This window comes from Paenibacillus sp. XY044 (assembly GCF_002257645.1).
In the GTDB taxonomy this organism is placed as follows: domain Bacteria; phylum Bacillota; class Bacilli; order Paenibacillales; family Paenibacillaceae; genus Paenibacillus_AQ.
Genome location: NZ_NQMO01000008.1, coordinates 1 through 57,671, shown reverse-complemented (window position 1 = coordinate 57,671; position 57,671 = coordinate 1). Strand labels below are relative to the sequence as shown.

Here is a 57,671-nt window from a genome sequence, read left to right as displayed (position 1 = left end):
GTTTTGGATCCTGCGTAATATAACCTATTCCATATCTCTATCATGTGTGCATCATAAACAGCACATTTTTTTCTGCTATATCTTCGGCTGCTTACGGCGTGGAGCTGTCCTGTTTGCCCACTTGATACGTCTGGCTTACCGTCGCACCGCTGGCATCCGTGGTCTGGTACGTAAACACGGTGCTGTCCGCAGACCATACGCCCGATACCCACGTTCCCGGCAGATCAAGGGTACTCACTTGCTTGGAGCTACCATCCGAAGTTACGTTATAGATGACCAGCTTTTTGTTTTCGACGGAAGCCGCATACTGGCCGTCGGGAGAATACAACTTGTTCGAATCTGCTTTAGGCTTAATGGCTGTAATGCCCATTTGCCCCGACGCGTCGCTTTCTTGAGATCCGTTAACCTCAGGATCGGTGTTGGTGCTATCCGCCGCCTGACCGCCGTCACCATCCGGAGAAGCGATGTCCTTCTGGACCTCATCCCCCTGTGGAGGAGTGCTCTCCGTGTTGTTGGCAGGCGTGCTTAGGGCAGCCTGGCCGCCATCCCCTTCCTGATTGGTGCCGCTCTTGTCAGCGGAATCGCTGCCTCCGGCATTGTCCTGGCCGCCGGTGTCCGCTTTCCGGCTGACCTCCGCATCCTGGGCTGGAACTTTGGACGAGTCCTGCTGCTGCGCGTAGGTTTGGGCCTCCTGGCCGGCCGCCTTGCCGCTCGCCGCAGCGTCACTGCTGCCGTCTTGGCTCTCGCTAAGCTGCGGCGGATCCGAAGATGCCGGCGTATGCTCCGAAGAGTCCTGCGCGGGCTCGGAAGAACCTGCTTCTTGTTCAACCATATTGCTCTTGGATTGTTCTGAGCTTGAGGTCGCCGCCGCGTCCATGCTGCTGGCCTCGTTCGACGCCGCGTTCTTGACGGGCGGTTCTTCCGCCGTAGACAATTGCTTCGGATTATAGTTCAGCACCGCCACCCCAAGAATAACTACAGCCGCCGCGCCCCCAAGCGCCGTACGTCCGGCTACCGTATTCCAGAAGTTGCCCTTGCGGGCCGGACGGGACGGAACGGGTACCATCTCCGCCGGCGCAGAAATTTCTTCGAGCGAAGCGCTCTTCTCGTGGCGCGCCTGATCGATGGCATCCAGCTGAGGCATGATGGCATCGACGAGACTGAATTTAGGCGTTACTTTCGGCAAATCTTCGAGGTCTCTGGACAACGATTTCAGCAGGCGAAAGGTATCCGCACACTCAGGACATGTCTTCAAATGTTCATAGAGCTTGACGGTTTCATCTTCGTCCAAGTCGTAATCCAAGTACCGGTGCATCCACTCCACCACCTCTGGACACTTCATCCTGATACACCACCTTTCTGATGCTCTTGGAGCATGTTCTGCAGCTGCTGTCTGGCCCTGAATAAGTAGGATTTCACCGTATTCAGCGGCAGGTTGAGACAGTCAGCGATTTCATTGTAGGAGAAATCCTGCAAATATCTAAGGACGATAACAGTTCGGTGATGCTCCGGCAGTTGATCAATGGCCTCCTGGATGTCCTGGGCCAAATAAGAAGATAATACCTCTTTCTCAACGTTCTGTTTGTCCTGAAAAACGAGCTCATGTTCGTCGATCGATACCGTAGGTTTCGTCCGCCGAAACTTGTCGATACAGATGTTCGTGACGATCCGCTGTATCCACGTTTTAAACTGTGCCTTCTCTTCATAGGAATCGATTTTGGTATAAATCCGAATCAGTGCTTCCTGGGAAGCGTCGAGCGCATCCTGCTCATTATTCAGAATATAAAAAGCTGTCCTGTAAACATGTTGTTCAATTTCTCTTAATAGGGTGATTAGAGCGTCGCGATCGCCCGATTGAGCGGCTCTGATGAGTCCCTGCTCTACCACAAAGGATCCCCCTCTCCCTGCAATCTTACAGACGTGTAAGACCAGCAAATTGTTGCAATTTGTAACCACATTTTTAAAGTTGCTGAAAAGGCAGGCCCCGGGAGTGCTTGCCATTCCTTAAAAAACCGGATATAACCTTCAACCGATAGCGGTTATTCCTCTGCTTAAATCCACCCGCAATCGTTTGTAAAATCAGCGTCCCGTAAAAATGCGGTAGGTATGTACATCAAAGGTGACACCACCGTACTTACTCCAGTCTGCCAATGAAAACCACAATTAAGAATACCAAATTCCAGAGGCGGAGTCACCTGAAGATTCTGCGTCCAACTTCATCATTCTAAGTGTTTTTTATAGACAAATCATTACGATTTTGTTATCAGCTTGGTTCTGACACGAATTTCGCCGGTTTTTACCGAAAATTGGATTTCCCCCTGCAGATCAGTCCTGTAAACGGCCGCGCCTTCCTCGGAAATCCGCTGCAGCACATCCGCATGCGGATGCCCGTACAGATTGTTCACACCGGCCGAAATAACGGCTGCAGCGGGCTTCCATCGGTTCAGCCAATCCGCCGAACTCGCTGTCTTGCTGCCATGATGTGCGATTTTGATCACATCCACGGGTGCATCCAGCTGTTCGCCTGTAGTCTGCATTGCCGAATGACCCCCGGTTTGCTCATTTTCCGAAACTGCCTTCCCGAGCCGGCCGGAATTCATCGCCTCAAGGATCTCCCCCTCGGATGACTTGTCCATATCTCCGGTGAAGAGGAAGCGGCCCCCGTTCATTTCGAGCAGAAACACGACCGAGTCGTGGTTCTGGTCCTTGACGACAGACAGCGCCTCCTGATCGTCTTGCGACAGGATCGGGCCAAGAAAAGCCAGATGCGTCCGCTTGTCTGGGTCATAATCCATGCCTTGGTGAATGGCATAAATAGGAATATCTTTGTCCACGGCAGTGGACATCAGCCGATCGAAGGCAGCCGTGCCGGCCAGCGTCCCATTAAACAGAAACGCCCTAACGGGAATCTGTTCCAGCACCGCCTGCATGCCTCCGGCATGATCCTGGTCCCCGTGCGACACGATGACCGCGTCCAGCTCATGGATTCCCCGCTTCTTTAATAATGGAACCAGCACCTTAGCGCCGACCTCAAAAGGCTGCTTCCGATCCTTCCATCCGTCCTCCGCCTTGCGGAAGCTGACGGTTCCGCCCCCGTCGACCAGAAGGTGCTTTCCTTGCGGAGTCGTGATCAAAATGCTGTCGCCCTGACCCACGTCGAGCACCTGTACCGCTCCTGCCCCGTGGAAGCGCTCCGGCTGGTATCCCGAATACAGAAGGACGATCAGCACGCATAGTGCCCCGAGAGCTCCGGCGGCAAGCCGGGCTTTCGTCCGGGGCGGCAGGGCTGCTGCCGTGCGGCGGGCAGCAGGAAGCACACCCAGCGGCACGGTCGCGTCCGGCTCCGCTGCAATCTGCCGCCGGCTGAGCGACCACCGTCTGCCGAAATAGAGCAGCCCATACAGCGCTATAAAATAGGAAGCGATCCAAACCGCCGAAGGTGACTTCCATATCGTCACGAACTGCGGATACCCGTTCATCCACTTCACCAGCCAGAAAGACAGATCGTCCAGCCACTCGGCTGCCGCCGCCATTAACTTGCCCGCGGACAGCCATAACGAGCCGATGAGTAGCGCCGCCGTCCCCACGGGTAGAACGAGAAAGGTAATGAAGGGAACGAGCACGAAATTGGCTGCAAACGACAATAAGGAGAACTGATTGAAATAATAGATCGTCAGCGGAAAGGACACGAGCTGGGCAATGAGCGTTACGCCGACCGCACCGGCGATTTTGGAAGGCAGAAAGGATAGCAGCGGATGTATCAAGGGAACATAGATCATCAGACCGGCCGTCACGAGAAAGGACAGCTGGAAGCTCACGCTCAGCAGGTAATATGGATTCCACAGCAGCATGAGCAGCGCCGCCGCGCTGAGGATGTTCAGTCCGTCCTTCAGCATCCCCTTCCTGGCTGCATACAGTCCGATCATGCTCATGATCCCCGCCCGCACGACGGACGGACTTACACCTGACAGAAGAACGTACAGGGGCACGAGCAGCATAACCAGCAGCAGCGACTTTTCACGGGACAGGCGAAGCAAGGAAAAGAGATAAAGCAAGCACCCCACATATACGGCGACGTGCATGCCCGAGATCGCCAGAATATGGGTCAGCCCCAGCTGCGAGAACTGCGCGTAGGTTTCGGGGTCCAAGTCGTCTTGAAGCCCGATGATCAGCCCCTTCATATAACCGGCATGGGGTTCCTTGAAAATCCGGTCAATCATCCCGCTCAGGCTGCTTCTGGCCTGATCGTTCCAGCGCAGAAGAAGCGCCATGCCGAAGCCGGTCGGAGGCGAACACTGCACATTGGAGGCACCGGTGGCTTTGAACAACCAGTGAATTTTCTGGGTCACCAGGTAGTGCCGGTAATCGAAGCCGCCGAAGTTTCGGGCGGTCTGCGGCTGCTCCAGGCTGCCGGAAATTCGGACCCGGTCCCCCCGCTGCCATTGCCGGGCTGCTTCCTGCTCCTGCCGGCTTTTTAGCTTGACCTGCACCATGGCCTTTTCGGATACCGTCCTTTCGCGGCCCGCGCTCGTCCCACCGACCAACCGATTGGATCCGCCGCCAGACGCCGTGCTGCTGACCGGCACCGCTTGGCGAACGCTCATGACAAAATCAGCACGGTCGCCGTCGACCTCGACGGCGGAGGCGACTGTGCCTGTCATTTGGACGATGCTTCCGTCCAATTGGGCAGCACTCGCCGCATGGAGAGCTTCGGGGAGCTTGGATACATTTGCGGCTTCCTGCAGCTCCCAATAAGCTCCCGACAGCGCTAAAGCACACCAGACAATGATCACGGTTCGGAGGAAACTCCGCTCGATCATACCTAGAGCTGCCAGCAGCAGCGATGCTCCTGCGAACAGGAGCAGCAGTTGTGAACCTGAGCAGGCATAGGCCGCGCTGCTTCCGGCGATCCAGCTCACCGTGAACACGATCAACGGTCTTTGTTTCATAAAAAGCACTTCCCTTCCTTTTTTATGCGTCTGTTGTTACTCGTGCTGCACTCTGCCTGCGCCCCTCTTCCGGACACAAAAAAAGACCCCTGCCGGCAGCCATGCTGCGGACAGAGGTCCTTCCCCTAATCATCGGTTATTCCAAATTTCCGTGTAAGCCTGTTTCCATATGTTCAGCCAGTTCCGCCAGTTCCGCCGCTTCCTAATCCGCCACCGTCATCACCGTTTCCCGAGGCGGCTCATAGGCGGGCAGCCTGCGGAAGGTAATGCCCTTCTGGCGCATCATCTCCGTGACCTTTTCCGTATCCTTAGGATACGGGCGGTGATACACGATCTCGGTAACTCCGCTGTTCGCCAGCATATTGGCACAGGTCCAGCACGGCTCGTCCGTAACATAGACTGAGCTGCCTTCCCGGTCGATGCGGTCGGTGAACAGCAGCAGGTTTTGCTCGGCATGAATCGTCCGGACGCAGCGCTGCTTTTTCACCATTTCCTTCTTTCCGTCCACATCCACAAGCTCATACTCCTCTGCGATCATACAACCCGCTTCCGAGCAGTCCGGCACGCCCATCGGCGCTCCGTTATACGCGGTGCCGAGCAGCTTCTTCCCTTGAACGAGCACCGCTCCGACATGGCGCCGTGAACAGCGGGAACGCGTCGATACCATGTATGCAATATCCATAAAGTAAGTATCCCAGTCTTTCCGGGTATCAACCGTCATGAATCCATCACCTGATTTCCGTAGAATGTGTACACATTGTAGCATATTTACGGCCTACAGCTCTATGTACGGCTTCATTTTTTCAAGCATTTTGGGACCGATTCCTTTGACCTTGTCCAAATCCGCGACGGATTTGAACGGTCCGTGCTGGTCGCGGTATTCCAGGATGGCTTTGGCCTTGGCCTCGCCGATCCCCGGCAGACCGGTCAGCTCCGACAGGCCGGCGGTATTGACGTTGATCTTTTTGACCTGCCCAGATTCAGCATTCGCCGCATGTTGAGCAGGATCGGACTTTTCGATTACCTCCTGGCCCGGCGAAACTGCAGTCCCCGGATTCTGCGCTTTTTCTGATACCGTATTTTGGATATCATCCTTTCCTTGCTGTGCGGATCCCAATGTTACGGATTGCTGCTCGGCATCCTGTTTGACGTCCTGCTTTGAAGCCTGCTCCTGCTTTTGTTTCTCGCCCGTTCTCGCTGCATCTGTAGGCGGTTCTCCCGCTTGTTCGCTCAGCACGCTTTCCACCCTGCCGTTGAGCGGCTGCCACTGCTCCATCCCGCTGCTTGTATGAACTCCCGACAGCAGGATGGCCCCGCTTCCCAGCACGGCACAAACGACGCTGGCGACTGCCGATATTCTTTTCATAAAATGACACCCCGTTTCTATGAAATGACTCGATGTCGGTTCATAGATGCAGTACTGCATAAGATTAAAGCGAAATTAGACGATATATGATGAAATAGCCGTCATGCGGGCCAAGTTCTAATGCATACACTAATGGGAACGATGATGTCGTTACTGCGAAGCACGAAAGGAGGGAACCTAAGTGAAGGTAGGATTTATCGGAACCGGCAGCATGGGAAGCCTGCTGCTTGAGGCCCTGATTGATTCGGGTTCGCTCGCGCCAAGCCAGGTGTATGCCAGCAACCGCACCCCCGAGAAGGTTATCCGGCTCCAGCAGCGACACCCCGGGCTTCATGTATGTACTAGTAACGCGGAAACTGCGCAAAACAGCGATCTGATCTTCTTGTGCGTGAAGCCGCTTCAATTTAAAACGATTCTGGATGAAATCGGGAACTCGCTTCGGCCCGATCAAATCGTAGTATCCATTACGAGTCCGGTGCAGATCCATCACCTGGAGTCTGCTTTGTGCTGTAAAGTTGCTAAAATTATTCCGAGTGTTGCCCACCGCGTTCAGAGCGGCGCTTGTCTATGTATGTATGGCAGCCGGATAAAAGAGGAAGACAGGCAGCTCATAGAGCATCTCCTGTCTCCCATCAGCAAGCCCATCCTAATCGATGAATCCTTTGTAAGGATTACATCGGATTTCTCCAGCTGTGGGCCAGCCTTTTTAAGCTTTTTTCTGGATCAGTGGATCAACGCTGCCGCTGAAACGACCGGCATGGACCGCGGTGAACTGACGTGGATCGCCGGGGAAATGCTGCTCGGCACAGGCAAACTGCTGACGCAGGGAGGCTTTACGCCACAAGAACTGCAGCAGCGGGTAGCCGTTCCCGGCGGGATTACCGCCGAGGCGCTTGCCCTGCTGGACCGCAGTTTAACTGGCGTCTTTCACCAGCTGATCGCCACAACCCACGGCAAATACGAGGAAGACCTCGAAAAATGTGACACGCAGTTCGGCGGCTCCGCTGCCGATTAGTTGGCGACGATGTTCACCAGCTTGCCAGGTACCGCGATGACTTTGCGTACGGTTTTGCCGTCAATGGCCTGCTGTACGTTTTGCAGCGACATCGCGTGTGCCTGCATGGCTTCCTGGCTCATGTCCTTGGCGATCATCGTACGCTGAACGATTTTTCCGTTAACCTGAATGACGATTTCCACTTCCGATTCCACGGTCCAGGATTCGTCATAAGCCGGCCATGGCACGTAAGTGATGCTATCCTGATGGCCCAGACGCTCCCAAAGCTCTTCAGCGATGTGCGGAGCGAGCGGCGACAGCAGCTGCACAAAGTTGTCGATCGCCAGACGCGGCAGCGCATCCGCCTTGTAGGCGTCGTTGATGAAAATCATCAGCTGGCTGATCGCGGTGTTGAAGCGCATGTTTTCCAGATCGTCGGTCACTTTTTTGATCGTCTTATGCCATGTCCGCTTGAATTCGTCGCTGCAGTCGTCATCCGTAATTTTGCTGCTGAGGCTGCCGTCCTCGCTGACGATCAGGCGCCATACGCGGGACAGGAAGCGGTGCGCGCCTTCCACGCCGTTCTCGTTCCAAGGTTTGGTCGCTTCCAGCGGCCCCATAAACATTTCGTATACGCGCAGCGTGTCGGCACCGTACTGCTCTACGATTTCGTCCGGGTTAATGACGTTGCCTCGCGATTTACTCATTTTCTCATTGTTCGTTCCCAGGATCATGCCTTGGTTAATCAGCTTCTGGAATGGTTCTTTGGTCGTAACGACACCGAGGTCGTACAGGAATTTGTGCCAGAAACGGGCGTACAGCAAGTGAAGCACCGCATGCTCGGCTCCGCCGATGTACAGATCTACAGGCAGCCAAGCCTCCTGCTTCTCCCTCGAGCACAGCTCATCCGAATTATGCGGATCGATGTAGCGCAGGTAGTACCAGCAGCTGCCGGCCCATTGCGGCATCGTATTGGTCTCGCGGCGGGCTTTCATGCCCGTTTCGGGATCAATTGTCTCCACCCAGTCGGTGACGTTGGCCAGCGGCGACTCCCCAGTACCCGATGGCTTGATCTGATCGACATCCGGCAGCAGCAGCGGAAGCTGATCCTCCGGAACGGTCTTCATCGTGCCGTCCTCCAGGTGCAGAATCGGAATCGGCTCGCCCCAATAGCGCTGGCGGCTGAACAGCCAATCGCGCAGACGATAGGTTACCTTGCCCTGGCCTTTGCCGTTCTCTTCAAGCCACGTGATCATTTTGGCGATGGCTTCTTCGGTGTGGAATCCGTTCAGCAGACCCGAATTCACATGCTCCCCGTCCCCGGTATAAGCTTCCTCCTGCACATTTCCGCCTTGGACTACTTCCACGATATTCAGGCCGAATTTCTTGGCGAATTCCCAGTCGCGGGAATCATGCCCCGGCACGGCCATAATGGCTCCGGTTCCGTAACCTGCCAGCACGTAATCCGCAATCCAGATCGGCAGCTTCTCGCCGTTCACCGGATTGACGGCATAAGCTCCGGTAAACACACCGGTTTTGTCTTTGGCCAGGTCGGTACGCTCCAGATCGCTCTTGCGGGCTGCCTGCTCCTGGTAAGCCTTCACCGCGTCCTTCTGCTCAGGCGTCGTAATGCGCTCTACCAGCTCCTGTTCCGGTGCGAGCACGCAATAAGTAGCGCCAAACAGCGTGTCGGGCCGGGTCGTAAATACCGTCAGCTTGGCGTCATGCCCTTCGATTTCGAACTGTACTTCGGCGCCCTTCGATCTGCCGATCCAGTTACGCTGCATATCCTTCAGGCTTTCGCTCCAATCAAGCTCATCCAGATCCTCCAGCAGCCGGTCGGCATATTCCGTAATTTTCAGAATCCATTGGCGCATCGGCTTGCGGACGACCGGATGGCCGCCGCGCTCGCTCTTGCCGTCGATGACTTCCTCGTTGGCAAGTACGGTCCCGAGCGCTTCACACCAGTTCACAGGCACTTCAGCGACATAAGCTAGGCCGCGTTTGTACAGCTGGATAAAAATCCACTGCGTCCATTTATAATATTCCGGATCGGTCGTGCTGATCTCGCGGTCCCAGTCATACGAGAAGCCGAGCGACTTGATCTGACGCCGGAACGTGTTGATGTTCTTGATCGTGATTTCCCGCGGGTGCTCGCCCTTATCCATCGCATGCTGCTCCGCCGGCAGGCCGAATGCGTCCCATCCCATCGGATGCAGCACGTTATAGCCCTTCATCCGCTTGAAGCGGGAGACGATGTCCGTCGCCGTGTAGCCTTCCGGATGGCCGACATGAAGCCCGGCTCCGGACGGGTACGGGAACATATCCAGCGCGTAAAATTTCGGCTTTGCAGGATCCTCGGTCGTCTTGAATGTGTGATGCTCATCCCAATACTTCTGCCATTTCGGTTCAATCACCGTGTGCCGGTAGCCTTGGCCTTGAACCTGCTCTTGGTTACTCATGCTCATTTGCCTCCTAAAATGCGCCCGCTGCCCGCCTGTTGATCCGGGGCAGGCACGGCTCTAGTCTTTCGTGTTTGCAACAAAAAACCTCTCATCCATAGCGTATCATCGCTAGGGACGAGAGGTTTGATTCCCGTGGTACCACCCTAGTTAGCGGAGGATATACTTTATCCCCGCTCCCTTTGCACCCTTAACGCGGGTGAATCGATGATCCTTGACGCGTTATTAAACGCGCTTCACATCATAGCTCAAAGGCGAGTTCATCCCAAATCGTCAACCGGCTTGCACCTACCGCCGGCTCTCTGCATGACATCCCCGAGACTAATACCCCTCATCATCGCATCATTTGCAATTTTCTCATGGTTGAAACATTGAACCATATTATATATAAAAAAATCAATCGAGTCAACGTATCCCGCCAGCCGGAATTATTCCATGTCCGGAGCGGATTTTTTTGTTATGATTAAAACCAAAGGGAGGCGGAATGATTGAAGCGTAACCTCAGAAGGTACATGAAATCCAAGCTGTTTTTAAAATATATATGGTCTTATCTGTTTATTTTGCTGCTTCCTCTGGTTTTTGTAACCGTCTTCATCTATCAAAGCGCCGCGGGCAATCTGCGTGAGGAAATCGAGCAAAGCCATCTGAACCAACTGACGCAGGCGGAAAACATCATCGATGGCCGGATGAAGGAGCTCAGCGACATCGCCTCAAGGATCGCTTATGACGACCGTCTGATCTCTTACCGGGTCCACGATCCGTTCTATTCCCGGGAGGCGATTGACGCTCTGGATCAATATAAGTCTACCAGCTCCATCATCGGAGATGTATTTTTATATTTTCATCATGACGACCGGATTTACTCTTCCCAGGGGCTGAGCAGCTTGGACGTGTTCAACCAGAAGTACATATTCCAGAATTGGTCCAAAGACAACCTGCTGGGCGATTTGAACGACGTGTCCTTTCCCACGATGCGTCCGGCAGACCGGGTAATCCGGGGCACCTACAGGCAGCAGTCGCTGCTCGCCTACCTGATGCCGATTACGCCGAACAGCCCGAATCCCCACGGAACGGTCATGTATTTGATCGATGAATCGGAGCTCACAGGTCTGATCGATTCCATTCTGGGCAGCTACAAGGGACTTGCGTACATTTTCGACAACAACGGGCAGGTGCTGGCCGCCAACAATCACGGTGAGTCGATAAACGGCTTGGACACGGGACGCCTCTTCGCTCTTGACCCGGGCATTCACAGCGTGGAGCTGGGCGGACAGGCGCATTCCGTCGTGTCCACGAAATCGGACATGAACGGCTGGACGTACGTGACGCTGATGCCAAGCGATCAGTTTTTCAGCAGCGTGCTGCACATCCGCAGCTTTATCATCATGCTGTTCAGCATTGTCGTGCTGGCAGGCGTCGGAATCGCCCTGCTGCTGGCCCGCAGGCAGTATCACCCGATTTCAGCGCTGGTCGACTTCGCCAATTCCAAATCCCGAAGTGACCGGGGACCAGGGGATGCGCTCCTTCCGGGCAATGAGCTGGAGCATATCCGCTCCGCGCTGCAGGAATACAGCTCCCGTGCCGACCTGCAGGAACCGTACGCCCGGAACCATCTCCTGCTGAGGCTGCTTCAACAAGGGGAAAATCGGGAATTGGCTCCGGATCTGCTGGAAGCCTTTAATATCCGGTTTGACCGTTCGCAGTTTTTTGTCATTGCCATGGAACGCGGCGCACCTGCCGATCCTTCCCAGGATTATCAGGACTGGCAGACGCTCGTTTCCCTCCTTGCCGAAGTGGACATTCCCGGGCTCCGGGCATGCGCCTACAGTGTAGAGCTCCCGCGGCGGGATCAGCTGGCACTCATCGTCTGCTTTGACTCACACCCGGAGATGCAGACCTTCACCCATATGAGCCGGATCGTCGATGCCGTCCGCAGCAACATTTTGGAGGCGTTCGATTTGAATCCCATCATGGGGGTCGGTACCGGATATCCGCAAGCGGGGCAGCTCAACCAGTCGTTTATCGAAGCCTGCTCGGCGCTGGAATTCCATATGCCGTCAGATAAGGGCGGCGGTATTACGTTCTTTGAGAAGCTGGCGCTTGCGAGCGAGGAAGCCTTCTGGATTCCGAAAAATGTTCTGCTGAAGCTGTCCCAGAGCTTAAAGCAGGGCAGCCATGACGTCTCCGCCCACATGATCGGCGAAGCGGTGATGAGCCTGAAGGCGGGCAGCCCGTCACCGCTGCTCTCCCGGTGCATCTGCTTTGACATTCTCAATACGATGCTGAAGACCGCTTCCGAGCTCGGCATCCACCATATTGCGCAGGAAATTCCGACCAGCAGCGCTTTTCAGTCCCTGGATGAATTCGAGGAGCAGCTCAGGAAATTGGCTTCCCATATCTGCATGCAGGTACAGCAGGAAACCAAGCATAAGGAGAGCTCGCTGAAGGACCAGATGCTCGGTTATATCGACATGCACTTTATGGATCACAGCCTGAGCCTGGAGAGCCTGGCGGATCTGTTTGAAATTTCTCCTTCACATTTCAGCCGGACGTTCAAGGAAAATGTGGGGCTGAATTTTACCCAATACATCTGGCAGAAAAGAATGGAGGAAGTCAAGCGGCTGCTCGTGACGACCCAAGAACCGCTCAAGGAAGTGATCGGCCGGGTCGGGTATGCCGATACCCCTAATTTCATACGCAAATTCAAAAAGGAAACGGGCTATACGCCGGGACAATTCCGCAAGCTGAACCATCCGGACGGCCCGTTGCTCGGCGAAATGCTTCAGGACTGATAACGAACAGCTGATTAGTTCAGCTGTTCGTTTTCCATTAGGAGAGCTGTATGGATGGCGGGGGCGTTAAAACCTGATACTTCCGTGCATGAATTGCAAGGATTCATCTCCCGAACTCCATATAATTAATGTTGGAAGGATGATCTGTATGAGAAGCGCTCTTGGTATGCCAACGGGGAAGGTTTTTTGTTTACAGGCACGCCATTTTGGGGATGAAAAGCAAACAGACTTATCCATTCTTCCGATTGCTCATTAAACTTTGCAGACGCGCGGCCGTATCCGTTGAAGCTGAATATATCAAAATCTTTACGTCCGAATTGGCTCGCGGTTGCAAGGTCACATGTTCAAACTCCATCTCTCCGATTAGAGGATCGTACCTTAGTTTGTGGCGATCCGTTACGACCTGAACGTCATGCAGCGGCCAGAGTTCGCGAAACAACGGGCTGTTCTGCATAAATTCCTCAATAAGCTCTTTAAACCTCGTATCATTAGGAAAGTGTGCATAATCTGCACGAAAGTGTGCAATCAGGACCTGTGCTCTGGATTCCCAGTCCTGTATGTCCGATCCGAGCTTGGCATCTATTAAAAGATGTCTCATCCAATTGGGTCTCTGCTGCATACGATTTGAAAACGGCGGGATTCGAAAAACGATCTCAGCTGCTTCGTTCCATAGCAACAAGTCCCAGTATCTTCCGATTACGATTGCCGGATTAGGTTCAAGCGCCCTTATTACCCGTTCCAAACCAACATTTACATCCTGAACTTCTACCTTCTCCTGCTGTACCGGTCTTGCAAGAAGGTGGAGATGGAGACGTTCATCCTCCGTCAATCGCAGCGCTTTGGCTATGATATTAAGTACATCCTCTGATGGATTGACACTTCTGCCTTGTTCCAAAGAGGTATACCATGATGTTCCAATATGGGCAAGCTGGGCAACTTCTTCCCTTCGAAGGCCCGAGGTCCGCCGTCTTCCATAGGATACTAACCCAACATCTTCTGGAGTAAGACGTTCTCGCCGCGAACGCAAAAATTCACCTAACGACATTCTGGAAGAAGTCCCTTCCATGAATAACTCCTCCTTATCCTGACACTTCCAATCGTACGATAAACGCAGGAAGGTAGCTGCTGGCTCATTCTATTATACTGCCTTTATAGCGTTTTAGAAAAACTTGGGAGGATTTGAAAATGAACCTTTTCGTAACAGGAGCCACAGGTAAAGTAGGAAGCCGTTTTGTCCCGCGTATGTTACAGCGCGGTCATCACGTCAAATTGTTGGTTAGGGACGCTGCCAAGGCGGATTGGCTTCAGCGGCAAGGGGCTGAGATTGTTGAAGGCGATCTTTTGCAGCCGGACAATTATGTTGACGCACTTCGGGGTACGGATGCTGTGGTTCACTTGGCAGCACAGTTCCGTGGTGTAGACGAAAACACTACCAAAATATCAAACATCGATGGCAGCATAGCTCTAGCTCGCGCTGCGCTCACGGCGGAAGTGCCAAGGTTTGTTTTTTCCAGCACCAATAATGTGTACGGTTCCGGGCAGCATTCAAGACCCAACCGTGAAGATGACGAGCCTAGGCCAGCCTTTCCTTATCCTCAATCCAAAGTCGAAGCCGAAGCGGCGCTGCTACAGCTTCATCGCGAACAGGGGTTAGGAGTGCGAATTCTACGGCTTCCATTTGTCTATGGTGATCGCGATCCCCATATCGCGGAATTTCTGCCGTTATTGCGTAATTGGAATCCAGCCAAACGATTCTCTATGGTACACCATGCAGATGTAAGTCAAGCCCTGATGCTCGCAGTTTCCACACCAGGTATTGATGGCCGAATCTACAATGTTGGCGACGATGCCCCGATCTCCGTTTCGGAGCTGCTTCAGCTTCATCATAGCGAAATATCGTCAGAAGCGCTGCAGCAGGATTTTGATCCATGGGACATGGTCGTCGATACGACGCGTATAAGAGACGAGTTACACTATCGACCGATTTACCCGTCGTTCTATTCGGCTAGAGACGCAGGTGCAATATAAATCAGTTCCAATTTATCAAAAGAAAGGCCGCCATATCGGCGACCTTTCTTTGTTATGCGTTGAGCCACGCACTGCTGACGATCTACTTGGATTCCTGACCGTCCCAGCGGTCATAGGCAGCCTGGTAGATTTCCACAATGCGGTCGCCGCCCATTTTCTTCACCTGGGCTTTATACTTGTCCCAGTTCGACAGCGGCTCCTGCCCGGTCACAAACTTGGCTTCCATCTGCTCGACGTAGTTGTTCAGGTCCGACAGCAGCGAAGTCACCTCGGTTTGTTCCTCTTCTGTCAGGAATACGTTCGGATACGGCACTTTGGCATACGGCAAAATTTTCTCCTGGTTCTCCTTTTCGACCCATTCGTCGATGTCGGAACGGAGTCCCTTGCTCACTTCCGGAAGGCTGACGCCCGGCGTCGTGATGCCATAGTTCGGCGTCATCTTGCCGCGGTAGTTTTCGCGGTCGCCTCCATCCGGAACCGGAAGCCATTCCTTAACGTGGTTTGCTTCATCTTTGTATTTCCAGAGCACGCCCTCCGGCCCTTGGTTGAAGAGCGTAGAACCTTCATAACTGTACTGGTAGTCTACCCAGCGCATCGTTGCCTCAGGAGCAGGGTTGGTGCTCGAAATGGCGAACGTTCCGTTCTTGGAAATTCCCGAAGACTTGGCGACCACCGGAGAGTCCGGGAATCCCGTTTTCAGCGGCGTCATGAACGGGTTGTCAGTGTTCGGTTCCCCGCCCAGCATAAAGTACGGCAGCCAGTCGTTGAACAAGGCCACTTGATTATTTTTACCCTTGGCCTTCTTCTGGTCGTCGGTCTGGGAGAACGTTTCATGGTCAAGCAGATCGTCCTTCCACAGCCGGTTCAGGAAGGTAAGATACTCCTTGAACCCTTCCTCCTGCGGTGTATAGTGGACTTTCCCCTGCTTGTCGGCATAATACACCTCGTCATAGATGCCCCAGAAGCCCAGCATCTGCACGCGGATATCCTTCAGTTTGGTCGACGTCAGCGGAATTTCGTCCGCTTTGCCGTTGCCGTTCGGATCCTCGGTCTTGACCCGTTTCAGGTAATCGTATAGCTCGTCCGGCGTTTCCGGAAGCTTGGTGATGCCGAGCTTCTTAAGGAAGCTGCCGTTATAATACAGCGGGCTCTTGTACCATACCGCGCCCTTATCCACGTAAGGCAGGGCGTAAATATGCCCGTCGGGGGTCGTGATCGATTTTTTAACATCCGGATTCTCGTCCAGCAGCTTCTTGATGTTCGGCGCATATTCATCAATAAGCTTTTCCAGCGGAATCAGCGTTCCCTGACTTCCGTACGTCACCTGCTCAGCCGGCGTCAAAGCCGATGCGTAGAAAATATCCGGCAGGTCGCCGCTCGCGAAGATCAGATTTTTCTTGGTCTCAAAGCTGTCGACGGGAACCGTCTGGAACGTGAGCTTAATGTTCGTCATTTTTTCCATGTCTTTAAATACCTGCATCGTATCCCACTTGGCGCTGCCCACATCCGGCGCAAACACCGACAGCGTAATCGGCTTGTCGACGATCGGGAAGCCCTCCTTGTGTACACTCTCCGCCGAGCCGGAAGCTTGACCGCTGTCCCCGTCTCCTTTCGATCCGGAACCGCATGCGGCCAGCAGCGAAACGACCATGGACAGGCACAGGACGATGGCCCAAGGCTTTAAACTCTTTCTCATCAGATGATTCCTCCTGTTCATTGTTGTGTGCGGCTTTTTGTTGACCTTTGGAGTTTCCCCCTTGATTTGGACTAAAGCCTACTTCACGCTTTTTTCCGCAGCTCTGGATGAAGCTTACGACGGCTGATGCTGCGCTTTGTTTGTTAGCGTTTACAAAAAGTGTAGTAACAGGCCGGGATCACGTAAATATGTTATTTTTGATATGTTAAATATGTATGTAAACCCCACTGTTTAACCGCGATGCGGCAAATGACAGTGCTATGCCATTGTATAGCAAGTATGTCAAATATGCCATTGGGAAAATCTACATATCCCCCGGATTCCGCTTCCCGCAATTTTAGACCCAATGCATAATTCGCCTGACGATAAACAAAAATAACCCTTGTCTATCCAAACCATCAGCCAAAGGAGTGTCGTCATGCGTGAAGGTATGATTCCTGCCGTTCTTGGAACTGTAGTTACTGCTTCCGGCGCCGCACTGCTGGGCAGCAAGTATAAGCTTGCTGCCACGGGGATTCTCGGATTCGGTCTGGCTCACATCGTACTGGGTGCGATCGATCTGGTCGAACACCGGTAATCCGTTTGGAAGACCGTCCGCAAGCTCCTTCGCTTCGGACAAAAAGAACCTTGGACATCCCCTGTCCAAGGTTCTTTGTTTGTGCGGGCGGCCGGATCCCAAGTAGAGGTACATATCTTGCTGCTGCCTGTTATTTTCCCGGCTTCAGCTTCCGCTTGGCGCGGTTTGCGGCGATTTCCAGAAAAATGGCAAAACCCAGAATAAAGTAGGTGATCGCTCCGATTTCCTTCAGGTCGAAATAAAAGCCGCTGGCCATAAACATATCGTAGCCGATCCCTCCTGCGCCCGCGGCCGCCCCCATTGCAACAGCCACGGAGAAGTTGATTTCGAACCGGAGCAGCGTCCAGGACATCAAATAGGATAAGGAGGACGGGATGACGGCTTGAAACACGATTTGCCACCAGTTCGCACCGCTGGACTTCAGCGCTTCGATCGTGCCCTTGTCCATTTCCTCAAAAGCTTCCGAGTAGGCTTTGATCAAATAACCGATGGAGTGAAAGGTCATGCCGATGACGGCGGCGACGCTGCCAAGACCCGCGGCGACGGCAAAAATCAGCACCCACATCACCGTAGGCACCGCGCGGATGAACGCGACCAAGCCTTTGATGACAGCTGCCGCGAGCGGCGAGGACAGGTTGCGGGCTGAGAACAGGCCGAGAAACAGCGCAATGATCGCTCCGAACAAGGTCGCAAGAAAGGCAAGTCCTAGCGTGATCAACACTTCGAACAAAGCCGCGGCGAAGGTGAAATGGTGCAAACGGGGCTGCAGAAACATCGTCTTCAAGTTCAACAGCGTAGCATAGACGCCTTGAAAGACCTGAATCCCTTTGTAGTCGAAACTGACAAAGGCGAGCACGGTCAGCAGGGATAACCCGAGCAGGGTCAGCCTGATCGTTAAGGCGGTCTTGTTAAAAGGTTTCTTTAGCGGGATGCCCGAAAGTCTTCGTTCAGGCCGGAGATGGAGCTCAGCGGCAATCATCTTGTCGACGGCATCGGTGCTCATCCGATCATCACCTTTCGGATATAATTCGAGGTGGATTCGATGGCCAAAATGGAGATTACGATCACAAGAACGATGAGGCTGGCTGCGTTGTAATCGAGATTTTTATAGTACAGATTGAACAGAAACCCTACCCCGGTGCCGGTCAGGATTCCGATCAGCGTCGCGTTGCGGATGTTCGTTTCGATCATGAACAGGATCCAGCTGATGAGCTGGGGCAGCGCAGCTGGAATCACGGATTGGCAAATGACGGACACATAACCGGCTCCGGTCGCCCGCAGCGCTTCCGCAGAGTGGCTTCCCGTCTCATCGATGGACTCCAGAAATGCGCGGGTCAAAAACCCGAATGAGCCGAAGAACAAGGCGAAATAGCCGGTCATCACGTTTTGCCCGAAGGAAAACAGAAGGATCATCGACCACGCGGTGACATCGATATTCCGGAATATGGTCGCGATCGAACGGCTGGCCAGTTTGATTCCGGCATGGACGCCGATCGTCTGAGAGCCCAAAATGGCGAATACGAGCGCAAACACCGACGCGACGGTTGAAGCGGCAATGGACATTAGCAGCGTTTCCACAAGTGTGCGGAGAACGTCCGGAAACTTGGTCCAGGATTCGGCATTGGGATAAAAGTGGGTGACGCCCCAAATCAATGCACCCGGGATCGAAAGGAGCCCCTGAACGATGTCATACTGAGTCAGCACAGCCGCACCGTAGGTCACAAGCAGAAGCAGCCCCCAAAACAGATATGCATGCCTTCGTTTGGCCGTGAAGTAATTAACCTGCTTGCGTCTCGCCTTGATCAGCACGCTGCTCTCTCCTCTCGCTTCCGTAAATACGCTGAAGTTCCTCGGATGTCATATGTCCCGGCGTTCCGTTGTATACGATCCTCCCTCGATTGACCCCGATGATCCGGTCCGAATATTTCAGGGCCGTCTCCACCTGATGCAGATTGACAACGACGGTGATGCCCAGGTTCGTGGAAATATGTCTCAAATGATCCATGATCACCTTGGAAGCATTCGGGTCGAGTGAAGCGATCGGCTCATCGCAGAGAAGCATTTTGGGTCCCTGGATCAGCGCCCTTGCAATGCCGACCCGCTGCTTCTGACCTCCGCTGAGCTGGTCGCAGCGCTTGTAGACCTGCTCTTCCAGGCCGAGTATGCCAAGAATTTGGTACGCCTGCTGCTTCTCCTCTTCGCGGTATAAACCGAGCATGCCGGCAAGCGTGGATTTGTAACCAAGCCTGCCGTGCAGCACATTTTCCATCACGCTCAGCCGGTCAACCAAATTGTAGTGCTGAAAAATCATGCCGATACTCGTCCGCAGCCGCTTGAGCTCTTTTTTGCGAAATTCCAGCACATTTTTGCCTTCGATGCATATTTCGCCGCTGCTGGCATCGATCATTCGGTTAATGCACCGGAGCAGCGTCGATTTCCCGGCCCCCGAGGGGCCGATGATGGATACGAACTCGCCGCCCCTCACCGAAAAGCTTACATCCGTTAAAGCTCGTGTTTCAGACCCGTACTGCTTGGACACATGCTTGAATTCCAGTAACGCAGTCATCGTACACCTCCAGGCGGTTTGGTATGAAGCGAACAGGTCAGCGGCCGGTTACTTGGACAGCTCACGGATCGGCTCAAACCAGGCGTCGTCCACGGGCAGGAACCGTTCATTCCCGCTTTTTTGCTTGAACAGCCCGCTGTCTTTGGAATCCTTGGGCAGGAAAATTTTCGGATTATGCGTCACGTCATCAGAAGTAAACGCCTCGGTAATTTTCTTCTGATCGTCCTCGCTCACCGTTTTCGTGTTCGCCACGAACGGGGAGTTGAGAACCGGCGTCACCGAAACGACGACAAACTCTTTTCCGGAGAGCGTATTGAATGGTTCGGCAGCTCCATCCTTTACTTTATAGACTGCCCCGGGTTTATTGGCCGTTCCGTCCGCCAGTTCCACGTAATTGGATACGCAAGTATCGCAAAAAGCAGCAACGTCCGCCTTGCCCGTCAGGAGATTCACCGCGGAGCCCTGGTGGGAGCCGCCAAACAAAACATCGCTGAAAAATTTATCTTTGCCTCCCTGCATCAAATCGTCTTCCTTCAAGTCCTTGTACTTGTCCATCTTTCCAAAATAGCTGATGATGCCGGCAGAAGGCACCTTGAATCCCGAAGTCGAGCTGTTCGATACAAAGGAGAATTTTTTCCCGGGAAGTGGGTCCATCGTATATCCGTTCCCGCTTTTAAACTCGCCTTCGTCGCCTTTTCTTACGTTCAGCCAGGAATAATATACGGCATCATCCAAGGTGCCCGATTCCCCGCTGTTGGTGAACAGCGGCTTTACGTCCTCGGTCTTGTTTCTTGCTTCCACGTAACCCTGAGGGCCCATATAGGCCAGATCCGCGCTTCCGCTTGCAATCGCCTCGATGGCGATATTGTAATCGGTCGTCATCTTATGCTCCACTTTTTTGCCTGTAGCCTGCTCCACAATCTTTCCTACTTCATCACGTGCATCTTTCAAATCCGCTGCGGATTCGTTCGGATACCACACAATCGTCAGGGTGTCCTTGTTCTTCGAGCCGCCAACGTTCAGGCCCAATGAAGCCGCTCCTGAAGAACATCCGGCAACGGTCACGGCCAAGATCAGCATCAAGAGAAGTGAAATCGATTTTTTCATGGTTTCAGCGCCCCTTTTTCCTTGGATAATGGGATACAATTTTATTATGAAGATGAACGGTCAGCAGAGAGTTAACGGGGTAACAGGTTTGTGTAAGAAAAACGTCTATCGCCGTACCTTCAAAGTAGACAGACCGCGTCTAAAGGAAGTTTTTCTTGCAATATCAGGAAGCAATGGCTCTGGAGTTTATACTTTCTAATATTATAAGAAAAACGTCTATCGCCGTACCTTCAAAGTAGACAGACCGCGTTTAGCGAAAGTCTTTCTTGCGAGATCAGGAAGCCAAGGCTCCGAAACTTATACTTTCTGATCTCTTAAGAAACGACCCGCGGCTTCCGGCCTGCCGCCCTCATGAAACCGGCCGTCCTGCATGTGGTATTGGCGGCTGCACAAGCCCTCCATAAATTCCAAATCGTGAAAGATTCCGAGCATCGTCGTTCCTTCGTGCATCAGCTGCTCGATCAGCGTCTTCACCTTGACCTTGGAGGCATGGTCCAGACTCGCGGTAGGCTCGTCAAGAAGGAGCAGTCTGGGACGCTTCACCATCGCTCTGGCGATGTTGAGGCGCAGCTTTTCCCCTCCGGAGAACGTGGCGGGATAGCTGTCCCGAAGCTTGGAATCCAGCTCAAAATGATCCAGCATGCGCTCTGTCTCCCTGGCCGCCTGACGAGGATCCGTGCCCATTTCCAGCAAGGCCTGCGTGACCAGTTCCCGGGCCGTCGTCCGCGGCATGACGTTCAGAAACTGCGATACGTAGCCAATCTCACGCTTCCGCAGGTCGATCATCTGCCGGTCCGGCGCGGAGGCCAGATCGATTTCACCATATGCTGCCGATTGGTACCGGATGGTCCCTTTCTGGGGGAGATAGGTCCGGTAAATACAGCGGAGGACGGTCGACTTCCCGCTACCGCTTTTACCTGTAATACCGATAAATTCGCCTTCGTTCACATGCAAACTAACGTCTACCGCCGCCTCGATCTGCTGATCCAGGTTATACAGAGTGAACGTTTTGGACAAGTGTTCGATCGTGAGCAGACTGTTCAATCCCCCTACCCCCTTCATGGTCCCTGTAATGGGTTCTCTGAATGAGCTTTCCGTCCACAAATACGGCCGTAATCACCGGGAAATCCCCGTCGATCTTCTCGATCAAGATGAGATCCGCTTTTTTTCCCTCGCGCACCGAGCCGATTTCATGATCCAGATTGACGGCCCGCGCGGGATGAAGCGTCACCAGGCGGAACATTTCGGCCAAATCCTGCCCACAGCGGTCCACCAGGTGGAATACCGCGTGAAGCAGTGCCGCCGGATAATAATCGCTGCACAAAATGTCGATGCTCTTCTCCTGAATCGCCTCGGCTGCGGACAAGTTCCCGCTGTGCGAACCGCCAAGAATGACGTTCGGCGCACCGGCCACGGTGTACATGCCCTGCTGTTTGGCCCGCCGGGCAATCTCCAGCGTGATCGGAAATTCGCTGATCGTCGCGCCGAAGCCCTGAACGAGCTCCAACTTGTCGAGAGAGTCGTCATCGTGCGAAGCGACCGCAATTCCGGCTTCCCGCGCCAGACCAGCAATTTCGCGGATGCTTTCGATCGTCATTTTCTCCTTGCTCTGATGCTTCCGGATCAACTCGTCGATACCCTCATCGGTCATATCGTCATAGCCTTTCACGGTGGCCTTGTAAATCTCCAGATCCCGGTATTGTCCTTGGCCGGGAGTATGATCCATAAACGAAACGAGGTGAACCTTCTTTTCGGCAATGTAGTTTCTGAGATTGTCCACCTCCAGCAGGTTATCGATTTCAAACCTCGCGTGGAAACGGTGGCGTACCAAGTGCTGGCTCGTATGCGACTCCTCGATCAGCTCCAGCAGCTTGCGTACGTTTTCCGGCTCGCGGATCGGGCGGTATTTATACTCCGATCCCCTGAAAATGGACAAGGAATGAAACATCGTCGTAATGCCGTGCGTGATCAGCTCCTTTTCGGTTTCCCGGAGACTCAGACGAAAATCAATCAAAGATGTCGGCCTAGGAGCAGCCATATGCTCGATGTAATCGGAATGGATATCGATGAACCCCGGGGACAGATACCCGCCTGCGGCATCCATGACCTCCGTTTGCGAATCAACAGCAATGACGCCATGCGGGGCAATTCTGCCGATGCGGTCTCCCTGAATGAGCAGGTCGTATCCGCTCAGAACCCCTTCTTCCGTAATGATGCTTGCGTTCGTAATGAGATACAAAGGCGCTTCCTCCTTCGAAAATAAGCTAGAGCAGGGAATGGACCAGCTGCTGGGTATAAGCTTCTTGCGGGTCCTCCAAAATTTGATCCGTCAAGCCTTCCTCCACGACTCTCCCGTCCAGCATAACCAGCGTCCGGTCGGCGAGCATCCGGACCACGCCGAGGTCATGGGACACGAGCACGATGCTGATGCCAAGCTCCCTTTGCAGCGCCTTGATCAAATCCAGAACGCTGGCCTGAACGGACAGGTCGAGGCCGGTGGTCACCTCATCGAGCAGCAGCACCGGGGGCCGGTTCGACAACGCTTTGGCAATCTGGACCCGCTGCTGCATTCCCCCGGAAAAATGCTTGGGCGCTTCCTTGATCCGGTGAAGCGGGATATGGACCTTCTCCAGCAGCTCCTTGCCCCGCGTTTCCATCTCGGAGACGCGGCGGCTGCCCGCCGCGATCATTTTCTCCGCGATGTTGCCGATGGAGGTGAAATCCATCCGCAGACCGAGCATCGGGTTCTGGTACACTTTTCCCATGAGGTGATTCCGAATATAACGCTTCTGCTGCGTCGACTCCGCAAACAGATTTCGGGTACCGTCTTTGTACGCCTGAAGATAGACTTCGCCGCTCGTTGCCTCCTGGTCAAAATACAGGCATCTCATCATGGTGGATTTTCCGCTGCCGCTTTCTCCCACCACCCCGATAATTTCTCCCGGATACAGGTCAAACGACACGTCTTGGCAGGAGTACACGGTTTGGCAGACGGTGCAAAAGTTTTTGTAAAGCTTCCGGCTGTCCGGATTCATGCAATGCGGACAGCCCTGCCCGAACTGCTTGTTCAAATGTTTTACGGAAATCATCGGTTGTTCCGTCTGGATCATCGGCTTTCAACACCTTCCCGCCAGGTTTGTTCATTCATCCGCTCCAAACAGTAGCTCGTATCATTACATTGAAAATAAGCTGTGCCGCTGGCGTCATCGTACAGTTCATCCATGAACACGCCGGTAGCTCCGCACAATCTGCAGGACCGGTCTTCAAAAGACTCCGTTTCAAACGGGTAGTCCTCAAAATCAAGAGATACGACCTTGGTGTAAGGCGGCACCGCGTAGATCTTTTTTTCCCGTCCGGCCCCGAGCAGAATGAGCGCTTCGGATGCATTCAGCTTGGCATTGTCGAATTTGGGAATCGGGCTCGGTGCCATCACATAACGGTCATGAACCATCACCGGATGATCGGCGCCGGTCGTCATGCTGCCGTAATTCATGATTTGCTCGAACAGCATGAGCCAAGCCCCGCTGTATTCTTTTTCGGCGTGCAGCTTCTTCGTCTCGGCTTCCCGCGGTTCATACATCCGCAGCGGCTCAGGCATGGGCACCTGCAGCACCAAAATTTGACCCGCTCGGAGCGGGATCTCCGGAACGCGGTGCCTGGATTGAATCAGCGTGGCTTGCGCCGTCTCATCCGTAGTCCGAATATCCGTCGTGTTCTGAACAAGCTTCTTGATGCTGACGGCATTGACGGACTCATCGGAGCCTTGGTCAATAACCTTGACTATATCATTTTGACCTACCAAAGACAGGGTGAGCTGCAGCCCGCCGGTTCCCCATCCCCTTGCAATCGGCATTTCTCTGGAGGCAAAAGGGACCTGATACCCCGGAACAGCGATCGCCTTCAGCGTTGCTCTGCGGATTTCCCTTTTGGAGCCTTCGTCGAAAAACGCGAAATTGTAGTTTATTTGCATATTTCCTCCACCTCCTCCGTTTCGTCCGCCCCGGACGCCGCCGCTCCCATCTTCGTTTTTCGCACGTCGTTCATTTTGGACTGGAACGTGACGTAATGCGGCAGCTTTAAGTGGGACATGAAACCGGTGGATTCCACGGAATCGATATGGTACAGCACAAACTCCTGATCCTGGGTCGGGAAGCGGCTGTCCCCCTGCTCCAGGCTGTGATCCAGGATGCCCATGGCAATCGCCTTGGTCTCGTTTTGCCCGTAGCAAAGCCCGTAGCCGATCTCAAAGGACAATTCCTTCCCGCCCTGCTCCTTCGCCACCGCGGCGGACATGAGCATTTCCGCTTCCGTTACCTTGATTTCGCCGATATAATAGCTGTCCTCATCATCTGCACCGGTTCCGAGCGGATCGTCAATGCAGATGGGCACAAGTCCGACCCGCAGCTCGCCGACGGTGGGATGCGATACGCCGTATCCGCGGATGACCGCGTAAGCGAGCGACGTAACCGTCCCGGTCTGACCCCGGGTCAGCACCTGCAGCTTCTGGCTGCGGCTCGCCGGAAACGTGATGCTTCTGCGCGTCACGTCATCCGGTTCGGCGTTGTCGTCCACGGGGCAGGCCATGAGTCCCTGCTCGATCAAATAGTCCATGACCTTCATCAGTTCCGGCGGTCGGCCCGCCTCGGTCAAACTTCCGAGCTCATCCGCAAACGCATCCAGCCACCGCTCGGCATCTTCATCCGTTTCCCGCATCAGGTCAAAGTCCAGCAGCCGGTGGCTGTAATCGACCGAAGCGCCGAGAATTTGCCCGCCCGGGATATCCTTGAAGCTGGCGGAAATCCGCCGCTCCACCCTCATTTCGCGGGTGTGCACAGCTTTGGAATAGTGCTTTCGGGGAAGCGTGGAGCGGTATGCCCTCAGCAGAAACACCGCTTCCTCCGGGCTTCCTTCCGCCTGCTTGATGGCCAGCGCCGCTAGCGTTTCATCGTACAAGCTGCTCTCCGACATGATCTGGTCGATTAACCCTCTCATCCCGCCTTCGATACGGCCGACGTCCAAAACCTTCCCCTGCTTGATCCGTTCGAATTTGATCCGCTTCAAGGATTCCTCGATCGCAAGCGTTCCGCCTTTTACCGCTACATATCCCATAGAAGCACCTCCCTCTCCTCGATTTGCGTCGTCCGGGGCAGGCATAGCAGCTTATTGTTTTTGTCAACGACCAGCATGTCAATTCCCAGCGGATACTCCGCGTTTTTCTCCGCCCGCGCCCCCAGCCATCCGGGAACCAGCGGAATCCGGACAAAGCTTTCATCCTCGATGCCCGGCCCTTTGAGGCTGAGCTCAAAATCCCCGGACAACTGCCCCGACTCCACGATTACGGTGGCAGAGGCATGCGGGTCGGCCAAAGTGCCGACTTTGGCGCCTTGCAAAGCCTTTAGCAGATCCCCTTCATCGGCGTCGTGCAGGACAAAAATATAATCCGCCTTCTCCGGCTCCGTCCGGGCGGCAAAGGTCAGCTGGTTCAGGAGCCGCGTAAGCTCATGTTCCCGCCGCGAGCAGATGCTGAACGTAACCTCTGTATCCAGCAGCATCAAAGCGAGTACCCAAGTGGCGGGTAAACCGCTCCACTGGCCATCGGCCTTGCCCGCTTCCGGCGCCAGATCCGAGATCAAACCGGGTCTCGACATGGAATCCACCACTTTGCGATAGGCGCGTTGTATATCATGAACTGCGTCGAAGTTCATCGCTCTCTCCCCCTAATCCACATCCATCGTTTCAAAATCGACCTTCGTTCTGGCGATTTCGCCGAAAACCTGACTGCGCTTGGCAGCGATCCGGGCTTCTTCGTCCAGGAGCGCCTGATCCCAAGCCAGGGTCTCCTGCAGCCCCGCCAGGTACGCTGCGTCGATGAGCGCGAGCTGATAGGCCAGCTCATGGTCATGCCCTTTGACCACGCCGATGCCCATGCTTCCTTCGACCTGCACCTTGCATTCGCTCACCAGCACTTCTCCCAGATAGAACAAGCTTCGCTTGGCCGTCTCTCTCACTTTGACCATGACCAGTCCCTGGCTTGGCTGCTCGACCAGCTTGATCTCATAACGGTCTGCAATGGCCTGCGCCATGCTGGCGGCGAGTTCCCTGGAACCTTCAATCAGAATTTCAGTCCTTTGTTTTCGTTTCATCGATTCCGGGCCTCCCTGCATGTTTTATTTGAACACGCACTTTTAGAGCTCGTACGTAAAGTAATCGCTCCGGTACATAATTCTCGTATATTCAAGCGGCCTGTTCGTCAGGCTGTCCAGACAGCCGGTCTCCACCACAAGCAGCGGAATGAGGCTGGTGCAAGCAAGCAGTTCTCTTTCTTTCCTGCCGGGATAGGTCACGCTGAGCAGTGTCTTCATCGACTCGAACCCTGTATAGCCCTTGCCCCGGTAGTAATCAAACATCGATGTAATGTCCCTGCCCGTACGCCCGATGTCCGGAAACATCGACTCTGCCACATACGACGCGTGAATCGCAATCGGACGGTTGTCGATAAGACGAAGCCTGCCGATCCGGAACACCCTCTCTTCCGGCTGCGCTTCAAGCGCTTTATACACTTTGTGGTTATACTCGATGGGATCGCAAAAAATGTTGCGTGATTGATAATCATACCCCATGTGGATCATCTTCCGGCTGAAGCTTTCGTTGCCCGAGAAGAGGAGCGGGATGCGCTGATGCTGGTCGCGGACAAAGCTGCCCTTGCCCTGCTTGGAGTAAACATACCCAAGGTCCTGCAGCTTCTCATAGGCTTTCCGGGCAGTCATGCGGGGCACTTTGAACAGCTTGGCCAAATCGTTCTCCGACGGCAGCTTATCATCCGCCTCATAGATCCCTGCCTCCATATCGGCTATGAGCTTATCCATGATCTCCATTTCGTCATGCATCCCCTATGCTCACCCTCCTCTTTTTAAACCCCGTACTTCCGGATAAAGGAAGCCGTATCGTTCAGCTCTTCGAACCGATCCTGGATGACCTCCCGGGGCCAATCCCACCACGCGATCTGCAGTAGCTTCGAGATGACATCCTCCGAAAATCTCTTTCGGACCGGTTTGGCCGTAACACCGACGACAATGGCATACGGTTCGACGTCTTTGGTAACGATGGCTCCGGATCCGATCACCGCTCCGGTGCCGATATGGACACCCTTCATGATGATCGCACCGTGACCGATCCAGACATCGTGACCGATACTTACCCGGGTGCCCCGCCGCCGGTTGAAGATCGCCTCGTCATCGGTGGCGGCAAAACCGTAATCCCTTCTACGGTAAGTCATATGGTGCTGAGCAACACGCTCCATCGGGTGATCCACCGGATTGATGCATACATGCGAGGCAATCGAAGTATATTTGCCGACTTCCGTGTAGTTGATCGTCACGTCGTCCATGGTATAGGTGTAATCCCCGATATCGGATTCGATGATTTGATTACCGGGACCGACGGAGGTCCATGATCCGAACGTGCTGTGAACAATATGCGCGCTTTCGTGGATGTCCGGTTCCGGCGTCAGCCTTTTGCTTTCCGCAGGCTGATGAATCGGATGCTTTTCCATGAATGTTCCCCCTTTACTTCGGTCTACGCTTCTTGAGCTCTTGGATGCAGGAAATGCCCGGATCCTTGCTTCCCAGCCGGACCTCCTTCTCCCCGTAAAACCCGTGAAAGTCAGATCCCCCGGTCATGACGAGATCGTAACGGCGCGCATACTCCATAGCCCGCTCCTCATCAGCGTCATCGTGCAGCGAATGCCACACTTCGATACCCTGAAGTCCCATGCCAACCAGCTCGCGGACATATTCGAAGTTGCCGTATTGACCCGGATGGGCCAGAACCGGTACCCCGCCTGCCTGAAGGACAGCCTCAATGGCGTCCCGGGCGTGAAGGTAGTCCAGCCGGACGTAAGCCATGCCGGGCTCCTCACCGTTCCCCCCGCGGGAAAACAGCTTTTTGTACAGCTCACCGTATATAGATTTGGCATAGCCATTGTCGATCAGTGCGTGCATAATATGCTGCTTATATACGCCGGTTCCCCCATCTGCATACCGCAGAACCTGGTCCCAGGTGATGCCGTATCCAGCCTCAATCAGCCGTTCAACCATCAGACGGGAGGCTTGATGCCGCCTTTCGATGATCGGGGCGCATAGCTGCTCCAGCGCCGGATGTCCCGGCTCGATGAAATAGCCCAGAATATGAACCCTCCTGCCTCTTTCCATGTCATAGGCGGATATTTCGATCCCCGGAATCATCTCAAGCCCCAGCTCTCTTCCCCGTTCCAGCATCAAAGCGAGGCCTTTCGTCGTATCGTGGTTCGTTACCGCCAGCACGCCAATGTTCTCTTTCATGGCCGCCTCGGCTAATTCCTCAAATGAATACGAACCGTCCGAAATCGTCGTATGACAATGCAGTTCCGTCTTGATAGCTCAGCACCACCTTATCTTTGAATAAGCAGACAACCGCCGCCACAACCGATGATTCCCGCCCGCTGCATCGCTTCGGCTGTCTGTAGTGACAGTCTAACTTGGTGCCAAGTTGCAAGGGTTAAGGCACGGTAAAGCTTCTGTAAAAAAAACGCCGTAACCGTAAATTTTGCCCGGAGCCCGGGTTATTTCCGCACAAAAAAAACCACATTGTGGGGATTTTGCTGCGATATTGAACTTCAGGTACTTTGCGGAACATCGAAATCGAGTCATACGAAAAAAAGCCTGCCTCTTGGCAGATCGGTTTCCGATCCACCAGAGACAGGCTTACAGTCAGTTCAATACTCTTATTGCGGGTTGGTCGTCCAGATGCCGGCCGATTTCACGAATACGCGCTGCGGCAGCTTCAGCGTGGCGAGCGCCAGCTCGGCCACGTCTTCCGGCTGCATCATGCGGTCCTCGTCGCCGATCTTCAGGTTGTTGTCACGGGCCAGCGCCGTATTAACGGTGCTTGGCGTCAGCGCAACGACCCGGATGTTGTTTTTGCGCACTTCCTGAAGCAGCGACTCCGTCAGCCCCATAACCGCAAATTTGGAGGCGCAGTATGCGGAGCCCGTAGCAAAGCCTTTTTCCCCGGCGGTGGAGGAAATGTTGATGATGCTGCCGCTGTTTTGTGCAACCATGTCCGGCAGAACGGCCCGGGACATGTGATATGTACCCATCAGGTTCACCTGAATGATTTGTTCCCATTGTGCGGGATCCATTTCGAGTACGGTACCGAACGAGGCGATGCCCGCATTATTGATCAAGATATCGATCGTGCCGAGTTCCGCCTTAAGCGCACTCACCGCGCTTTCCGCTTCCTCCCGTTTCGACACGTCCGCCGCTGCGGCAGCAACACGGATGCCGTGCTCGCCGGCCAGTGAAGCCTTCAGCGTCTCCAAGTCGGAGGCGGTACGGGAGATGAGGCCAAGGTTTACACCTTCTTTGGCCAGCAGCTCAGCGATCGCCAAGCCGATTCCTTTGCCCGCTCCGGTAATGACGGCCGTTTTTCCTTTTAGATCCATCAAACTCATTATGTTCTCTCCGTTTCTGTTTGGATTAGGGGACGATGCCTCAACTCGGCAGGGACCCTTATATACAATTAGCCGCAAATAGCCCCGGAACCTTCGTTCCGAGGCAAAATCGCCCGCCATGCACACTGATCTCCGATACATAACCAGATGCTGTGCTGGGACATATCGACATGAACCTATTTAATCGCGACGAAAAACAGCCGCTGCGCCTCATCGTCCGCTTCCACCCACTCAAAGTCGGCATAGGTCTGCACGTCGCGGAATCCGGCCTTGAGCAGTTCGCTCTTCATCCATCGCGGATCATAGCCCCGCTGCACGTGCACTTCTTCAAAGCGGCGGTACAAATCGCTGTCTTCTTCCTTCGCAAAGATACTCAAATGATGCTCGATTTCGCACCGGGGCGCGTCCAGGTCGCAGGTCCAGATGTACGATACCGACTTGTCGTCCCATACAAACGGCTGCTCCTCGTCGTAGCGGATGATCGTATTCGGATGATGCACGTCAAACACGAAGATCCCATTTTCCTTCAGCCCGTTATAGGTCTGTCTAAAGGTGGCGACGATATCTTCTTCTTCCAGCAGGTAACTGATGCAGTCGCAAAATGAAATGACCGCATCGACAGGCTCCGGCAGCTCCCAGGCACGCATATCCTGCTGAACCCAGCGGATGGAGCCCTCCCGAAACAGCCGACTGCCCTGCGGCGTCTTTTCCATTTTCCGTCTTGCCACGGACAGCATGTCCGCCGACAGGTCGATTCCCGTCACCTCGAACCCCGAGTTGACAAGCGGAATCGTGATGCTGCCCGTGCCGCACCCCAGTTCCACCACACTTTTCGGCATGCCGTTTTTTTCCCAGGCCTGTCTTGCAAAACGAAGCCAATCGGGGTACGGCATGTCTTCCATCAGTTCATCGTAAACATATGCAAACTTTCTGTAAGAGGACATGATGACACCGCACTTTCTGTTAACGTTCCGAAAATCCTCCCAGCCCGATCAGGACGGATCGGCGTTCCCGCCCGTTTCCGGTTTGGAACCTTCCGGCTGAACCAGATAAGTCCAGTTCTCCTTCTGTGTAATAAGACCTTCCTTCATCAATTTGCCGAGCGCGCGCTTGAATGCCGACTTGCTGATGCCGAAGCGCTGCTTGATAATGTCCGGCGGCGTCGCATCCGAATACGGCATTCCTCCGTTCGGACGCTCCTTCAGGAAAGACAGCAGGCGGTCGGCATCCAGATCCCGGCCCACTTCCTTGCGCTGCGCCATCGACAGGTTGACGCGTCCATCCTCGCGGATATGGCTTACCCGCACCTGAAGCTCCTCACCCAAACGCAGCAGATGAGTTCGCTCCGAGGAGTGGATCATGCCGATGGCGCCGAAGCCGAGCACCCCGCCGTCCACGATCACGAACGTTCCCATCTGCAGCGGGCGGTACACCGTCGCGGTCAACCACTGATTTACCCAGGTCTGCGGTGCGCGGAACACATGCTGCGACAGCTCCTGTTCACCGGCCAGCTTCGCACGCAGCCGGCCCTGCTTGTCATGCTCCATGATGACGAACACCGAGTCTCCGACCCGGGGATGCAGCTCCCTCATTTCCGGCAGCTCGCGGATTGGCAGCAGCAGCTGCCGGCCAAGGCCCATTTCGAGAAAGCATCCCAGCCTCGGATGCACGTCCGCCACGACCAGCTTGGCCATCTCGCCCAAGGTCAAATACGGCTTCTTCATTGTTGCCGCCAGCCGGTCTTCCGTATCGTAAAAAATAAACACTTCCACGCGTTCGCCCGGCTCGATCTTTCGCGTCAGCTCCGTATAATGGAGCAGAACGTCCTGTTCGCCGGCATCGAGAAAATAGCCGTAAGGCGATACTTCACGCATCACCTCATAAGTTTGAATCGTTCCTGCAACCGGACTCATACCGTTTCCACAACCTTGGCATCCGACCACAGACGTTCGATGTTGTAATAATCCCGTTCATCCCGGTGGAAAATGTGCACGATGACGTCGCCTAGGTCCATCAGCACCCAGCGTGCTGAATCCAATCCTTCCACGCCGCGGATATCAAGGCCTGCATCATGCACGCGCTTGCGGATTTCGGTCGCGATCGACTGTACCTGGGTATCCGAGTTCCCGTGACAGATAACGAAATAATCGGAAATCAGGGAGATCCCCCGCAGGTCGAGCGCCACGACGTTCATGGCCTTTTTATCTTCGGCGGCAGCCACGGCCAGGTTTAACAATTCTTCAGGTTTCAAGGTCATACATTCGCCTCCAACTGTTTAATGAGATCATTGCGGGCAAATACGGTCAGCGGATAAATGATCTGACGGCGGGAGATAAGCAGGCTGATCGTGGAGTCTAGCCCGGCGATCAATCCCTCTTCAAGGCTATGGTTGGCCAGTTCCCGGATATTATTCACGCCCGGGAAATCCCTTCCCGGTTCGATGTAATCCGCCAGGCACACGACCTTATCAAGCAGGGTCATGCCGATGCGGCCGGAGGTGTGATACCGGATCGCATCCAAAATTTCGGGATCGGTAATGCCGTAATCCCGTTCCGCTACAAAAGCACCCACTTCGGCATGCCAGAGCGGTTTATCGTAAAACAGCAGATCCTTGGACAAATTGTTATCCTTAATGATCGCTTCCATCTGCTTAACCGGCCAGTACTTGGCCACGTCGTGCAGAATCGCCGCCGTTTCAGCCTTTACGGGGTCTGCCCCGTAACGCTCCGCGAGCATGACGGCGGATTGCATCACGCCCTCCGTATGCTCCCAGCGCATGGCCGGCATTTGTCCGGAAACGGCTTTAATCAGTTCTTCGCGGCTGAATGCCATACATTCCCCTCCTTCTGATATAGTCGTAGACACTGTCTGTTACCATATAACGAATGGAGTGTCCGGTCGCCAGTCTTTCCCGGATTTCGGTCGACGAGATGTCCACCTGAGGCATGTCGGCCAGAAGGATTTTCCCCTTCAAATAAGCGGGAAGCTCGTCCAAATTCAGCGTAGATCCCGGACGCCCGACACCGATAAAGCTCATGAGCTCCACCAATTCCTCGATGCCCTCCCACTTCGGCAAATAATTGACCATATCGGCGCCGATAATGAAATGAAAATCGATGTTCTCAAATGAGCTGCGGATTTCCTTGACCGTGTCGATCGTATACGAAACCCCGCCTCTTCTGATTTCGATATCAAGGGTCCGAAAGCAGGGATGGTCCGCAATCGCTTCAGCTACCATGCCAAGGCGCTGTTCGCCGGTCGCTCCCGCCTGTTCTTTATGGGGCGGAATATGGCTGGGCATAAACCAAACCTCATCCAGTCCGAATGTGTCCCGGGCCGCCTCGGCAGCGAGCAGATGTCCGATGTGGATCGGATCAAAGGTACCTCCCATGATACCTACCTTCATGCTGATCCCTCCCGCTTATGGCAACTCAATCTGCTTATGATCTTTGGATTCTTTATATAGAATAATCGTGCTTCCGATGACCTGCACCAGTTCGGAGCCCGATTTCTCGGCCAATTCTTCGGCAATCTCGTGCTTGTCCTCCAAGCAGTTATTGAGGACGCTGACCTTCATCAGCTCTCTCTTCTCAATCGCCTCGACGATGTGACGGATCAACTGATCGTTGGTTCCACCCTTGCCGACCTGAAAAATCGGGTCCAAATGATGCGCCTGGGACCGGAGATAGCGTTTTTGCTTACCTGTTAACATAAAGTGTCAAAACTCCTTAATAATCAGTGTACAATTCGATAATCATAATTCCTTCATGCTGGCCAGAACCGCGCTGCGCATCGCCTCTACCGGGGCGGGCAGTCCGGTCCAATATTCCAGGGCATATGCTCCCTGATTCACAAACATGCCGAGACCGCCGTGAATAACGCAGCCCTTCTTCTCGCTATCAGCGAGAAGTTTGGTCTTAAGCGGATTATAGATCAAGTCGCTGACCACGATTCCCGAAGGGATCAGATCCGAATCGAGCGGTGTGCCGTCCGTATGCGGATGCATGCCGACCGATGTCGTATTAATGATCACGTCAACTTCGCTGAGCATCGCCGGAATGCCTTCCATGGCAATCCCGCGGATGTCCGCCAGCTCTTTCCATTCTGCCGCCAGCGCCTGGGCTTTATCGGCCGTCCGGTTGGCCACGCAAATCCGGTCCGGATGCTCCAGTGTCAAGGCGTAAACGATACCGCGAGCGGCTCCTCCGGCTCCAAGCACCAGAATGTTTTTGCCTTGCAGCTCGGCAATGGCCTCTTCCTTGAGGGAACGGACGTAGCCGATACCGTCTGTATTATACCCCGTGAGGTGGCCTCCGTCATTCACGATCGTGTTGACGGCTCCGATCTTCAGGGCCGTTTCGTCCAGGTCGTTCAGGAACGGAATGACCTCCAGCTTGTGTGGAATCGTGACGTTGATTCCACGAAAGCCAAGTGCCTTGATTCCTTCCAGCGCCGTTCCGACCTGCTCCCGCGATACCCGCATCGGAACATAGGCGCCCGGGATGCCGAGCGCGGCCAGCGCCGCCTTGTGCATCACGGGCGATTTGGAATGGGCGATCGGATCCCCGATGACGCCCAGCAGCAGCTCCCCTGTATGTTTCAGTAAATCCGGTTTAGCCAAATTCATGGTTTCCCCTTTCCCCTGCTGCTCAGCTGTCAGCTCTTGCAACGTTCAAAGGCAGCGTCAGATTACAGAAGGCCTTGCGAGCACCTTGACTCCCCGCGGCGCGTGAATGGCGCACAGAGCTCCCTGGTCGCTGTTCACTTTAACCCAGCCCAGTCCGGAAACGAACAAATCCATGTGAGTTCCGCGTTTGATGCGGAATTCATGCCTCGTCCATTCCGGCAACTTCCCGACGTTCTCCCGGTTCGGCGGGGACAGCAGCTCCCCGGCATGCTCCGCATACAGCTCATCGGCACGCTCCAGCTTGGTGCGGTGAATGCCTACTCGGCTGCCGACAAAGCAGGTAAACGACTGGCGTTCTCCCTGAATAAAGTCAAACCGCGCCATGGCTCCGAAAAACAGCGTCTGTCCTTCGTTCAGCTGGTATACGGCCGGCTTCAACGGATTGTCCGGCATGACTGCGCCCAGGTCCTCCCGGGTGACGAGCTCGCTGTAACGCCAAGGGTATACGATCCCCGGCGTGTCGATAATAAAGCGGCCGTCGTCGAGCGGAATGTTGACCATATCCAGGGTCGTTCCCGGATAACGCGAAACGGTCAGCTCCTGCTCCAGATCGCTGTAATCCCGGATCAGCCGGTTGATCAGCGTCGATTTGCCGACATTGGTCGCCCCCACCACATAGACGTCGCGGTCTCCGCGATAAGAGGCAACCGTGTCCAGCAGGCGGTCGAAGCCCTGATTTTTCTTGGCGCTGCAAAGGACGATTTCTTCCGTCTTGAGGCCGTGTTCCTTGCATTGTTTCTGCACCCAGTTGCGCAACTTGTTCCAGTTCGTCACCTTCGGCAGAAGATCGATTTTGTTCACGGCGAGAATGACCGGATTGTTGCCGACAAACCGCTGCAAGCCTGAAATAAGGCTTCCTTCAAAATCGAACAGGTCCACAATATGAATAACGAGCGCGTTCTTCCCGCCGATTTGGCTGAGCAGACGCAGGAATTCATCCTGGTCGACGGCAACGGAAGAAGCCTCGTTGTAGTTTTTAATCCGGAAGCAGCGCTGGCAGATGACCGGATCCCGGTCCATCGCCTTCTCCGGGGTATATCCCGGAAGCTCGGGCTGCTCCGTTTGGATGGCAATGCCGCAGCCGCTGCATTTTACGGCCTGACTGCCGTCTATCGGGTCTTTCATTGTTGGTGTTCCTCCTCCAGCCATAATCCCTTTTTCCGCAATCGTGCGAGCGCAATTTTCTCCAGACGCCGGTTGATGCGCGTACCCCAGCCTTCATCCTGAATGGAAATCGGGAGCACCAGCACAGTAAACAGGCCGAGCCGGTTGCCGCCATACACGTCGGTCAGCATCTGGTCGCCGACCACGATCGTCTCCTCGTTCTTCAGGCCCATCATCTGCATGGCTTTCCGGAAAGGCGCGTTCGACGGCTTGCGGGCTTCATGGACAAACCGGATATCCAGCGGGGTGGAAAAAGTCGACACTCTCGCCATTTGGTTATTGGACACGATGACAAGCTGGAATCCCGCCTTTTTCACCTTTTCGAACCAGGCGATTAGCTCGGGGGTAGCCAAGGGAGCCTTGGCACCGACCAGCGTATTGTCCAGATCCGTGATGATTCCACGGAATCCCTGCGAATACAGCCGCTCCAAATCCAGATCAAACACCGTTTTTACCCTCATTTTCGGGATAAGCATTTCAAACAAATTGATGTCACCTCAGTTTCATAGGACAAACTATACCATAATCTGCGTGGTTAGTAAAAAACTTATGTTCGGACGGAACAAAAAAAGAAAACGCCCGGAGGGCGCCTTCAAAAAAGTCCGTCACGCTGCTTTTTTCGGTATCTTTTTCATCGCAGATTTCAATTCCTTGGCATGGGCATGAACGCTTCTCCATTCCGATTCCGACACCGCCGAAGGACTGTAGCGCGCCTTCTCGAACAGCTGGAGCAGCGGTTCCAGGAAGGAACCGAGCGCCGGAGAACGTCCTTCCCAGCGGTTGACCGACTCCCGGAGCGTTTCGTCCGAGCCGCGTTTCAGTCCTCTTCGGCGCAGCTGCTTGATCCACCGTTCGGTCATGACGATCACCTTCTGATCGGGAGACAGCTTCTGTCCCGTGCGAAGCCGGAGCCATCCAAACCGGAGCTGCAGGCGCATCCGCCACAGCACATACACCGCAAACGCTGCAAGGATGAGAAGGGAAGCTCCATACACCACTTTCAACACGGGTCCGCGTTCCTGGTTCTGCGTTGCCGATTGAGGCGTCTGCTCAGGCTGGTCTTCCTCGACTTCCGGCTGAGTCTCCGGCTCCGCCGGATCTTGGGCCTGGGCGTCATGCGTGAGCAGCGGCATGCTGAAGCCCGGGGTCGCTTCCACCGGAATCCAGCCGTACGGCCCGAAATAGACCTCCGCCCACGAGTGCGCATCGGCATTGGTCACCGTATATACGCCGGCGTCCGAACTGCCCTGCACGCCTTGAACCTGCACGTCGGCGCTGCTCCCCTGCACCTGGCCGGGGGCATAGCCTTTGACCCACCGGGCCGGGATGCCGAGGGAACGGGCCATCATCACCATCGAAGTCGAGAAATAATCGCAGTATCCTTCCTTAATCTCAAACAGGAAGCTGTCCACGAAATCGCGGCTGACCTTTTTGGATAAGTCGGGCTCGTTGGTGTATGTGTAGTGCGTCGTTAAATAGTTTTGGAGTAAACCGATTTTTTCATACGGTGTCTCTCCGGAAGCCGTCACTTCTTCTGCCAGATCGCGGGTCCGTTTCGGGAAATCGTTCGGTACCTGCAGGTATGCATCCTCGGTCCCTTGGAAGCCGTACAGGTCGGCAAACGACTTCAGGCGGATTTCATCCTCGGTAACGACCGGAACCTCCGAAACGACCGTATAGGTTTTCGGATAACGGTCCCGCCTTGACTCGGCAGTCCAGCGAAGCTCGGATTGCGAGCTGTTCCAGCGGAGGCTGCCGGTGTCCTTCCCGTCATCGACAAATTCTACCTTGGACAGGTTATACGCGCCGAACAAAACGGGATACTGGTTGTCGCTCAGCATCGTAACCGTCTGTTTTACCGTCATCGTATCGCCGGCCGTCGGTTCCTCCCCGGGAAGCTTCGCATCCGGCGTCACCTCATCGGTCTCCCTGCCGGAATTGCGCTCGTCCCCCCAGCCGCTGCCGGTATACAGCTTACGGGTCTCCCCGCGCCAATAACTCCGCTGGTCCGAGCTGATCTCCATTACCGGCGTATAGTCAAAATTGAACCCGCCGCCAAGCTTGTTGTCGTTGCGGCTGTATCCCGAAGATGTCCGAATCACCGATTCAGCCGGATCTCCGTCAACGCCGGCTGTGGCAGCCGTCTCGCCTTGGATGCCGACCCAGGCCGTATAGGGATCGGTCAGTGACGGCGGCACATCCGGCATATTGACGCCGACCGTAAACACCAGCGAGAAAATAACCGCCACGTTCAGCAGCATCTTAAGCGGGTACTGCCGCAGATAACGCCAGCCGTGCGGGTATTTCTGCTGGAAGCGGCGGAAATGCTCGCTGACCAGCCAGCCGAGCGCCGCAAACACCGTCCAGGCGACTTCCTTCCATAAATCGTACACCGTGAAGGAATCCAGTATGGAGAACGCCATGATAAGCATGCCCGCGAACACGAGGATTCTGCGCTGATTGTTGACCAGCTTGGCGCTGAGCAGCAGCAGGATCCAAGCGCCCACGGCAAAACCGAGGTACGGGAGCGCGTTGCCCGTAAACTGCTGGATCCGGTTCGGCAGGCTTCCTGCCGGAAAGTAAATCCAGTAGGCGACCATCTCCCGGTGAAGGATGTACAGCACCGCGATGCCTTCCAGCAAGTACCGGTAAATGCTCTTGATCGGCAGCACGATTTCGATCGCCGTGATGACGGTCACGCTGATCATGACGATCGCCGTCGTCTCGCTGTACCAAATGTTGTTCATAAAGTAAATCCACTGCAGCGCCATGATCCATAACCACACCAAAGACAAGGTGCGGAATAACGAGGTGCGCAGCGAATACAGCCAGTTGATCAAACCCTTCCACCCCCTAAAGCAGCCGGCAGCTCATTCAGCGATTTAACGCTGCACGCAAAAGTTCCACGGGAAGCGAGCATGGCACCCCATCCTTCCACGCCTTTTTCCCGCCCGGAGCTGATCCGGATGTGCGAAGAGCTCATGCCCCGGGTTTCGGCCCAGCGCAGAATGTCCAGTACCTGCTGGCCGCTGGCCGGTGAAATGAACACGAGGAAAGCCCCTGCAGGCAGAAATCGTGCGTTCTGCTCCAGCTTCGGGAGCAGCTTTCCGTATCCGTCGGCGGACAGATCCACCAGGTGATGCATCATCCGCTGGCGGTCTCCCTGCACGCTGCTCGGAGGAAACAATTTAAACGTGTCGCCGAGGGTAGCCAGGCCCATGTTCATTCTGCCGCGTCCGCCATACTCGAGCAGTGAGGCCGCCGTGGAAACGGCCAGCTCAAACAGTGCGTCGGAACCATAATGAGACTTGGTGGCGTCAAGCAGAAGCATCGTCTTCGGCACGGAATCGTACTCGAATTCCTTGGACTTCCACTGTCCGGTCTTCGCGGTGGCATTCCAGTGAATCCGCGAAATCCGGTCCCCGTACACATAGTCGCGAACGCCGTTAATCTGGGTCGTTTCTTTGCGTGAAGCCGCCGAGGCGGTCTGAGGCCCCGCAAGCGGGGAATTCCGGTCGAACAGCTTCCAGGCGGGAATAAACACGGTTCGGGGCATCACGCGAAACTGGCCTGCCACATGAAAGTGGCCTTTATGCTCGATAAAGCCGAAAATATCCTCACTGGCGCATTCCGTCTCGGTAAAATAATATCTGCCCCGCTCCAGCGGCGGTGTTTGGAACATCAACGTACCGCTGCCCCTGTAATTGGGGATGACGCTTTCTTCAAACGACCAGGAATCTCCGTTATGCCGCTTCATGACTTCACGGATGATAATATAGGGCATCGGCAAAAATCCCGGAATCGAAAAATCAAGCCTGACCTTGATCTGCTCGCCGGCGTGAAGCACGTTGCCTTGTCCCCTTTCAGTAGACAGCTGGCGCATTCCCCGCGTCAGCCGGACCCCGCTGATGCCGAGCACAATCAAATACAGGACGATCACGCTGATCATGACAAACAGCATCAGGGACGTCTTGCCGCCCTGAAACAGAACATAGAACAGGCTGGCGCCCCATACGAGCAGCACGGCCCAATATCTCGGGGTTTTGAGTCCGGATCGGATACCGGTTAGCAGCCTTGTCATCATTTATCGCTCCATCGCCACAGGCACATGCACCTGCTGAAGGATGTTTTTCAGAACGGATTCCGGACTGACGTTGTCGAGCCGGGATTCCGGACGGAGGATGATGCGGTGGGCGAGAACATAAGGTGCAAGCGTCTTGATATCGTCCGGAAGGACATATTCCCGCTGCTGCAGGAAAGCGAACGCCTTGACAGCGTTCAGGAACGACAAGGAAGCGCGCGGGCTGGCCCCGAGCAGGACGGATGCATGCTCCCGGGTGCGGCGGACGATGCTCAGCAAATAGTCCGTCACCGCCTCATCGATATAAATGCTGCGGATTTCATGCTGCATCTCCGCGATTTGATCCATGTTCGTCACTGGAGTCAACCGGTCCACCGGCTGGCCCTGCTTGTGCTGGTACAGCAGGCTTTTCTCCGTGGCCGCGTCGGGATAGCCGAGGCTGATCTTCATCATAAAACGGTCAAGCTGCGCTTCGGGCAGCATGTAAGTGCCTTCAAAGTCGATCGGATTCTGAGTGGCGCACAGCATGAACGGACGTGGTAGCTCATACGTCTCGCCGTCCACCGTCACGTTTCGTTCTTCCATGACTTCAAGCAGGGCCGACTGGGTCTTGGTCGTAGCCCGATTGATCTCGTCGGCCAGAAGAATGTTGGTCATCACCGGACCCGGACGGAAGTAGAACCGCTCCTCGCGGGGATGAAACACGGAAACGCCCGTAATATCGCTCGGCAGAATGTCCGGGTTGCACTGGACACGCCGGTAATCGCCGCTCATGGACCGGGCGAGCGCTTTGATAAGCTGCGTCTTCCCCGTTCCGGGTACATCTTCGATCAAAACATGCCCTTCTGCTAGCAGAGCGGTTAGAAGGAGCTGTATTTCAAATGATTTTCCCAATATGCAAGATTCGAGATTGGATCTTACTGCTGCAATAATGTGTAGAAATTCGCTGCGTACGGGCATATCAGTTCCTCCTAGGATTCGTAATCAATGAATGCTCGCAGATGCGTTCACTGGTAAATCGATAAGATCGGTAAAATAGCTGAATACAAATATAAAGATTGAACTAAAGTTTAGCATTGAATTTCCTGTTAACACGGCCCATTAGTGGCCAATAACATTCATTCATTTCTTTCGTTCATTCTCTATAAGTATATATTTTACATTGTACATGAAGGAAGAACAGAAAGTATATTGGGCACATTTCCTAAAATCCTCGTATACCCCCACATACCCGCAGAAATGAACGCCAAAACACCCCGGGATACACGATCCCGGGGTGTTTCTTAGCAAACCGTTTTCAGTTTGAACTAGAGAATGCAAGCGGCATATTTTATTGAAATTACCCGCGGGGACGGACGAGCAGCGCGGCAATAAACGAAAAGATGATTGCCGCCGATATCCCCGCGCTGGTCACCTCGAAGATGCCTGTCACGACGCCGATCCAGCCGTCCCTCTGCAGCTCCGACAGCGCCCCGTGAACAAGCGAGCTGCCGAAGCTGGTAATAGGTACGGAAGCGCCGGCGCCGGCAAATTTGACGAGTGGATCGTACCAGCCGAGACCGTCCGCCACCGCACCAGCGACCACCAGCGTGCTCATCGTATGCGCCGGTGTCATCTTAAATAAGTCCATCATGAGCTGGCCGATGACACAGATCAGGCCGCCGATAATAAATGCCCATAAAAACTGCATTGGTTAACCCTCCATTTCCAGTGCCACGGCGTGGGCGATGCACGGGATGCTCTCTCCCTGCTGAACCGACAAAGGGGAGTGCAGCGAGCCGGTCGCCACGACCAGCACTTTATGTAATTCGCGTTGTAACATCCGTTTGACCAAATGGCCGTAGGTCACCGCCGCCGAGCAGCCGCAGCCGCTTCCTCCGGCCAGGACGGCCTTCTGCTTCTGACGGTTATAAATCATGAGACCGCAATCGCCGAATTTCGTCTCATCCATCCGGTAGCCTTCCTTCTCAAGCAGCTCTTTCGCTATCGGCAGACCGACCGAAGCCAGATCGCCGGTCACGATCAGGTCATAATGATCGGGAGTCAGTCCCGTATCCCGGAAATGCGCGGCGATCGTATCGGCAGCGGCCGGCGCCATCGCGGCGCCCATGTTGAATGGATCCTTGACCCCCAGGTCCATGATCCTGCCGATGGTCGCCCGGGCGATCCTCGGGCCGGCTTGGCCCTGTCCGCCTTTGGCGATGACGCCGCAGCCAGCCCCGGTAACCGTATACTGAGCGGTCGGCGGCTTCTGTGAGCCGTATTCGGTCGGGTACCGGAACTGCTTCTCAGCCGTACAGTTATGACTGCCGGTACCGGCCATTACCCGCTCTGCGGCACCCGTGTCGACCATTAAGGCGGAGATCGCCAGGCTTTCCATGGACGTTGAGCAGGCCCCGAAAACGCCCAGGTATGGCACGCCCAGCTTGCGGGCGGAGAACGTGCTGCTGATGATCTGGTTCATCAAGTCCCCGCCTACATAGAACTGGATCTGTTCCTTGTCCAGTCCCGACTTGATGACGGCCAGTTGGGCCGCCTGCTCAAGCAGCCTTCGCTCCGCCCTTTCCCATGTCTTCTCGTTGATCTCGAGATTGTCGTACACATAATCGAAATCGGGAGACAGCGGGCCCTGTCCCTCATCGGGACCGACGACGGCGGCGCTTCCGATCAGAACGGGCCTGGTGTCAAATGCCCAGGTCTGGCCGGTCAGCTTCATGGCTGATGCACTCCCTCGATGCCGAAAATGGCGTAGACGAGTCCCACGACGAAGGCGGCGACGGTCCCGAATACGATTACCGAGCCGGCGAGCTTGAACATATTGCCCCCTACGCCTAGGACGTAGCCTTCCGCTTTATGCTCAAGCGCCGCGGAGCACATGGAGTTGGCGAAACCCGTAACCGGTACCGCCGTCCCCGCTCCGGCCCACTGGGCGATTTTGTCGTACACGCCAAAGCTGGTCAGGATTACCGATATGATAATGAGCACCGCAACGGTCGGATTGCCCGCTTCCTTGACCGTCATGTCGAACCAGCTCATGAACGCCCGCTGGATCGCTTGTCCGATCAGACAAATCAATCCGCCGACCACAAAAGCACTTACGCAGTTTTTGAATGTGCTGCGCGAAGGAGAATGCTTTTTGCTGATGGATTTGTATTCCTCGGGCGTCAATGAATCGATCTTGAATCCGGTTCCCCTGTTCTTCGTATTGGCAGGCATTACAGGCACCTCCTATTCATCATTCCTTTTCATTATTTGTCATTCGCAGACGAGTTATGTATGGAAGCGGAGGACGGCAGAGGACGGCGGCAAACAGCGCCAGGCAGCCGGGCACATGGGTTCGAACCTGGCGGCTGTTTAAAGAGGGTTATCCGTGGCAGGAGGAATTATAATAAGAAGAGAAGCACGATGACCAGTAAAATCAACAATACGAGGATCAGGATGTTTTCTTGGCGGCGATCCATAAACTTCGGTTCCATAACCAGGCTCCTTCCGGCTGACTTCAGGGCATCCGTCCAGGATATCCTATTCAACGGATTCACCATTTGTGCTTTTGCCCGCCGGACGTGGACAATCGGACCAAGTCGGTTCATACTAGGATTGAAGTCAACTACATAGAATGAACTAAAGAAATGAATGTTATAGGCCTCTCTTGGCCGTGATAACTCAATGCAAAACTTTAGTTCAATCTATATACATACCCGACACATGATAAAGGAGATAAGGTACGATGGATCAAAAAACGAAGGATTTGTTCCGCAAGCTGACGGAATTCCCCGCGGCTTCCGGGTTTGAAAAAGACCTGCGCGCATACTTTAAAGAGACGGTTTCCCCATATACGGATGAGTTCGTACAGGACCGTCTTGGCAGTCTGTTCGGCGTCCTCCGCGGGGATGAAAACGGCCCGAAGGTCATGGTGGCCGGCCATTTTGACGAGGTCGGTTTTCTGGTTACAGGCATCACCGAAGCCGGGATGGTGCGCTTTCAGCCGCTCGGCGGCTGGTGGAGCCAAGCCGTGCTCTCCCAGCGGCTTCAGATCATAACGCCAAACGGTCCGGTGTTCGGGGTTGTCGGATCGACGCCAACCCATCTGCTGGATGAATCCCAGCGCAGCAAACCGGTGGACATCAAGGCCATGTACATCGATATCGGCGCGGATAACCGCGAGGAAGCCGAGTCTTTCGGCATCCGTCCGGGGCTTCAGGTGCTGCCGGTCTGTGAATTCACACCGCTGGCCAATCCGAAGAAAATTATGGCCAAAGCCTGGGACAACCGGTACGGAGTCGGCCTTGCGATCGAACTGTTGGAGGCACTCCACCAGGAGAAGCTGCCGAATACGCTGTACTGCGGCGCTACGGTCCAGGAGGAGCTGGGTCTGCGCGGCGCGCGCACATCGGCCAATCTCATCCAACCGGACATTTTCTTCGCCCTGGATGCGAGCGCGGCCAACGATATGACCGGCGACAAGAACGCTTTCGGGCATATCGGACAGGGGGCGCTGCTGCGCATTTTCGATCCGACGATGATCACCCACCGCGGACTCGTCGAATACGTGCAGGATACGGCGGATACCCACAACATTAAGTACCAGTATTTCGTATCTCCTGGCGGCACGGACGCCGGACAGGTGCATTTGAGCGGAATCGGTGTGCCGTCCACCGTCATCGGCATTTGCGCCCGCTACATTCACACCTCTTCGTCGATCATCCATACCGATGATTACGATGCAGCCAAGGAGCTTCTGACCAAGCTGGTCAAAGGACTCGACCGCACGACGCTCAACACCATCATCGAAAATGCTTGAAGCCCGGGGCTCTAGCCTGCGTTGAAAAGTCCTTACTTGTAAATAAATATGTATCCCCCGTTCAAAAGGTCCGACCTGCTAATACGATAAAAGCCTGCGCGCTCCAATCCCCAGGATTGAAGTGCCGCAGGCTTTTTTTACGGGGAATATGGTTATCCATGTTACCGAAACCGGTCCTTACCGCTTGCGGCTGCTAGCTGTACTGCCTCTTCCAGCTTCCCGAGCATGCCCTTCAGCCTTTCTTTTAGCTCCTCGTCAATCATCTCTCCGCCCCGGAGCTTCTGATTGAGAAAAGGTACCGTGAACGAGCCTCCCTCCACCAACTCAGCCGTCATCATCCCAAGCGTCATTAGCAGAGACTGATGCGCTTTCTCTCCGCCCGTTTCAATTGGGGATCCGCTGACGACAGCGACGGGCTTGTAGACGAATTCTCCGGACGACACCAGACAGTCGAGTGCGTTCTTCAGCACGCCGGGCACGCCATGCGCGTATTCGGGGGTGCAAATGATCACGCCGTCCGCCTGACGGATCGTGTCACGAAACCGTGCCACCGAAGGAACAGGTTCGTCTCCATCCATATCCGGGTTAAAATGGGGCATGTCTCCGATGCCTTCAAATATCGAAATCTCCATCGTTTCCGGTGCCAGCGGAATAAGGGCGTGAAGCAGGCTCGTATTGGACGATTGTCTTCGGAGGCTACCGGAAATCGCCGTGATCTTCATAGAACTTGGGTTCAAGGGAATTCGTCCTTTCTCCGTTTTGACGTTGACAGGTGACCACGCTTGCCGCAGTCGACTATGACCATTGTGGCCGTTTTGGAACATGGGGTCAATACAGTGAATCGTTTTGTCCAAGTTCACAAAAAAAATCATAAAATTCACAAATTTACTCTTATGCAGAACAGAAAAGTATGATAGAATGAAAGCGCTAACACTTTATCATCTTCTAAAAGGGGGCTTTGGTAAGATGACTTCATCCGACAAGGTGCTGCAGGAATATCATCAGTTTGATCCGGTGACGGACGCGTTTTTCTTTAAGGTCGGCGGTCAGGGACAGGTTATTTTCCACGGCAGAAACTATATTATCAAGAAACGGTTAACTCGCCAGGAAACGACTGCTTTGATCTCCCAGCCCAATTTTGTCCGCGCTGCATCCAACATCTATGTCAACGTGAACAAAATCACTTCCTTTGAAGGCAATGTCCTTCACTTCCGCGATGATTTTGCTTACCCCCGTACCATTTCCGTTTCCAAGCGCATTTTAGAGCAGATTAAGAAACGGATGTCCAGCCCGCTGACGGATATGACTATGAAGAGATAACGCCAACCAAACCAAGGGGTCATCACAGAAAAAAAGCAGCAGTTACCGGGCCTTCCGGACACTGCCGCTTTTTTTATTGATCAGAAAGTATAAACTTTCGCGGCCAAACATCCGGATCTCGCAAAAAACTTCCGCTAAACGCGTTCTTGGAATGTACGTCGATAGACGTTTCTTTGAACTTTTTATAAGTACGTTTGTTTGATGATCGGAATTTACCCGTGGCGGCTTCCGGTAAAAGTCCGGATCACCTGCTCGGCCGACAGCTCCAGCAGCTCTCCGGCGCGGGCCATCGCTTCCTCCAGCGCCATCGGTCCGTTCACAATGCTGTGCACGCTGAGGATTCCCGCCTCATACAGCGGTCCGATTCCGGGCCCCACCGATCCGGCCAGGGCGATGACCGGAATTCCGCGCTGCCGCGCTTCCTGGGCGATGCCCATCGGCGTTTTGCCGGATGCCGTCTGCGCGTCCATCCGGCCTTCGCCAGTGATGACGAGGTCCGCGCCTTCCAGGTGCCCCTTGAACCCCGAATGCTCGATCACGATATCGATGCCGCGCCTCATCCCGGCTTTGAAAAAAGCGAGCAATGCCGCTCCTACGCCGCCCGCCGCGCCTGCTCCCGGCAAGTCATGCACGCGCAGGCCCGTCGCTTCTTGGATGCGGTCCGCCCAGACGCGCATCCCCTGCTCCAGCATCGCAACCATCTCCGGTGTCGCGCCCTTCTGCGGGCCATACACATGGGATGCGCCATTTGGACCGAGCAGCGGGTTCTGCACGTCGGAAGCGATCACGAAGGTCGATTCGGCAAGCCGTGCGTCCATTCCGCCCATGTCGATCCCCGCCACGCGCTGCAGCTCCAGTCCGCCGCGGCCGACAGGCTGCCCGGCCTCATCCAGCAGCCGCAAGCCCAGCGCCTGCATAATGCCGGCGCCCCCGTCGTTCGTGGCGCTGCCGCCGATCGCCATAATAAATTGGCGGCAGCCCGCATCGAGTGCGCGGCGAATAATCTCGCCGGTCCCGTACGTCGTCGTGCGCAGCGGGTCCCGCTCCTCCGCGGTGACCAGCTCCAGCCCGGATGCGCTGGCCAGCTCCACCACACAGGTGGATCCTCCATGGATGAGGCCGTACTCGGCGTCGACCGGCCTTCCCAGCGGATCCGTCACCCGCACCTTGGCTTTGGCGCCGCTGAAACGCGTCAAGCTGTCCAGCGTCCCTTCCCCGCCGTCCGCCATGGGGACAAGTATGGTTTCCGCGCCCGGCAGGGCGCGTTTGACGCCCCTCCCGATGGCGGCGGCCGCGTCGGCGGCACGGATGCTGCCTTTGAACGAATCCGGAGCGATCACGATTTTCATTCGGATAAACCCTCCTTTTGCATTTTCACTTTACTCCATGTTTTGCTGCCCATGCACGAAGTCAACCCGTACAATCAAGTACCCCCATACCCTTCGCGGCAGCATGCCGTTCTCAGCGGGAATGCGGTACAACCGTGTTCGCCGGCCGGCCTTCAAGGAAAGCCGCCACGTTGCCCACAGCGATGCTCATCAGCCGCTCCCTCGCTTCCACCGCCGCCCACGCCATGTGCGGGGTGATGATGCAGCGCGGGGCATGCACAAGCGGGTGGTCTGCAGAGGGAGGCTCCGCCGCGAGCACGTCGAGTGCCGCGCCCGCAAGCCGGCCTTCATTCAGCGCATCGGCCACGTCCTGCTCCCGCAGCAGCCCGCCGCGGGCGGTATTGATCAGAAAGGCCGAAGGCTTCATCAGCGCCAGGCGTTCGCGGTTAATGAGCTCCTCGGTTTCCGCCGTCAGCGGACAATGCAGGCTCACCACGTCCGACTCGGCCAGCAGCTGCTCGAGCGGAACTCGCCGGGCGCCGCCGTCTTCTGCCCCGCCGTCCCTGCCCGGTCTGCCCGATACCAGAACGCGCAGGCCGAAAGCCTCCGCGAGCCGCGCGACCTGCCGGCCGATCCGGCCGTAACCGACGATCCCCATCGTCTTCCCCCAGAGCTCGATTTGCGGCGACAGCGAATAGGAGAAATCCACCGTCTGGGCCCACTCTCCCAAGCGTACACTGTCTCCATGCCTGCCGACCTGATGGCACAGCTCGAGCAGCAATGCGAACACAAACTGTGCCACGGATTCGGTCCCGTATGCCGGTACATTCGTCACGGTAATACCGCGCGCCGCCGCTGCTTCAATGTCCACCACATTGTAGCCGGTAGCAAGCACGCCGACGTAGCGCAGGCGCTCTGCCGCCTCCAGCACCTCCCGCGTCAGCGGCGTTTTATTCGTCAGCACGATCTCAGCGTCACCGATCCGCTCCTGAATCAGCCCGGCGGGGGTACGGTCGTAGATCGTCACGGAACCGAGGTTTCTCAGCTCGTCCCAGCTTATATCACCCGGGTTCAGCGTATGTCCGTCCAGTACGACGATGTTCATCAAGTCAGCTCCTTTTCATGAAAGTGTGATGGAATTCCCGCCTCATCACTTGCAGCAGGATCGTTAGATCTACTATACCACCGGGACAGGGCCCGGTGAACAAGTCTGTTTCAACAAACAGCCCGCCAGGCGTGAAATTGCTTTAAGATCCGGCTGCCGAACCTTTGCTGAGAACTAGACCTTTTCTTCATAAAATAAAAGCAGCCCCCGGGATTGGAGGCTGCTGATCGAATTGCAATGACTAAGAAGGAGCGTTATTCATCCGCGCCGATATTGACGCTTGCACCTTGAACGCGGGGCTGCCCGTCGATATCGAGCGCCCCGACGTCCGAATCCGTCAAGCCTTTATCAATGGCGGGAGACCCCGCCTTCAGATGTAAATCGCCAGCAGCGGCGTTTACAAGGAGCGGATCGGCAAATACGGAATGAGCGTCATTGCCCGTTCCATTTTTATATGCGGCAAAGCCGGTGTATTCTTTGTTTTTCCAGGTCCAGGTGGCATTGGCACTTCCGCCGGGGGCGAAGTACAGATTATAATCCACGACGTTGCCGGAATTTTTCGTGTATTCATTATAAATGAGCACATCGGACGAACTGGCCACGAAAATGTTGTTTCGGATGACGTTGTTCTGAGTGTCATACTGCACGTACAGCTGGCCGCTGCCGTCGCCGAGGGTGTCATTTTTGTACAGCGTATTGTTGACGATGTGGCAGCCTACCGTCGAGCCGCGCTGCGTGTCGTATCCACCCATGGCGATGCCCGTCAAACGGTTGTTGTAAATGAAGTTGCTGCGGATCGTAATGTTGCTGGTCGCCTTGCCGGCATGCTCGGAGGCGATTTCCACCCCGATATCGTTATTATAGCTGTAGTTTCGCTCGATGACGCTGTCCTTGCCTCCATCGACATAAATGCCGTCCGCCGCATTACTGTTGTTCGGAAGCCTTTTACCGTATGAAGGATTGTTGTTGGACGTAATGTTGTACACTTTGTTGTCGCTGATGATTCCGTTTCGTGCCTGGTCGTAGGCGGAGTTCGGCGATTTCCCTTCGAATCCGATCACGTCGATGCCGATGTTGTCGTTGTCGTGAATGATATTGTTCGTCACGGCAAAGGTATCCACGTTTCCGTTAAGCACGAGCGTCTCGCTGGAACCAAGCACCAAATTGTACAGCTCGTTGCCGTCGATCGTCACGTCGTGGATGGATTGAGGCGCCTTGGTTCCGTAAACGGCGATCCCGTGCGCATCCCGGCCGAGCAGGTCGCTGCCGGTAGGGGTCGATGTGTTTTTAATATCATGGATCTTGTTTTTGGACAGCGTAATGTTGCCGCCGGAGCCGTGAACATAAATCCCGACAGGCATGACGTTGCTTGCCGTCGTCGTATAATTGCGGATTTCAAATCCCTGGATGGTCACATAGTTGACGTCGGACAGGTCAACGATACCTTCCGTTCCGCTCACGGAAAGTCCGGTTCCGTCAATAACAGGCGTCTCGCCGCTATAATTGGTGAAGGTGATCGGCCCTTGATCTGCAGAACCCGACTTGGTGATTTTCAGCTTTTGGTTATACACCCCGCTCCGGACGTAGACCGTGCTTCCCGGTCCGGCCGTGTCCGCCGCATGCTGCAGCGTTTTCCACGGCGCCGCGCTCGTACCCGCATTCGAATCGCTTCCGTTAGCCGCCACATAATACTCGGTGCCTGCAGCCGCAACGGTTTGCGATGCTGCATACCCGATTCCTAGCCCCAATACAGCCAGACTGATACCTGCAATCAGTGTTTTACCGAATCTCACGAACGATCAACTCCCATGATTAAAGTTTGTGCTGAAATAAAATGATACAATGTTGCCCTGCTATGTAATGTGTCGATCACCCCCTTTGCCCACGGTTCCGATGCGAGATCCCCAACGCCGAGGTGCTTACTGGAGCGAACGTCTTCCCTGCAGGACCGTTACCGCCTCTGCCGTCGGCAGATGGCCCGTTCCTCCAACGCCCAGCGTGGACAGCGCACCGCAGGCATTGGCGTATTCGAGCAGCTCTCTGCCGGTTAAGCCTTGGAGATAACCGCGAATCATTCCGGCATTGAAGCAATCCCCCGCCCCTGTCGTGTCCACGGGGGTAACCGGATAAGGCGACGCCGACACGACAGATGCATCAGGAGACCGGAGCGATGCCCCCTTTGAGCCTTGTTTGACGGCGATCAGACCGGGAGCGGCCACCAATTGGCCGAATACCGCTTCCACGCTGTCCTGCTCAAAAATATGCAGCGCCTCCTCCTCGCTGGGGATAAACAAATCCGTAACCGCCAGCAGTGCACGGATCCCGGCGGCGTCCCACCGGCCACGCACATCCCATCCGGTATCAAAGGATGTGCTGACCCCTAAGTCCTGCGCCTTCCCGAACAGCTCCTTCCAATGCGGCCTCATTCCGTCCTGCAAATAATAGGAGCCGAAATGCAAATGATCCGCCTCCTGAATCAAAGCATCGGGAATATAGTCAGGCGTCAGCAGCGGAATGCTCCCGGGATAAGTGACCAAACCGCGGTCGGAAGGCGTGGAAAACGATAAGGTGGCCCCCGTTTTGACCTCAGGCAGCACTGCCACATGATCGGTGTTCACGCCCAGCCGCTGCAGCTCGCCCAGGCAGAAGCGGCCGAAGTCATCCGCCCCCACCACGCTGACGAACCGCACGTCCAGGCCAAGGCTGGACAGCGCGCTTGCGGTAATCGCCGAGGAGGAGCCGAGGACGACGTCAAAACCGTCGACCATTTTCTCCCGATTCCATTCCGGGATCACGTCGGTTCCCGAAATAATGATGTCCACGTTCAGCTCGCCGGCCACAATGACAATCGGTTTTTCCTTATCCGCTCCCATCATTTCAGCACCGGTATAAAGTCGCGTTCCGCTTCATACAGCTCCTCGAACATGTCGCTGATCTCATCGAGCGAACAGACGGCGGCGGACAGCGGATCGACCATCAGCGCATGGCGGGCCATTTCTTTGTCGTTATTCAGCACAGCGCCGACTGCCAGGTCAAAGAAGGCCATGTTGGACCGGCACAGCGCGGCCAAATGCTCCGGCAGGCTGCCGAAACGGCATGGATTTACGCCATTCCGGTCGACCATGCAAGCCACCTCGACAACCCCGTCCCCGGGAAGGTTGTGAATCAGCCCTTCATTCGGTACGTTTCCGTAAATCACCTTCGGCTCATTTTTCAGCATCGCTTCAATAATGATGGCCGCGTATTCATTGCTTGGCGTAAGCTCGATCGGCAGGGTGCCCTCCAGCTGCTTGACGATTTTTTCGTCGTTTTCCCGGCGCCAGATCGGCCAGTTATCCGCATAGTAGCCTGTCGCGCCATTATACCCGGTGCTGCAGTGCTTGTCGATTAAGGACTGCCGTTTACGGTAGTACGGAATGTACTCCGAGAAGTGCCCGCTGGATTCCGAGACGAAGGCGCCCAGGTATTTCATGGCGTCGAAGCGCACAGGGTCCTTTTTCAACAGGTCGGGGTTCTGGATCTTCTCCCGGAGCACGGGGTACAAATCTTTCCCCTCATAGGTCAGTTCCACAAACCAGGACATATGGTTGATTCCTCCGGCTCTCCACTGCATGTCGTCGTAAGGGACGCCAGCGTATTTGGCTAACTGCCGGGATGTGTTCTGAATGGAATGGCACAGTCCGACGACCGGAATCGAGGTCACCCGCGACGTCAGCAGCGTCACCGCCGACATCGGATTCGTATAGTTCAGAATGGTCGTATCCGGGCACAAATCCTCAATGTCGCGGATGATGTCCATCCAGCTCGGAAGCGTACGCAGCGTTTTAAACAGCCCGCCCGGCCCCAGCGTATCGCCGATGCATTGGTTAACCCCGTATTTCAGAGGAATTTCGTATTCATAGCGGACGGTTTGCAGACCGCCCACTTCGATTTGATTGATGACGAACTGCGAGCCCCCGATAACCTCCCTGCGATCGGTCGAGGCGATGACGTTCCAGCGCTTGCCGGACAGCTCAATGATTTTCTCGACCAGCTTACGGGCAATTTCCAGCCGCTCCGCGTCGATATCCACCAAGGCGATCGTACCGCCCTCAATGCCTTCGATCAGCAAAATGTCCGTGGCGATTTCCTGCGTAAAGGCGCTGCCTGCGCCGATAATCGATATTTTAGTCATGCCAGTTTCTCCTCCTCATTGTCTCTTCTCTGTTTATTTCATGCCTGTCATCGTAAGTCCTTTAATAAACTGTTTCTGGAAAATCAGGAACACCACAATCACCGGAAGGGTGATGAGCACGGCCGCCGACATGACGACGTTATAGTTGACCATATGGGTTCCGTTAAAATAAACAAGGGCCAGCGGTACGGTCATTTTGCTCTCGTCGTTCAGAATGATGAGCGGCCATAAATAGTTGTTCCAGGCATTCATGAAGGTAAAAATGCCGAGCGCCGACAGCATCGGCAGAATCAGCGGCGCGATGATCCGGACCATCAGCCGAAGCTCGCCCGCCCCGTCCATCCTTGCAGCGTCGAGCAAATCCTGGGGAATGTCCTCAATGAACTGCTTCGCCAGAAACACCCCGTAAGAGCTGACCAGATTGGGCAGGATAATCGCCAGCAAATGATTGACCAGCCCAAGTTTGGCCGTAATCAGATAGGTCGGAATCATGACCACCTGAAACGGAATCATCATCGTTGCCAAGATGAGGATGAACAGCAGCTTCTGCCCCTTGAATTGATGCTTGGCGAAAATATACCCCGCCAGGGCGCTCGTAAATAACGTCGCGGCCGTAATGATAACGGACGTCACCGCGCTGTTCAAAAACCATCTCCCGAACGGAGCGTCCTCAAGGACGGTCCGGTACCCTTCCAGGCTGGGATGTTGCGGCAGAAGCGCATGCGAGCCGGACACGATTTCCATGTTGCTTTTTAAAGAAGACAAAACCATCCACAGATACGGCAGCAGCATCAGGCATCCGGCCGCGATCAGCACGAGCATGACGATGCCGTCGAACCATCTATTCCTACGGTGCATCGAAAATCCCCCTTGTCAGTACTCCCACTCGGTGCGCCCCCACTTCAGCTGCAGCAGGGTCACCAGCAGAATGATGATCAAAAACACGGTGGCCATCGCGGACGCATATCCCATGTTGGAATTGGAGAACGCCTGCTCGTAAATATGAAGGGCCAGCACCCGGGTCTCGTTAAACGGCTCCCCCTTGGTCATAATCTGGAACTGGGCAAAAGCCTGGAAATAGGAGACGACCGTCGTGACGGATACAAACAGCATCGTGCGACGAAGCAGCGGCAGCGTCACATGCCAGAACGAATGCCAGCGGCTCGCCCCGTCCAGAAGGGCCGCTTCATAATACATGTCCGGAATGGAATCCAGACCCGCGATAAAGAGCACGATGTTGTACCCGATATCAGCCCACAGCGTCATGAGGATTACAGAATACAGCGCATAATGGGGATCGCTCAGCCACTGAACGGGAGCCATGTGGAGCTTGGTAAGTACGATGTTGAACAGCCCGTGATTGTAGTTGAACATCGTGCTCCATACGATGGCCGTACCCGCCAAGGGCGCGATCGTCGGCAGAAAAAAGACGGTGCGCATCAGGTTCCGCAGCCAGCCCGCACGGATCCGCTGGATCGCAACGGCGATCATTAAGGTGATGAGGATGTTGACCGCGACGGCAATGACCACGAATTTGAACGTGACCCAAAGTGACTTGACAAAAATGGAATCGCCCAGCAAGCGGATATAATTGTCCGCGCCGACGAAAAGCGCGCTTGTGCTGAGCGGATTATATTTAAATACCGACAGCCCTAGGCTCCATCCAATAGGAATGAAAGCGAATACAATGAATAATAGCAATATCGGCGCAAGCGACAAATAGATGAACCCGCGGCCCCTTCTTTTCTCCCCTCTGCGGCCCGGGAGACCAGGGGCGATGCCCGGACTGCTGCTTGCTGCAGTGTCATGCTTCATGCGATAACCACTCCGATCATTTATGTTGATCCTGACTGTCGTTAATGGTTTTTTCGATCTGCTGCAGACCGTTTTCCACCGATTCCTGGCCGGTCGCCATCAATTGGAAATGATCATTGATCGTTTTAAAGAAGAAGTCCCGGTCGGCTATGGGCCCGATCCACTGACCCAGCTCCAAAATATCCAGCGAAGTTTTCATGAAGGGATTTGCTTTGACGTAGTCCGGATTTTGGGCCACTGCTTTTTTGGCCGGAACCGTGAACGTGCCTTGGTTCCACTCGAGCAGATTTTCGTCGGATGACATGAATTTGATAAAATCGACGGCCGCTTCCTGATGCTTGCCCTTCTGGGAAGCTACGAGCCCCCAGCCTGACTCGGCTGCGTAATGAGGTGGACTCGTCGTAAAGGATGGCACGGGCACATACTCGAAGTCTTTCACCTTGTATGTATTCAGCCCTGCAGCTATCGTCCACGGACCCCGGTAGGTCATCGCCGAGCTGCCTTGAAAGAAGTAGTCTGAGGTGTCAAGTTCACCGCCAAACGTGGTAAGGTCCGCCACTTTATCGGTAGCGATCAAAGAGGTTAAGGCGGTCATAGCCTTTTGTGCTTCGGGGGTTTGAAAGTTCACATGGTCATTGTCGCCCCAATACTTGCCGCTTTGCTGCAGAATCAAGGAAAGGAATGTGAAGGTGATATTGTCGGTGGAGACGAAATCGAACCCTTTAACCTTGATGCCGTTCGTGCCCCGCACCGTCAGTTTCCTGGCATCTTCCACCAGTTCGTCCCATGTCGCCGGGGGGCCCGCGATGCCCTGATCCTTCAGCATTTGCGGGTGAATCAGCATCCCGCCGTTCTCGATGTTAAATTCGAGCGGCAATCCATACAGCTTGTCGTTCATGGTGTATCCTCCGAGGGGGGCTTCGTAATACTCCTGCCGCAGCTGCTCGCCTCCCGGTATTTCCACCAGCGCCCCGTTTTTCGAATATTCCGGTACCCAGGTACCGAACATTTCCGCGATATCGGGCGGGCTCTTGGCGGAGAAGGATGCCTTGAGTTTCTGATTGTACACGTCGTAAGGGAAAGTCTGGTAGTCGATCTCAATGTCGGGATGCAAGGATTGGTACTTGGTGATCAGCGATTTGTAAGCATTCATAATAGCATCTTCCTGATGACTCCAAAACACGAGCTTCGTCTTGCCTGTTGAAGTTGCAGAGGTGGCGGAAGCATCAGAGCTGTCATTCTTTGCGCAACCGAAGAGCAAAAGCATCATGCAAATTAGGGCAAAAACAGAGAAATTTTTGAAATATCGCAATGACATAACCCCTTCCCCTTTATTTTTTTGCTTAAATCACCTCAATCTCATGAAAATCATACCTCTGACGAAAAAGATAGTCAATCGTTTTTTGCAATTATTTTGCAATAATTTTATTATAATTTGCATAATATTATCACCGTTTTTCAGTTGACCTGCGATTTTATTTTACTTAACATATAGAGTAAGCAATCCCGGCAAGAAGTTTTGCAGGATCCTCATCTGACATAAAGGCAGGTCATGACATGCCCACATTAAAAGATATAGCCGAACGCGTCGGCGTCTCCATATCGACCGTTTCCCGCGTTCTGGCCGACGATTCGAACCGCTCTTCAAGCAGCGGGACCAAGAAGAAAATCTGGGACGCGGCGCAAGAGCTCGGGTACATGGCGAAAGTGCCTTCCCAGGACCAAGCCGCGGTCAAAAAAATCGGATGCGTCGTATCCACCATGCAGGGGCGGCGCTACCATCCTTATTTTTCGGTCATTTTTGAGGGAATCGAGAAGGAATTGGCCCGTCACGGATACCAGATCGCCTTTACTTACACGCAAGAAGATTTGCAAAAAATTGAAACATTGCAGCAAATCTCCGGCAAAGATTCGGTCGACGGTTTGATCGTTATTGAAGGCATTGAGCCCAAATTATACAGCTATCTCAAGAAACACGTTCCGCATATCGTAGGAATCGACGTATCCGATCCGAGCATCCCGACCATTTCCTATGACCGCGTCGAAGCGGCGTCGATCGCCGTCAAGCATTTAATCGGACAGGGCCACCGCGAGATTATGTTTATCGGAGGCACGGGCTTGTCCGGCCAATTCGACCGGGAGAAAAGGTACCGGGGGTACAAACAGGCCCTGGAGCAGGCCGGCCTGTCGGTTCAGCCGGAGCATGTACTGAATGCCGATTGGGAGCCCGACAGCGCCTATCATCTCATGCTGAAATTTTTGGAGGAGCATCAGGGACGTCTGCCGACGGCGGTCTTCGCGGCCAGCGACATCATGGCGATGGCCGCTATGCGGGCCATTTCCGAGAAAGGCTACCGCATGCCGCAGGACTTCGCCGTCGTCGGGTTTGACGACAACGAGCCGTCACGCTACACCGTACCTCCGCTCTCAACCATTCATATTCCGACGTTCGAAATCGGCGTCATGGCCGCAAGGACGATCCTGCAGATCACCGGGGAACCCTTCCCGCTGCCGGTCAAAATCGTGCTGCCGTTTCAGCCGATCTTCCGCCAATCCAGCATTTGGCAGGCGTAAATGCAGCGCAACAGGCAAAGGCCCCTCTTTCCACTCTGAAGAATGAACTTCAGGCGGCAAGAGAGGCCTTTTTCCGGCTGTCGGCAGTGCTTCCCACGGGATTCTCCGCTGCAAGCTATTGCTTGGATTTATAAAATTCATGGTACAGCTTCATCAGGGCGCGCTTCTCGATCCGGGACACGTATGATCTGGAGATTCCCAGCTCCCTGGCGATTTCGCGCTGCGTCCGTTCTTCTCCGCCGTGCTCGAGGCCGAAGCGCCCCTTGATGACCTCCTGCTCGCGCTCATCGAGGATGTCCAGATTCCGGTAGATTTTGCTCTTCTCGATCTTGAGCTGGACCATGTCGGCCACGTCGTCCGCCTCGCTGCCCAAAATATCAATCAACGTGATTTCGTTCCCCTCTTTATCCGTTCCGATCGGATCGTGCAGGGAAACGTCCTTCCTCGTTTTCTTCAAGGAACGCAAATGCATCAGGATTTCGATCATTATGACAATAGAGGTGCATATGAGCATTAAAAAGTAATAATGTTGACTTCCTCATTGTTAAATACCCGGACTTCTTTCACCACACGCCGGATTAGATTTTGTTTATCC

The 57,671-nt window shown here is 54.8% G+C and carries 54 protein-coding genes, 1 pseudogene and 1 other annotated feature; of the genes and pseudogenes, 7 read left to right on the top strand and 48 right to left on the bottom strand.

Going from position 1 to position 57,671, the window contains the following annotated elements; all coding sequences use genetic code 11:
* Positions 1–91 precede the first annotated feature (91 nt).
* The 5 genes from CJP46_RS26710 to CJP46_RS26690 all read right to left on the bottom strand — a co-directional run bounded on the left by CJP46_RS26710 (position 92) and on the right by CJP46_RS26690 (position 6,315).
* On the bottom strand, positions 92–1,342 hold the full coding sequence (locus CJP46_RS26710; protein ID WP_094598690.1) for a zf-HC2 domain-containing protein: 1,251 nt from the start codon (positions 1,340–1,342) through the stop codon (positions 92–94).
* Positions 1,339–1,887, bottom strand: a complete 549-nt coding sequence (locus CJP46_RS26705; RefSeq protein ID WP_094598689.1) for an RNA polymerase sigma factor — start codon at positions 1,885–1,887, stop codon at positions 1,339–1,341. The genes CJP46_RS26710 and CJP46_RS26705 overlap by 4 nt, the downstream gene beginning before the upstream one ends.
* A 362-nt stretch (positions 1,888–2,249) precedes the next feature.
* Complete coding sequence (locus CJP46_RS26700) at positions 2,250–4,949, bottom strand: DNA internalization-related competence protein ComEC/Rec2 (RefSeq protein ID WP_094598688.1); 2,700 nt, start codon at positions 4,947–4,949, stop codon at positions 2,250–2,252.
* Between the two features lie 202 nt (positions 4,950–5,151).
* Positions 5,152–5,670, bottom strand: coding sequence for a deoxycytidylate deaminase (locus CJP46_RS26695; protein WP_094598687.1), 519 nt, complete (start codon positions 5,668–5,670; stop codon positions 5,152–5,154).
* A gap of 54 nt (positions 5,671–5,724) precedes the next feature.
* Positions 5,725–6,315 carry a ComEA family DNA-binding protein gene (locus CJP46_RS26690; RefSeq protein WP_256992545.1) on the bottom strand — a complete coding sequence of 197 codons (591 nt, stop codon included), beginning with the start codon at positions 6,313–6,315 and terminating at the stop codon, positions 5,725–5,727.
* A gap of 181 nt (positions 6,316–6,496) precedes the next feature.
* Between CJP46_RS26690 and comER the strand changes: the two genes are divergently transcribed.
* Complete coding sequence (comER, locus tag CJP46_RS26685) at positions 6,497–7,330, top strand: late competence protein ComER (RefSeq protein ID WP_094598686.1); 834 nt, start codon at positions 6,497–6,499, stop codon at positions 7,328–7,330.
* On the opposite strand, the gene leuS is transcribed toward comER, so the two are convergent.
* Positions 7,327–9,771, bottom strand: a complete 2,445-nt coding sequence (gene leuS, locus CJP46_RS26680) for a leucine--tRNA ligase (RefSeq protein ID WP_094598685.1) — start codon at positions 9,769–9,771, stop codon at positions 7,327–7,329. The two genes, comER and leuS, sit on opposite strands and share 4 nt — an antisense overlap.
* Before the next feature lie 110 nt (positions 9,772–9,881).
* Positions 9,882–10,118 (bottom strand) — a binding site (T-box leader).
* Positions 10,119–10,259: 141 nt separating this feature from the next.
* On the opposite strand from leuS, the gene CJP46_RS26675 reads away from it, so the two are divergent.
* A complete protein-coding gene (locus tag CJP46_RS26675; protein WP_306431093.1) occupies positions 10,260–12,563 on the top strand; it encodes a helix-turn-helix domain-containing protein in 2,304 nt (767 codons plus the stop codon).
* Positions 12,564–12,792: 229 nt separating this feature from the next.
* On the opposite strand, the gene CJP46_RS26670 is transcribed toward CJP46_RS26675, so the two are convergent.
* Complete coding sequence (locus CJP46_RS26670; RefSeq protein ID WP_094598683.1) at positions 12,793–13,629, bottom strand: helix-turn-helix transcriptional regulator; 837 nt, start codon at positions 13,627–13,629, stop codon at positions 12,793–12,795.
* Between the two features lie 119 nt (positions 13,630–13,748).
* On the opposite strand from CJP46_RS26670, the gene CJP46_RS26665 reads away from it, so the two are divergent.
* The gene (locus CJP46_RS26665; RefSeq protein ID WP_094598682.1) at positions 13,749–14,591 is read left to right on the top strand and encodes an NAD-dependent epimerase/dehydratase family protein; all 843 of its coding nucleotides are present in this window, start codon (positions 13,749–13,751) and stop codon (positions 14,589–14,591) included.
* Positions 14,592–14,673: 82 nt separating this feature from the next.
* Here the strand turns inward: CJP46_RS26665 and CJP46_RS26660 are convergent, their stop codons facing one another.
* A complete protein-coding gene (locus CJP46_RS26660; protein WP_094598681.1) occupies positions 14,674–16,287 on the bottom strand; it encodes a type 2 periplasmic-binding domain-containing protein in 1,614 nt (537 codons plus the stop codon).
* Between the two features lie 418 nt (positions 16,288–16,705).
* On the opposite strand from CJP46_RS26660, the gene CJP46_RS26655 reads away from it, so the two are divergent.
* Complete coding sequence (locus CJP46_RS26655) at positions 16,706–16,864, top strand: asparagine synthase (protein ID WP_094598680.1); 159 nt, start codon at positions 16,706–16,708, stop codon at positions 16,862–16,864.
* A gap of 130 nt (positions 16,865–16,994) precedes the next feature.
* Here CJP46_RS26655 and CJP46_RS26650 read toward each other — a convergent pair whose 3' ends face one another.
* The 30 genes from CJP46_RS26650 to spoVAC all read right to left on the bottom strand — a co-directional run bounded on the left by CJP46_RS26650 (position 16,995) and on the right by spoVAC (position 43,175).
* Positions 16,995–17,843, bottom strand: a complete 849-nt coding sequence (locus tag CJP46_RS26650; protein WP_094598939.1) for a PhnE/PtxC family ABC transporter permease — start codon at positions 17,841–17,843, stop codon at positions 16,995–16,997.
* Between the two features lie 20 nt (positions 17,844–17,863).
* Positions 17,864–18,673 (bottom strand): PhnE/PtxC family ABC transporter permease, encoded by an 810-nt coding sequence (locus tag CJP46_RS26645; protein WP_373558039.1) that lies wholly within the window; start codon positions 18,671–18,673, stop codon positions 17,864–17,866.
* Complete coding sequence (phnC, locus tag CJP46_RS26640) at positions 18,642–19,430, bottom strand: phosphonate ABC transporter ATP-binding protein (RefSeq protein ID WP_094598679.1); 789 nt, start codon at positions 19,428–19,430, stop codon at positions 18,642–18,644. The genes CJP46_RS26645 and phnC overlap by 32 nt, the downstream gene beginning before the upstream one ends.
* Before the next feature lie 48 nt (positions 19,431–19,478).
* Positions 19,479–20,537, bottom strand: a complete 1,059-nt coding sequence (locus tag CJP46_RS26635) for a phosphate/phosphite/phosphonate ABC transporter substrate-binding protein (RefSeq protein ID WP_094598678.1) — start codon at positions 20,535–20,537, stop codon at positions 19,479–19,481.
* A 297-nt stretch (positions 20,538–20,834) separates the two neighbouring features.
* Positions 20,835–21,581 carry a phosphonate C-P lyase system protein PhnL gene (locus tag CJP46_RS26630; protein ID WP_094598677.1) on the bottom strand — a complete coding sequence of 249 codons (747 nt, stop codon included), beginning with the start codon at positions 21,579–21,581 and terminating at the stop codon, positions 20,835–20,837.
* A complete protein-coding gene (gene phnM, locus CJP46_RS26625) occupies positions 21,529–22,815 on the bottom strand; it encodes a phosphonate metabolism protein PhnM (protein ID WP_256992558.1) in 1,287 nt (428 codons plus the stop codon). Before phnM ends, CJP46_RS26630 begins: the two co-directional genes overlap by 53 nt.
* Positions 22,802–23,647 (bottom strand): ATP-binding cassette domain-containing protein, encoded by an 846-nt coding sequence (locus tag CJP46_RS26620; protein ID WP_094598675.1) that lies wholly within the window; start codon positions 23,645–23,647, stop codon positions 22,802–22,804. The genes phnM and CJP46_RS26620 overlap by 14 nt, the downstream gene beginning before the upstream one ends.
* Positions 23,644–24,507 carry an alpha-D-ribose 1-methylphosphonate 5-phosphate C-P-lyase PhnJ gene (locus tag CJP46_RS26615; protein ID WP_094598674.1) on the bottom strand — a complete coding sequence of 288 codons (864 nt, stop codon included), beginning with the start codon at positions 24,505–24,507 and terminating at the stop codon, positions 23,644–23,646. Before CJP46_RS26615 ends, CJP46_RS26620 begins: the two co-directional genes overlap by 4 nt.
* Positions 24,498–25,646 carry a carbon-phosphorus lyase complex subunit PhnI gene (locus tag CJP46_RS26610; protein ID WP_094598673.1) on the bottom strand — a complete coding sequence of 383 codons (1,149 nt, stop codon included), beginning with the start codon at positions 25,644–25,646 and terminating at the stop codon, positions 24,498–24,500. The genes CJP46_RS26615 and CJP46_RS26610 overlap by 10 nt, the downstream gene beginning before the upstream one ends.
* Positions 25,634–26,242, bottom strand: coding sequence for a phosphonate C-P lyase system protein PhnH (gene phnH / locus CJP46_RS26605; RefSeq protein WP_094598672.1), 609 nt, complete (start codon positions 26,240–26,242; stop codon positions 25,634–25,636). Before phnH ends, CJP46_RS26610 begins: the two co-directional genes overlap by 13 nt.
* A gap of 12 nt (positions 26,243–26,254) precedes the next feature.
* Entirely contained in the window at positions 26,255–26,680 is a 426-nt protein-coding gene (phnG, locus tag CJP46_RS26600; protein ID WP_094598671.1) for a phosphonate C-P lyase system protein PhnG, read from the bottom strand.
* A gap of 42 nt (positions 26,681–26,722) precedes the next feature.
* The gene (locus CJP46_RS26595) at positions 26,723–27,424 is read right to left on the bottom strand and encodes a GntR family transcriptional regulator (RefSeq protein ID WP_094598670.1); all 702 of its coding nucleotides are present in this window, start codon (positions 27,422–27,424) and stop codon (positions 26,723–26,725) included.
* 23 nt (positions 27,425–27,447) lie between these two features.
* Positions 27,448–28,089 (bottom strand): DapH/DapD/GlmU-related protein, encoded by a 642-nt coding sequence (locus tag CJP46_RS26590; RefSeq protein ID WP_094598669.1) that lies wholly within the window; start codon positions 28,087–28,089, stop codon positions 27,448–27,450.
* A 13-nt stretch (positions 28,090–28,102) separates the two neighbouring features.
* A complete protein-coding gene (locus tag CJP46_RS26585; protein WP_094598668.1) occupies positions 28,103–28,951 on the bottom strand; it encodes a PHP domain-containing protein in 849 nt (282 codons plus the stop codon).
* Positions 28,952–29,298: 347 nt separating this feature from the next.
* Complete coding sequence (locus tag CJP46_RS26580) at positions 29,299–30,018, bottom strand: 3-ketoacyl-ACP reductase (RefSeq protein WP_094598937.1); 720 nt, start codon at positions 30,016–30,018, stop codon at positions 29,299–29,301.
* 185 nt (positions 30,019–30,203) lie between these two features.
* The gene (locus tag CJP46_RS26575; protein ID WP_094598667.1) at positions 30,204–30,971 is read right to left on the bottom strand and encodes a class I SAM-dependent DNA methyltransferase; all 768 of its coding nucleotides are present in this window, start codon (positions 30,969–30,971) and stop codon (positions 30,204–30,206) included.
* A 48-nt stretch (positions 30,972–31,019) separates the two neighbouring features.
* On the bottom strand, positions 31,020–31,940 hold the full coding sequence (locus CJP46_RS26570) for a CvfB family protein (protein ID WP_094598666.1): 921 nt from the start codon (positions 31,938–31,940) through the stop codon (positions 31,020–31,022).
* Complete coding sequence (gene rsfS, locus CJP46_RS26565) at positions 31,937–32,284, bottom strand: ribosome silencing factor (protein WP_094598665.1); 348 nt, start codon at positions 32,282–32,284, stop codon at positions 31,937–31,939. Before rsfS ends, CJP46_RS26570 begins: the two co-directional genes overlap by 4 nt.
* On the bottom strand, positions 32,281–32,859 hold the full coding sequence (gene yqeK, locus CJP46_RS26560) for a bis(5'-nucleosyl)-tetraphosphatase (symmetrical) YqeK (RefSeq protein WP_094598664.1): 579 nt from the start codon (positions 32,857–32,859) through the stop codon (positions 32,281–32,283). Before yqeK ends, rsfS begins: the two co-directional genes overlap by 4 nt.
* Positions 32,831–33,433: a nicotinate-nucleotide adenylyltransferase gene (gene nadD / locus CJP46_RS26555; RefSeq protein WP_094598936.1), complete on the bottom strand. Its 603-nt coding sequence runs from the start codon at positions 33,431–33,433 to the stop codon at positions 32,831–32,833. Before nadD ends, yqeK begins: the two co-directional genes overlap by 29 nt.
* A gap of 15 nt (positions 33,434–33,448) precedes the next feature.
* Positions 33,449–33,739 (bottom strand): ribosome assembly RNA-binding protein YhbY, encoded by a 291-nt coding sequence (gene yhbY, locus CJP46_RS26550; RefSeq protein ID WP_094598663.1) that lies wholly within the window; start codon positions 33,737–33,739, stop codon positions 33,449–33,451.
* Between the two features lie 42 nt (positions 33,740–33,781).
* Positions 33,782–34,654 carry a shikimate dehydrogenase gene (locus CJP46_RS26545; protein ID WP_094598662.1) on the bottom strand — a complete coding sequence of 291 codons (873 nt, stop codon included), beginning with the start codon at positions 34,652–34,654 and terminating at the stop codon, positions 33,782–33,784.
* A 57-nt stretch (positions 34,655–34,711) separates the two neighbouring features.
* Positions 34,712–35,839: a ribosome biogenesis GTPase YqeH gene (gene yqeH / locus CJP46_RS26540; RefSeq protein WP_094598661.1), complete on the bottom strand. Its 1,128-nt coding sequence runs from the start codon at positions 35,837–35,839 to the stop codon at positions 34,712–34,714.
* Positions 35,836–36,363 (bottom strand): YqeG family HAD IIIA-type phosphatase, encoded by a 528-nt coding sequence (locus CJP46_RS26535; protein WP_094598660.1) that lies wholly within the window; start codon positions 36,361–36,363, stop codon positions 35,836–35,838. The genes yqeH and CJP46_RS26535 overlap by 4 nt, the downstream gene beginning before the upstream one ends.
* Positions 36,364–36,483: 120 nt before the next feature.
* On the bottom strand, positions 36,484–38,718 hold the full coding sequence (locus CJP46_RS26530; RefSeq protein WP_179281351.1) for a transglutaminase domain-containing protein: 2,235 nt from the start codon (positions 38,716–38,718) through the stop codon (positions 36,484–36,486).
* Entirely contained in the window at positions 38,715–39,959 is a 1,245-nt protein-coding gene (locus CJP46_RS26525; protein ID WP_094598934.1) for a DUF58 domain-containing protein, read from the bottom strand. The genes CJP46_RS26530 and CJP46_RS26525 overlap by 4 nt, the downstream gene beginning before the upstream one ends.
* A gap of 3 nt (positions 39,960–39,962) precedes the next feature.
* Positions 39,963–40,919: an AAA family ATPase gene (locus CJP46_RS26520; protein WP_094598659.1), complete on the bottom strand. Its 957-nt coding sequence runs from the start codon at positions 40,917–40,919 to the stop codon at positions 39,963–39,965.
* Positions 40,920–41,298: 379 nt separating this feature from the next.
* Entirely contained in the window at positions 41,299–41,649 is a 351-nt protein-coding gene (spoVAE, locus tag CJP46_RS26515) for a stage V sporulation protein AE (RefSeq protein ID WP_094598658.1), read from the bottom strand.
* A 3-nt stretch (positions 41,650–41,652) separates the two neighbouring features.
* Positions 41,653–42,675, bottom strand: coding sequence for a stage V sporulation protein AD (gene spoVAD, locus CJP46_RS26510; protein WP_094598657.1), 1,023 nt, complete (start codon positions 42,673–42,675; stop codon positions 41,653–41,655).
* Complete coding sequence (gene spoVAC, locus CJP46_RS26505; RefSeq protein ID WP_094598656.1) at positions 42,672–43,175, bottom strand: stage V sporulation protein AC; 504 nt, start codon at positions 43,173–43,175, stop codon at positions 42,672–42,674. Before spoVAC ends, spoVAD begins: the two co-directional genes overlap by 4 nt.
* Positions 43,176–43,686: 511 nt before the next feature.
* On the opposite strand from spoVAC, the gene CJP46_RS26500 reads away from it, so the two are divergent.
* On the top strand, positions 43,687–44,760 hold the full coding sequence (locus CJP46_RS26500) for a M42 family metallopeptidase (RefSeq protein WP_094598655.1): 1,074 nt from the start codon (positions 43,687–43,689) through the stop codon (positions 44,758–44,760).
* A 161-nt stretch (positions 44,761–44,921) separates the two neighbouring features.
* Here the strand turns inward: CJP46_RS26500 and CJP46_RS26495 are convergent, their stop codons facing one another.
* Entirely contained in the window at positions 44,922–45,497 is a 576-nt protein-coding gene (locus tag CJP46_RS26495; protein WP_256992544.1) for an NADPH-dependent FMN reductase, read from the bottom strand.
* 229 nt (positions 45,498–45,726) lie between these two features.
* Between CJP46_RS26495 and CJP46_RS26490 the strand changes: the two genes are divergently transcribed.
* On the top strand, positions 45,727–46,080 hold the full coding sequence (locus CJP46_RS26490) for a LytTR family transcriptional regulator DNA-binding domain-containing protein (RefSeq protein WP_094598653.1): 354 nt from the start codon (positions 45,727–45,729) through the stop codon (positions 46,078–46,080).
* Between the two features lie 212 nt (positions 46,081–46,292).
* On the opposite strand, the gene CJP46_RS26485 is transcribed toward CJP46_RS26490, so the two are convergent.
* The 8 genes from CJP46_RS26485 to CJP46_RS26450 form a co-directional block, all read right to left on the bottom strand.
* The gene (locus tag CJP46_RS26485; RefSeq protein ID WP_094598652.1) at positions 46,293–47,429 is read right to left on the bottom strand and encodes a glycerate kinase; all 1,137 of its coding nucleotides are present in this window, start codon (positions 47,427–47,429) and stop codon (positions 46,293–46,295) included.
* 112 nt (positions 47,430–47,541) lie between these two features.
* The gene (locus CJP46_RS26480; protein ID WP_094598651.1) at positions 47,542–48,513 is read right to left on the bottom strand and encodes a D-2-hydroxyacid dehydrogenase; all 972 of its coding nucleotides are present in this window, start codon (positions 48,511–48,513) and stop codon (positions 47,542–47,544) included.
* 254 nt (positions 48,514–48,767) lie between these two features.
* Positions 48,768–50,306, bottom strand: a complete 1,539-nt coding sequence (locus CJP46_RS26475) for a right-handed parallel beta-helix repeat-containing protein (protein WP_094598650.1) — start codon at positions 50,304–50,306, stop codon at positions 48,768–48,770.
* Between the two features lie 126 nt (positions 50,307–50,432).
* Entirely contained in the window at positions 50,433–51,389 is a 957-nt protein-coding gene (locus tag CJP46_RS26470; protein ID WP_094598649.1) for a carbohydrate kinase family protein, read from the bottom strand.
* Positions 51,386–52,687, bottom strand: a complete 1,302-nt coding sequence (melA, locus tag CJP46_RS26465) for an alpha-galactosidase (RefSeq protein WP_094598648.1) — start codon at positions 52,685–52,687, stop codon at positions 51,386–51,388. The genes CJP46_RS26470 and melA overlap by 4 nt, the downstream gene beginning before the upstream one ends.
* 33 nt (positions 52,688–52,720) lie before the next feature.
* On the bottom strand, positions 52,721–53,545 hold the full coding sequence (locus CJP46_RS26460) for a carbohydrate ABC transporter permease (RefSeq protein ID WP_094598647.1): 825 nt from the start codon (positions 53,543–53,545) through the stop codon (positions 52,721–52,723).
* Positions 53,546–53,560: 15 nt separating this feature from the next.
* Complete coding sequence (locus CJP46_RS26455) at positions 53,561–54,502, bottom strand: carbohydrate ABC transporter permease (RefSeq protein ID WP_094598646.1); 942 nt, start codon at positions 54,500–54,502, stop codon at positions 53,561–53,563.
* Positions 54,503–54,518: 16 nt separating this feature from the next.
* Positions 54,519–55,655, bottom strand: coding sequence for an ABC transporter substrate-binding protein (locus tag CJP46_RS26450; protein ID WP_094598645.1), 1,137 nt, complete (start codon positions 55,653–55,655; stop codon positions 54,519–54,521).
* 404 nt (positions 55,656–56,059) lie between these two features.
* Here CJP46_RS26450 and CJP46_RS26445 point away from each other — a divergent pair, with 404 nt between their 5' ends.
* Positions 56,060–57,076 (top strand): LacI family DNA-binding transcriptional regulator, encoded by a 1,017-nt coding sequence (locus CJP46_RS26445; protein ID WP_094598644.1) that lies wholly within the window; start codon positions 56,060–56,062, stop codon positions 57,074–57,076.
* A 115-nt stretch (positions 57,077–57,191) separates the two neighbouring features.
* Here CJP46_RS26445 and CJP46_RS26440 read toward each other — a convergent pair.
* Positions 57,192–57,557: pseudogene (locus CJP46_RS26440) on the bottom strand (sigma-70 family RNA polymerase sigma factor); the annotation flags it as partial.
* Between the last annotated feature and the right edge of the window lie 114 nt (positions 57,558–57,671).

Bases quoted from the DNA above. Each gene is read 5' to 3' on its own strand.
- CJP46_RS26710 (WP_094598690.1), bottom strand. From the start codon at position 1,342: ATGAAGTGTCCAGAGGTGGTGGAGTGGATGCACCGGTACTTGGATTAC.
- CJP46_RS26700 (WP_094598688.1), bottom strand. From the start codon at position 4,949: ATGAAACAAAGACCGTTGATCGTGTTCACGGTGAGCTGGATCGCCGGA.
- CJP46_RS26695 (WP_094598687.1), bottom strand. From the start codon at position 5,670: ATGACGGTTGATACCCGGAAAGACTGGGATACTTACTTTATGGATATT.
- CJP46_RS26690 (WP_256992545.1), bottom strand. From the start codon at position 6,315: ATGAAAAGAATATCGGCAGTCGCCAGCGTCGTTTGTGCCGTGCTGGGA.
- leuS (WP_094598685.1), bottom strand. From the start codon at position 9,771: ATGAGTAACCAAGAGCAGGTTCAAGGCCAAGGCTACCGGCACACGGTG.
- CJP46_RS26670 (WP_094598683.1), bottom strand. From the start codon at position 13,629: ATGGAAGGGACTTCTTCCAGAATGTCGTTAGGTGAATTTTTGCGTTCG.
- CJP46_RS26665 (WP_094598682.1), top strand. From the start codon at position 13,749: ATGAACCTTTTCGTAACAGGAGCCACAGGTAAAGTAGGAAGCCGTTTT.
- CJP46_RS26660 (WP_094598681.1), bottom strand. From the start codon at position 16,287: ATGAGAAAGAGTTTAAAGCCTTGGGCCATCGTCCTGTGCCTGTCCATG.
- CJP46_RS26655 (WP_094598680.1), top strand. From the start codon at position 16,706: ATGCGTGAAGGTATGATTCCTGCCGTTCTTGGAACTGTAGTTACTGCT.
- CJP46_RS26650 (WP_094598939.1), bottom strand. From the start codon at position 17,843: ATGATTGCCGCTGAGCTCCATCTCCGGCCTGAACGAAGACTTTCGGGC.
- phnC (WP_094598679.1), bottom strand. From the start codon at position 19,430: ATGACTGCGTTACTGGAATTCAAGCATGTGTCCAAGCAGTACGGGTCT.
- CJP46_RS26635 (WP_094598678.1), bottom strand. From the start codon at position 20,537: ATGAAAAAATCGATTTCACTTCTCTTGATGCTGATCTTGGCCGTGACC.
- CJP46_RS26620 (WP_094598675.1), bottom strand. From the start codon at position 23,647: ATGATCCAGACGGAACAACCGATGATTTCCGTAAAACATTTGAACAAG.
- CJP46_RS26615 (WP_094598674.1), bottom strand. From the start codon at position 24,507: ATGCAAATAAACTACAATTTCGCGTTTTTCGACGAAGGCTCCAAAAGG.
- CJP46_RS26610 (WP_094598673.1), bottom strand. From the start codon at position 25,646: ATGGGATATGTAGCGGTAAAAGGCGGAACGCTTGCGATCGAGGAATCC.
- phnH (WP_094598672.1), bottom strand. From the start codon at position 26,242: ATGAACTTCGACGCAGTTCATGATATACAACGCGCCTATCGCAAAGTG.
- phnG (WP_094598671.1), bottom strand. From the start codon at position 26,680: ATGAAACGAAAACAAAGGACTGAAATTCTGATTGAAGGTTCCAGGGAA.
- CJP46_RS26595 (WP_094598670.1), bottom strand. From the start codon at position 27,424: ATGCATGACGAAATGGAGATCATGGATAAGCTCATAGCCGATATGGAG.
- CJP46_RS26590 (WP_094598669.1), bottom strand. From the start codon at position 28,089: ATGGAAAAGCATCCGATTCATCAGCCTGCGGAAAGCAAAAGGCTGACG.
- CJP46_RS26580 (WP_094598937.1), bottom strand. From the start codon at position 30,018: ATGGATCTAAAAGGAAAAACGGCCGTCATTACCGGAGCGGGCAAAGGA.
- CJP46_RS26575 (WP_094598667.1), bottom strand. From the start codon at position 30,971: ATGTCCTCTTACAGAAAGTTTGCATATGTTTACGATGAACTGATGGAA.
- CJP46_RS26570 (WP_094598666.1), bottom strand. From the start codon at position 31,940: ATGAGTCCGGTTGCAGGAACGATTCAAACTTATGAGGTGATGCGTGAA.
- rsfS (WP_094598665.1), bottom strand. From the start codon at position 32,284: ATGACCTTGAAACCTGAAGAATTGTTAAACCTGGCCGTGGCTGCCGCC.
- yqeK (WP_094598664.1), bottom strand. From the start codon at position 32,859: ATGGCATTCAGCCGCGAAGAACTGATTAAAGCCGTTTCCGGACAAATG.
- nadD (WP_094598936.1), bottom strand. From the start codon at position 33,433: ATGAAGGTAGGTATCATGGGAGGTACCTTTGATCCGATCCACATCGGA.
- yhbY (WP_094598663.1), bottom strand. From the start codon at position 33,739: ATGTTAACAGGTAAGCAAAAACGCTATCTCCGGTCCCAGGCGCATCAT.
- CJP46_RS26545 (WP_094598662.1), bottom strand. From the start codon at position 34,654: ATGAATTTGGCTAAACCGGATTTACTGAAACATACAGGGGAGCTGCTG.
- yqeH (WP_094598661.1), bottom strand. From the start codon at position 35,839: ATGAAAGACCCGATAGACGGCAGTCAGGCCGTAAAATGCAGCGGCTGC.
- CJP46_RS26525 (WP_094598934.1), bottom strand. From the start codon at position 39,959: ATGACAAGGCTGCTAACCGGTATCCGATCCGGACTCAAAACCCCGAGA.
- CJP46_RS26520 (WP_094598659.1), bottom strand. From the start codon at position 40,919: ATGCCCGTACGCAGCGAATTTCTACACATTATTGCAGCAGTAAGATCC.
- spoVAE (WP_094598658.1), bottom strand. From the start codon at position 41,649: ATGCAGTTTTTATGGGCATTTATTATCGGCGGCCTGATCTGTGTCATC.
- spoVAD (WP_094598657.1), bottom strand. From the start codon at position 42,675: ATGAAGCTGACCGGCCAGACCTGGGCATTTGACACCAGGCCCGTTCTG.
- spoVAC (WP_094598656.1), bottom strand. From the start codon at position 43,175: ATGCCTGCCAATACGAAGAACAGGGGAACCGGATTCAAGATCGATTCA.
- CJP46_RS26500 (WP_094598655.1), top strand. From the start codon at position 43,687: ATGGATCAAAAAACGAAGGATTTGTTCCGCAAGCTGACGGAATTCCCC.
- CJP46_RS26490 (WP_094598653.1), top strand. From the start codon at position 45,727: ATGACTTCATCCGACAAGGTGCTGCAGGAATATCATCAGTTTGATCCG.
- CJP46_RS26485 (WP_094598652.1), bottom strand. From the start codon at position 47,429: ATGAAAATCGTGATCGCTCCGGATTCGTTCAAAGGCAGCATCCGTGCC.
- CJP46_RS26480 (WP_094598651.1), bottom strand. From the start codon at position 48,513: ATGAACATCGTCGTACTGGACGGACATACGCTGAACCCGGGTGATATA.
- CJP46_RS26470 (WP_094598649.1), bottom strand. From the start codon at position 51,389: ATGATGGGAGCGGATAAGGAAAAACCGATTGTCATTGTGGCCGGCGAG.
- melA (WP_094598648.1), bottom strand. From the start codon at position 52,687: ATGACTAAAATATCGATTATCGGCGCAGGCAGCGCCTTTACGCAGGAA.
- CJP46_RS26460 (WP_094598647.1), bottom strand. From the start codon at position 53,545: ATGCACCGTAGGAATAGATGGTTCGACGGCATCGTCATGCTCGTGCTG.
- CJP46_RS26455 (WP_094598646.1), bottom strand. From the start codon at position 54,502: ATGAAGCATGACACTGCAGCAAGCAGCAGTCCGGGCATCGCCCCTGGT.
- CJP46_RS26450 (WP_094598645.1), bottom strand. From the start codon at position 55,655: ATGAATGCTTACAAATCGCTGATCACCAAGTACCAATCCTTGCATCCC.
- CJP46_RS26445 (WP_094598644.1), top strand. From the start codon at position 56,060: ATGCCCACATTAAAAGATATAGCCGAACGCGTCGGCGTCTCCATATCG.